Origin of the sequence: Paenibacillus sp. NEAU-GSW1 (genome assembly GCF_009737085.1) — a bacterium.
Lineage (GTDB): Bacteria > Bacillota > Bacilli > Paenibacillales > Paenibacillaceae > Pristimantibacillus.
This window is the reverse complement of record NZ_WOVL01000028.1, coordinates 1-57,240: the sequence shown is the minus strand read 5'-3', so window position 1 is coordinate 57,240 and position 57,240 is coordinate 1. Positions and strand designations below refer to the sequence as shown.

The 57,240-nt window shown below is 51.0% G+C and carries 59 protein-coding genes and 2 pseudogenes (1 of these 61 only partly in view); 13 read left to right on the top strand and 48 right to left on the bottom strand.

Going from position 1 to position 57,240, the window contains the following annotated elements; all coding sequences use genetic code 11:
* The 7 genes in view from GOM71_RS19370 to GOM71_RS19340 are tightly spaced (at most 45 nt apart) and all read right to left on the bottom strand, a layout consistent with a single transcriptional unit that may run on beyond the window.
* Window positions 1–1,345 carry the 5' portion of a TadE/TadG family type IV pilus assembly protein gene (locus tag GOM71_RS19370; RefSeq protein WP_156284020.1) on the bottom strand. It extends 920 nt beyond the left edge of the window, so the window shows 1,345 of its 2,265 coding nt (coding positions 1–1,345); it begins with the start codon at window positions 1,343–1,345; its stop codon lies off the left edge, out of view.
* Entirely contained in the window at window positions 1,342–2,067 is a 726-nt protein-coding gene (locus GOM71_RS19365) for a TadE/TadG family type IV pilus assembly protein (RefSeq protein WP_156284018.1), read from the bottom strand. Before GOM71_RS19365 ends, GOM71_RS19370 begins: the two co-directional genes overlap by 4 nt.
* Window positions 2,039–2,236 carry a Flp1 family type IVb pilin gene (locus tag GOM71_RS19360; protein ID WP_253944930.1) on the bottom strand — a complete coding sequence of 66 codons (198 nt, stop codon included), beginning with the start codon at window positions 2,234–2,236 and terminating at the stop codon, window positions 2,039–2,041. The genes GOM71_RS19365 and GOM71_RS19360 overlap by 29 nt, the downstream gene beginning before the upstream one ends.
* 45 nt (window positions 2,237–2,281) lie before the next feature.
* The gene (locus GOM71_RS19355) at window positions 2,282–3,157 is read right to left on the bottom strand and encodes a type II secretion system F family protein (protein WP_156284017.1); all 876 of its coding nucleotides are present in this window, start codon (window positions 3,155–3,157) and stop codon (window positions 2,282–2,284) included.
* Window positions 3,158–3,184: 27 nt separating this feature from the next.
* Complete coding sequence (locus GOM71_RS19350; RefSeq protein WP_156284015.1) at window positions 3,185–4,066, bottom strand: type II secretion system F family protein; 882 nt, start codon at window positions 4,064–4,066, stop codon at window positions 3,185–3,187.
* Window positions 4,063–5,319, bottom strand: coding sequence for a TadA family conjugal transfer-associated ATPase (locus GOM71_RS19345; protein WP_253944929.1), 1,257 nt, complete (start codon window positions 5,317–5,319; stop codon window positions 4,063–4,065). The genes GOM71_RS19350 and GOM71_RS19345 overlap by 4 nt, the downstream gene beginning before the upstream one ends.
* Window positions 5,306–6,493 (bottom strand): P-loop NTPase family protein, encoded by a 1,188-nt coding sequence (locus GOM71_RS19340; protein ID WP_156284013.1) that lies wholly within the window; start codon window positions 6,491–6,493, stop codon window positions 5,306–5,308. Before GOM71_RS19340 ends, GOM71_RS19345 begins: the two co-directional genes overlap by 14 nt.
* 271 nt (window positions 6,494–6,764) lie before the next feature.
* Here GOM71_RS19340 and GOM71_RS19335 point away from each other — a divergent pair, with 271 nt between their 5' ends.
* Window positions 6,765–6,905 carry a paeninodin family lasso peptide gene (locus tag GOM71_RS19335; RefSeq protein WP_156284011.1) on the top strand — a complete coding sequence of 47 codons (141 nt, stop codon included), beginning with the start codon at window positions 6,765–6,767 and terminating at the stop codon, window positions 6,903–6,905.
* Window positions 6,906–7,052: 147 nt separating this feature from the next.
* On the opposite strand, the gene GOM71_RS19330 is transcribed toward GOM71_RS19335, so the two are convergent.
* The 23 genes from GOM71_RS19330 to GOM71_RS19220 all read right to left on the bottom strand — a co-directional run bounded on the left by GOM71_RS19330 (window position 7,053) and on the right by GOM71_RS19220 (window position 32,821).
* Window positions 7,053–8,882 carry an ABC transporter ATP-binding protein gene (locus tag GOM71_RS19330; RefSeq protein WP_156284010.1) on the bottom strand — a complete coding sequence of 610 codons (1,830 nt, stop codon included), beginning with the start codon at window positions 8,880–8,882 and terminating at the stop codon, window positions 7,053–7,055.
* Window positions 8,883–8,897: 15 nt separating this feature from the next.
* Window positions 8,898–10,082, bottom strand: coding sequence for a nucleotidyltransferase domain-containing protein (locus GOM71_RS19325; RefSeq protein WP_156284009.1), 1,185 nt, complete (start codon window positions 10,080–10,082; stop codon window positions 8,898–8,900).
* Window positions 10,079–10,597: a lasso peptide biosynthesis B2 protein gene (locus GOM71_RS19320; protein ID WP_156284008.1), complete on the bottom strand. Its 519-nt coding sequence runs from the start codon at window positions 10,595–10,597 to the stop codon at window positions 10,079–10,081. The genes GOM71_RS19325 and GOM71_RS19320 overlap by 4 nt, the downstream gene beginning before the upstream one ends.
* Window positions 10,587–10,877: a lasso peptide biosynthesis PqqD family chaperone gene (locus tag GOM71_RS19315; RefSeq protein WP_156284007.1), complete on the bottom strand. Its 291-nt coding sequence runs from the start codon at window positions 10,875–10,877 to the stop codon at window positions 10,587–10,589. The genes GOM71_RS19320 and GOM71_RS19315 overlap by 11 nt, the downstream gene beginning before the upstream one ends.
* Window positions 10,874–11,821 (bottom strand): hypothetical protein, encoded by a 948-nt coding sequence (locus tag GOM71_RS19310; RefSeq protein WP_156284005.1) that lies wholly within the window; start codon window positions 11,819–11,821, stop codon window positions 10,874–10,876. The genes GOM71_RS19315 and GOM71_RS19310 overlap by 4 nt, the downstream gene beginning before the upstream one ends.
* A gap of 72 nt (window positions 11,822–11,893) precedes the next feature.
* Entirely contained in the window at window positions 11,894–13,012 is a 1,119-nt protein-coding gene (locus GOM71_RS19305; protein ID WP_156284003.1) for a glycosyltransferase, read from the bottom strand.
* Complete coding sequence (locus tag GOM71_RS19300) at window positions 13,009–14,208, bottom strand: glycosyltransferase family 4 protein (RefSeq protein WP_156284001.1); 1,200 nt, start codon at window positions 14,206–14,208, stop codon at window positions 13,009–13,011. The genes GOM71_RS19305 and GOM71_RS19300 overlap by 4 nt, the downstream gene beginning before the upstream one ends.
* Before the next feature lie 35 nt (window positions 14,209–14,243).
* Window positions 14,244–15,113 carry a glycosyltransferase family 2 protein gene (locus tag GOM71_RS19295; protein WP_156283999.1) on the bottom strand — a complete coding sequence of 290 codons (870 nt, stop codon included), beginning with the start codon at window positions 15,111–15,113 and terminating at the stop codon, window positions 14,244–14,246.
* A gap of 36 nt (window positions 15,114–15,149) precedes the next feature.
* Entirely contained in the window at window positions 15,150–16,343 is a 1,194-nt protein-coding gene (locus tag GOM71_RS19290) for a glycosyltransferase family 4 protein (protein ID WP_156283997.1), read from the bottom strand.
* Between the two features lie 27 nt (window positions 16,344–16,370).
* Complete coding sequence (locus tag GOM71_RS19285; protein WP_173275821.1) at window positions 16,371–17,720, bottom strand: oligosaccharide flippase family protein; 1,350 nt, start codon at window positions 17,718–17,720, stop codon at window positions 16,371–16,373.
* Window positions 17,689–19,149 (bottom strand): O-antigen ligase family protein, encoded by a 1,461-nt coding sequence (locus tag GOM71_RS19280; RefSeq protein WP_156283993.1) that lies wholly within the window; start codon window positions 19,147–19,149, stop codon window positions 17,689–17,691. The genes GOM71_RS19285 and GOM71_RS19280 overlap by 32 nt, the downstream gene beginning before the upstream one ends.
* 26 nt (window positions 19,150–19,175) lie before the next feature.
* Window positions 19,176–20,237: a glycosyltransferase family 4 protein gene (locus GOM71_RS19275; protein ID WP_156283991.1), complete on the bottom strand. Its 1,062-nt coding sequence runs from the start codon at window positions 20,235–20,237 to the stop codon at window positions 19,176–19,178.
* Window positions 20,207–21,133: a glycosyltransferase family 2 protein gene (locus GOM71_RS19270; protein ID WP_156283989.1), complete on the bottom strand. Its 927-nt coding sequence runs from the start codon at window positions 21,131–21,133 to the stop codon at window positions 20,207–20,209. The genes GOM71_RS19275 and GOM71_RS19270 overlap by 31 nt, the downstream gene beginning before the upstream one ends.
* A gap of 293 nt (window positions 21,134–21,426) precedes the next feature.
* Entirely contained in the window at window positions 21,427–23,649 is a 2,223-nt protein-coding gene (locus GOM71_RS19265) for a glycosyl hydrolase family 28-related protein (protein WP_216651784.1), read from the bottom strand.
* 252 nt (window positions 23,650–23,901) lie between these two features.
* Window positions 23,902–24,585, bottom strand: a complete 684-nt coding sequence (locus GOM71_RS19260; RefSeq protein ID WP_156283987.1) for a CpsD/CapB family tyrosine-protein kinase — start codon at window positions 24,583–24,585, stop codon at window positions 23,902–23,904.
* Entirely contained in the window at window positions 24,566–25,333 is a 768-nt protein-coding gene (locus GOM71_RS19255) for a YveK family protein (RefSeq protein WP_367649708.1), read from the bottom strand. The genes GOM71_RS19260 and GOM71_RS19255 overlap by 20 nt, the downstream gene beginning before the upstream one ends.
* A 21-nt stretch (window positions 25,334–25,354) precedes the next feature.
* Entirely contained in the window at window positions 25,355–26,728 is a 1,374-nt protein-coding gene (locus tag GOM71_RS19250; RefSeq protein WP_156283985.1) for a sugar phosphate nucleotidyltransferase, read from the bottom strand.
* A gap of 15 nt (window positions 26,729–26,743) precedes the next feature.
* The gene (locus GOM71_RS19245; RefSeq protein ID WP_156283983.1) at window positions 26,744–27,439 is read right to left on the bottom strand and encodes a sugar transferase; all 696 of its coding nucleotides are present in this window, start codon (window positions 27,437–27,439) and stop codon (window positions 26,744–26,746) included.
* 222 nt (window positions 27,440–27,661) lie between these two features.
* Complete coding sequence (gene ndk / locus GOM71_RS19240) at window positions 27,662–28,060, bottom strand: nucleoside-diphosphate kinase (RefSeq protein ID WP_156283982.1); 399 nt, start codon at window positions 28,058–28,060, stop codon at window positions 27,662–27,664.
* A 125-nt stretch (window positions 28,061–28,185) separates the two neighbouring features.
* Window positions 28,186–29,154 carry a class II fructose-bisphosphatase gene (glpX, locus tag GOM71_RS19235; RefSeq protein WP_156284049.1) on the bottom strand — a complete coding sequence of 323 codons (969 nt, stop codon included), beginning with the start codon at window positions 29,152–29,154 and terminating at the stop codon, window positions 28,186–28,188.
* A 57-nt stretch (window positions 29,155–29,211) separates the two neighbouring features.
* Window positions 29,212–30,039 (bottom strand): pyruvate, water dikinase regulatory protein, encoded by an 828-nt coding sequence (locus GOM71_RS19230; protein ID WP_156283980.1) that lies wholly within the window; start codon window positions 30,037–30,039, stop codon window positions 29,212–29,214.
* Window positions 30,036–30,671, bottom strand: coding sequence for a CBS domain-containing protein (locus tag GOM71_RS19225; protein ID WP_156283978.1), 636 nt, complete (start codon window positions 30,669–30,671; stop codon window positions 30,036–30,038). Before GOM71_RS19225 ends, GOM71_RS19230 begins: the two co-directional genes overlap by 4 nt.
* Window positions 30,672–31,030: 359 nt before the next feature.
* A complete protein-coding gene (locus GOM71_RS19220) occupies window positions 31,031–32,821 on the bottom strand; it encodes a M3 family oligoendopeptidase (RefSeq protein WP_156283975.1) in 1,791 nt (596 codons plus the stop codon).
* 177 nt (window positions 32,822–32,998) lie between these two features.
* Here GOM71_RS19220 and GOM71_RS19215 point away from each other — a divergent pair, with 177 nt between their 5' ends.
* Both GOM71_RS19215 and GOM71_RS19210 read left to right on the top strand, forming a co-directional pair.
* The gene (locus GOM71_RS19215) at window positions 32,999–33,187 is read left to right on the top strand and encodes a YycC family protein (protein WP_156283973.1); all 189 of its coding nucleotides are present in this window, start codon (window positions 32,999–33,001) and stop codon (window positions 33,185–33,187) included.
* On the top strand, window positions 33,184–33,429 hold the full coding sequence (locus GOM71_RS19210) for a hypothetical protein (protein WP_156283972.1): 246 nt from the start codon (window positions 33,184–33,186) through the stop codon (window positions 33,427–33,429). The genes GOM71_RS19215 and GOM71_RS19210 overlap by 4 nt, the downstream gene beginning before the upstream one ends.
* Before the next feature lie 17 nt (window positions 33,430–33,446).
* Here GOM71_RS19210 and GOM71_RS19205 read toward each other — a convergent pair whose 3' ends face one another.
* A complete protein-coding gene (locus GOM71_RS19205; protein WP_156283970.1) occupies window positions 33,447–34,169 on the bottom strand; it encodes a DUF2225 domain-containing protein in 723 nt (240 codons plus the stop codon).
* 520 nt (window positions 34,170–34,689) lie between these two features.
* On the opposite strand from GOM71_RS19205, the gene ylbJ reads away from it, so the two are divergent.
* Both ylbJ and GOM71_RS19195 read left to right on the top strand, forming a co-directional pair.
* Window positions 34,690–35,748: a sporulation integral membrane protein YlbJ gene (ylbJ, locus tag GOM71_RS19200; protein WP_156283969.1), complete on the top strand. Its 1,059-nt coding sequence runs from the start codon at window positions 34,690–34,692 to the stop codon at window positions 35,746–35,748.
* Between the two features lie 85 nt (window positions 35,749–35,833).
* Window positions 35,834–36,622 carry an NAD kinase gene (locus tag GOM71_RS19195; protein WP_156283968.1) on the top strand — a complete coding sequence of 263 codons (789 nt, stop codon included), beginning with the start codon at window positions 35,834–35,836 and terminating at the stop codon, window positions 36,620–36,622.
* A 61-nt stretch (window positions 36,623–36,683) separates the two neighbouring features.
* On the opposite strand, the gene GOM71_RS19190 is transcribed toward GOM71_RS19195, so the two are convergent.
* Together GOM71_RS19190 and lipA are read right to left on the bottom strand one after the other, a co-directional pair.
* A complete protein-coding gene (locus GOM71_RS19190) occupies window positions 36,684–37,406 on the bottom strand; it encodes a YutD family protein (RefSeq protein WP_156283967.1) in 723 nt (240 codons plus the stop codon).
* A 33-nt stretch (window positions 37,407–37,439) separates the two neighbouring features.
* Window positions 37,440–38,345 carry a lipoyl synthase gene (gene lipA, locus GOM71_RS19185; protein ID WP_156283966.1) on the bottom strand — a complete coding sequence of 302 codons (906 nt, stop codon included), beginning with the start codon at window positions 38,343–38,345 and terminating at the stop codon, window positions 37,440–37,442.
* A 192-nt stretch (window positions 38,346–38,537) separates the two neighbouring features.
* Between lipA and GOM71_RS19180 the strand changes: the two genes are divergently transcribed.
* Window positions 38,538–39,605 (top strand): M23 family metallopeptidase, encoded by a 1,068-nt coding sequence (locus tag GOM71_RS19180; RefSeq protein WP_253944928.1) that lies wholly within the window; start codon window positions 38,538–38,540, stop codon window positions 39,603–39,605.
* A gap of 132 nt (window positions 39,606–39,737) precedes the next feature.
* Here GOM71_RS19180 and yunB read toward each other — a convergent pair whose 3' ends face one another.
* The 3 genes from yunB to GOM71_RS19170 all read right to left on the bottom strand — a co-directional run bounded on the left by yunB (window position 39,738) and on the right by GOM71_RS19170 (window position 41,588).
* A complete protein-coding gene (yunB, locus tag GOM71_RS19175) occupies window positions 39,738–40,886 on the bottom strand; it encodes a sporulation protein YunB (RefSeq protein WP_253944927.1) in 1,149 nt (382 codons plus the stop codon).
* A 25-nt stretch (window positions 40,887–40,911) separates the two neighbouring features.
* Window positions 40,912–41,046, bottom strand: coding sequence for a hypothetical protein (locus GOM71_RS24750; RefSeq protein ID WP_301539648.1), 135 nt, complete (start codon window positions 41,044–41,046; stop codon window positions 40,912–40,914).
* A gap of 65 nt (window positions 41,047–41,111) precedes the next feature.
* A complete protein-coding gene (locus tag GOM71_RS19170; RefSeq protein ID WP_156283964.1) occupies window positions 41,112–41,588 on the bottom strand; it encodes a nucleoside deaminase in 477 nt (158 codons plus the stop codon).
* 225 nt (window positions 41,589–41,813) lie between these two features.
* Between GOM71_RS19170 and GOM71_RS19165 the strand changes: the two genes are divergently transcribed.
* Together GOM71_RS19165 and GOM71_RS19160 are read left to right on the top strand one after the other, a co-directional pair.
* Window positions 41,814–41,975 carry a hypothetical protein gene (locus tag GOM71_RS19165; RefSeq protein ID WP_156283962.1) on the top strand — a complete coding sequence of 54 codons (162 nt, stop codon included), beginning with the start codon at window positions 41,814–41,816 and terminating at the stop codon, window positions 41,973–41,975.
* A 21-nt stretch (window positions 41,976–41,996) separates the two neighbouring features.
* On the top strand, window positions 41,997–42,479 hold the full coding sequence (locus GOM71_RS19160) for a hypothetical protein (protein WP_156283960.1): 483 nt from the start codon (window positions 41,997–41,999) through the stop codon (window positions 42,477–42,479).
* An 84-nt stretch (window positions 42,480–42,563) separates the two neighbouring features.
* On the opposite strand, the gene GOM71_RS19155 is transcribed toward GOM71_RS19160, so the two are convergent.
* Entirely contained in the window at window positions 42,564–44,474 is a 1,911-nt protein-coding gene (locus tag GOM71_RS19155; protein ID WP_173275819.1) for an LTA synthase family protein, read from the bottom strand.
* Window positions 44,475–44,615: 141 nt separating this feature from the next.
* Between GOM71_RS19155 and GOM71_RS25040 the strand changes: the two genes are divergently transcribed.
* The 3 genes from GOM71_RS25040 to modB all read left to right on the top strand — a co-directional run bounded on the left by GOM71_RS25040 (window position 44,616) and on the right by modB (window position 46,409).
* Window positions 44,616–44,798 (top strand): helix-turn-helix domain-containing protein, encoded by a 183-nt coding sequence (locus GOM71_RS25040; protein ID WP_367649709.1) that lies wholly within the window; start codon window positions 44,616–44,618, stop codon window positions 44,796–44,798.
* A gap of 147 nt (window positions 44,799–44,945) precedes the next feature.
* Window positions 44,946–45,725 (top strand): molybdate ABC transporter substrate-binding protein, encoded by a 780-nt coding sequence (gene modA / locus GOM71_RS19145; RefSeq protein WP_483311055.1) that lies wholly within the window; start codon window positions 44,946–44,948, stop codon window positions 45,723–45,725.
* A gap of 15 nt (window positions 45,726–45,740) precedes the next feature.
* Entirely contained in the window at window positions 45,741–46,409 is a 669-nt protein-coding gene (gene modB, locus GOM71_RS19140) for a molybdate ABC transporter permease subunit (protein ID WP_156283956.1), read from the top strand.
* Window positions 46,410–46,523: 114 nt separating this feature from the next.
* Here the strand turns inward: modB and GOM71_RS25175 are convergent.
* Window positions 46,524–46,839 (bottom strand): annotated as a pseudogene (locus tag GOM71_RS25175) (transposase); the annotation flags it as partial.
* Window positions 46,840–47,157: 318 nt separating this feature from the next.
* Window positions 47,158–47,562 (bottom strand): annotated as a pseudogene (locus tag GOM71_RS25170) (IS110 family transposase); the annotation flags it as partial.
* 522 nt (window positions 47,563–48,084) lie between these two features.
* On the opposite strand from GOM71_RS25170, the gene GOM71_RS19125 reads away from it, so the two are divergent.
* Entirely contained in the window at window positions 48,085–48,822 is a 738-nt protein-coding gene (locus GOM71_RS19125; protein ID WP_156283955.1) for a YheC/YheD family protein, read from the top strand.
* A gap of 37 nt (window positions 48,823–48,859) precedes the next feature.
* Here the strand turns inward: GOM71_RS19125 and GOM71_RS19120 are convergent, their stop codons facing one another.
* From GOM71_RS19120 to GOM71_RS24155, 8 genes are all read right to left on the bottom strand, one after another.
* Window positions 48,860–49,666, bottom strand: coding sequence for a YheC/YheD family protein (locus GOM71_RS19120; RefSeq protein ID WP_156283953.1), 807 nt, complete (start codon window positions 49,664–49,666; stop codon window positions 48,860–48,862).
* Entirely contained in the window at window positions 49,656–50,783 is a 1,128-nt protein-coding gene (locus GOM71_RS19115) for a 2-aminoethylphosphonate aminotransferase (RefSeq protein WP_156283951.1), read from the bottom strand. The genes GOM71_RS19120 and GOM71_RS19115 overlap by 11 nt, the downstream gene beginning before the upstream one ends.
* Window positions 50,780–51,943, bottom strand: a complete 1,164-nt coding sequence (gene aepY, locus GOM71_RS19110; protein ID WP_156283949.1) for a phosphonopyruvate decarboxylase — start codon at window positions 51,941–51,943, stop codon at window positions 50,780–50,782. The genes GOM71_RS19115 and aepY overlap by 4 nt, the downstream gene beginning before the upstream one ends.
* An 11-nt stretch (window positions 51,944–51,954) precedes the next feature.
* On the bottom strand, window positions 51,955–52,839 hold the full coding sequence (gene aepX, locus GOM71_RS19105; protein WP_156283947.1) for a phosphoenolpyruvate mutase: 885 nt from the start codon (window positions 52,837–52,839) through the stop codon (window positions 51,955–51,957).
* A gap of 11 nt (window positions 52,840–52,850) precedes the next feature.
* A complete protein-coding gene (locus GOM71_RS19100) occupies window positions 52,851–54,323 on the bottom strand; it encodes a YheC/YheD family endospore coat-associated protein (RefSeq protein ID WP_156283945.1) in 1,473 nt (490 codons plus the stop codon).
* Window positions 54,324–54,344: 21 nt separating this feature from the next.
* Complete coding sequence (locus tag GOM71_RS19095; protein ID WP_156283943.1) at window positions 54,345–55,508, bottom strand: KamA family radical SAM protein; 1,164 nt, start codon at window positions 55,506–55,508, stop codon at window positions 54,345–54,347.
* Between the two features lie 177 nt (window positions 55,509–55,685).
* On the bottom strand, window positions 55,686–56,330 hold the full coding sequence (locus GOM71_RS19090) for a phosphatase PAP2 family protein (RefSeq protein WP_216651783.1): 645 nt from the start codon (window positions 56,328–56,330) through the stop codon (window positions 55,686–55,688).
* Window positions 56,331–56,442: 112 nt separating this feature from the next.
* The gene (locus GOM71_RS24155) at window positions 56,443–56,622 is read right to left on the bottom strand and encodes a hypothetical protein (RefSeq protein ID WP_216651782.1); all 180 of its coding nucleotides are present in this window, start codon (window positions 56,620–56,622) and stop codon (window positions 56,443–56,445) included.
* A 43-nt stretch (window positions 56,623–56,665) separates the two neighbouring features.
* Between GOM71_RS24155 and GOM71_RS19085 the strand changes: the two genes are divergently transcribed.
* Window positions 56,666–56,929, top strand: coding sequence for an SIR2 family protein (locus GOM71_RS19085; RefSeq protein WP_216651781.1), 264 nt, complete (start codon window positions 56,666–56,668; stop codon window positions 56,927–56,929).
* Window positions 56,930–57,021: 92 nt separating this feature from the next.
* Here GOM71_RS19085 and GOM71_RS19080 read toward each other — a convergent pair.
* The coding region (locus GOM71_RS19080) for a transposase (protein WP_173275817.1) at window positions 57,022–57,240 on the bottom strand (219 nt) is incomplete at its 5' end.

Below are 57,240 nucleotides of genomic sequence, written 5' to 3'. Positions count from 1 at the left end.
GGCGCTGTTTCCGCAACTCTCCGTTTACCTGCATCTGCTGCCTCGACTTAATAACCGATTGCGCTCCTAAATACGCCCGATCATAGATGCGATACATTGCGATCATCTCGGCAACGCCGCTCCCAAGCGCAACGCCTCCTGTGCCTGAACCCGCCAGCGCGGAGGACAATACGCTTCGAAACGAGTTGACCTTCAATTGCAGCTGCGAGAAATCAGACGATTGCCGTTCAAGCTCCCTGCGATAATCGGTAAAAAAAACGTCAGCCAGCACAAGCTCTCCGGCTGTTTTTTGCAGCTCCTCCAATTGGGCCGCTGCGTTCGAAGCTTCTTCCTTGGAACCGGAGCCGGGAACATTGTGCGAAGAGACACGATGATAGCCGTCGGTTTTCGCGCTTCTTTCCGCTTCATCCGCAATCTGTTTCATATCCTTATTTATGCGCTGAGCCTCCGTGAGCAGATTCATCGCTTCCTTAGTCAGCTTATCGTGCGCTGTTGACGGACTCCCGTTCAAGCTTCCCAAATCGTGCATGAGATCGCGGGCATTCGATCTATAATTCGCGATGGCCTCGCTGTTTAAGGCAGGAAGCTCCTGCTTCACAAGCTCCTCGTCTATACGCATCCATTCCGTGTATTGCGAATAACCTGCAGCGATTTGGGCTGCCGTAATACCTCCTCCGTTTGCGGCTGTCGGCAGCAAACCGTCGAGTCCGACATTGGACAGCTCCGTCGCTGCCGCTTGCTGCAGCTTTAACGCTTTGTCCAGCAACGCCTCGCGCTGCTCATAAAGCTTCCTCAACCTTTCCAGCAGGTCCATTGTAATGGACGCTTGCTCTGCCGCACCCGACATTGGCGCGAATTTGGAAGCCAGCTCAAGGGTGAAATCAACTGGAGCTTTATACTTCATTTCCTCCAGCACTTGCCTCTGGAACACCCGATGCATCCCAAGATATTCCGCATCATTTACATGCGCTGACAGAAGCTTGGCATCAACCGCTCTTTGCGCGTCTGAAGACTTCCTTTCGAGATTCGATTTAACGACCTCTTCATAAATCGATTGCCCGTCCGTGCCGCCGCGTCCAAACAGGCCATATCGCTCATACAAGCCGCTATCGAATGCGGAGAGCGTTGACCTTGCTCCGGAGCGCGCAGCCCCTTCCGCCGCATGATGCAGCGCAGCAATTCTCGCGTAATCGATAAGCATTCCTGAGAATAACAGCAAGGATGACATCACAATGACTGATAACACGGTCACAGCACCGTCTTTTTTCCATAGCAGCCGAACAGCCGGCTTAAAGGCCTGCGCTTTCCCTATGGCATCGTGTGCTGCGCGGATTCGTTTGCTCACTTCCTGCCCCCTCCCGTCTGACCGCCATATTGAGAAAGCGTCTGGCCCGCATTCGCTTTCTGCGACCCGCTCCATGCCTGGCTTGCCTTATAATTGTAGTAACGAACCAAATCAACGGTTCGTATAAATTCTACCGGGTCGACAATAACAGCGGACGCCGCAGATTTCGGCTCTTTTTTTCCGAGCATAGCTTCAAGCGGCGCCAGAGATACCGGCTGTTTTAGCTTGACTTCAACCTGCGGCTTTAACAAGCTGGGCAGATAGGCGATCTGCCCTTCCGCGTTTAAATTTCCGGCAGTTGACAGCCATTGCGAACCGCCGTCGAGCTTTCGCGAAGGAAGCGTGAGTCCGCTCCTGTCGCCTGCAGAAGGAAGCGTCAGCAATGCCGATGAATCGTCCGCGGAAAGGCCGAACAATGACACTAATGCATGGTTCTCGGAGAGGCGCCAATACAAACTGTCATATTGTCCATTGGCCAACATGCCGCTCCGGCTTTCCCGGTTGCTGTTGTCCCAGCTGAAAGCTGTCCGCTCTGCCGTAACCGACGCCGAGTAGTAGAGCATGACCTTCTGGTACATGTAAATGCCAAACAAAATAAACGTCAGAATAAGCGTCAGAACCGTCGGCAGCACAATCGCCGATTCAAGCGAAAATCCGCCCTTTTCTTCGGACAAGCGCTTGATCAGACTGCTCCTAGCTAAAGATTTGATCCGCTTGATCATCGGCTTTGCCCATCAGGCGTTCAATCAGTTCGATAATCCAATCCTTAAACAACAACGCAATAATAATAACGACAGCAATAATTAAAATAACTTCAAGCGTTCCCAGTCCGCTCTCCGAACGGAAAAACGAACGAATGGCATTTGCCGATTTGTTTAACATTTTGATCATTTCAATCTTCCTCTCCAGGTTTTGAGTTGTAAAACAGCAATCCCACTAACTCATGAGCAGCATTGCCGGCGAGGCGACAAACACCATGAGCACAAGCAAAATGCCGACCAGCGGAAACACCAGCTTGGACGAAGCTTCCTCGCCGCGAGTTCGGGCGACAGCCTTCCGCTTTTCCCATAGCGTATAAGAGAGCTCTCGCAGCGCGAGCACAAAGTGCTCGCCTCCCCTTCGATAGTTGAGCAGCAGCACCGTCGTAAAAACGGATACCTCCTGAACCGAACAGCTGCGATTGAAACGTTCCGCAGCCGCGCTGAACGGATCTCCCATTCGAAGGGCGTATACGACTTTGCTCCATTCATTGTATAAAGGATGGCTGTGCGGATCTTTGCCCTCCATGCATCGGGCGAAAGCTTGCTGTACCGTCTCTCCCGCGCCGACTAGCAGCATAAGCTTGCTCAGCAATTCCGGCAGCTCGAGTATAATCAGCTGCTTTCGCCTTTCCACCATTCTGCCGGCCTCTAACAGCGGACGAAAAAGCAAAATCCCTCCGATTACGCAGCCTATCGCCAGAAGCGCCGGTTCCCTCGACAAGCAAGCCATGAGCGCGCAGCCTGCAACCGCAGCATAGCCATATCCGGCAGCTGCCGCGATCAGCCGCTTCGATTGCTCCATCTGCCATTCCAGTCCTCGAAGCACGATTTGTTTGGCATGAAAGCTGCTGAACGGCAGCTGCAGCTGATCGTAGACGCCGCTTCTGTTCAGCAGTCGGACAAACGGATCGACCAGAAACAGTTCCAAGCAATACTGCCGAAATTGGGCTTTACCCTTTGACCTGCTTTTCACGCCCGCGAGCTGCCGCATTCCCTGTCTGCCGATAAGCCAAACCCAAACGATAATGAGCAATAACAGAGCCGCAATCAACGCATTTCCTCCTAAAAGCTTCAAGGCCTAAACTTGAATGCTCATTATTTTTTGAATAAACCAGAAGCACAGCAAGAGCACCGCCAGTCCCGCTGTCAGCAGCAAGTAACCCGCACCGCTGTATAGCGGCGCCATATAGTCCGGCGCCGCAAAGCTTAAAAATGCTAAAAAGACAAAAGGAACAGCCATCATAATCCGGGCTTCAAATCGTTTCTGCGCAACCATCACGGCGATTTCCTGCTCAACCTCCAGCTTCTCGCCGATGCTTTGCGACGACCGTTTCATCACTTCCACCAAATCGCCACCAGACCGTTTGCAAGCAGCAAACACGTCGGCGAATCCCGAAATATCGTCAATCCTCGCCCGCTCCGCAAACTGCCTTAGCGCATGCTCAAGCGGTTCTGCATGGTCAAGCCGGTGCCGCACGATTATAAATTCTTGCAGCAGCTCCGTCCGAGGATCGGGATACATCAGCTTTAAGTCCTCGATGGCAGCGATGAATGCATTCTCGACCGAACGACCGGCAGCGAGCGACGAGGCGAGCGAATACAACGCCTCTTTGAATTGCAGCTTTAATCTGTCCCTGCGGCGTTGAAGCTGCGCCGCGCGATACATCCTCGGCGCACACAATCCAGTAACCGCAAGCAGCATGGAAAGGACGAAGGAATGATAGACCAAGTAGGCGGCGAGAAAAGCTATCGCGCAGCCGATACATGCGGCAGCGATAAATTGTTGATAGCTCAGCCTAAAGTCGTCATAGCGGGGAAGCGATGGCGACTCATTGCCGGAACCGCGAACATCGGACGGCCAGCCGAGCCATTGGAGCAGCGCTTCGAATCGCCCCGATTGAGGTTGGCGAACGCCGTTGCTGCTGCTCTTGCGAGATCGTCGCGCTGCGTTTCCTTTCATCTGCCCGCACCGCCAATCTCTATCGGCTGCAGCATATCGAGACGTCCCGCCATACGCAGCTTGTCACAATGGCGCAAAGCATGAACCGTCCTTTTCAAGCTGCCGATTACATAACCGTCGATCTCTCCCTCTTCCTTGAAAACAAATAGCGGGGCCACCGTAATTTCACCGTTCTCGACGCCGACAACCTCGCAGATTTCAGTCACCCGGCGCGTACGGTCGCGAAATCGCGATAAATGTACGACAATATCAAGCGCGGATGCGATTTGCTGGCGAATCACCTGCACCGGCATGTCCGCCGCCCCCAGCGCCATCGTCTCCAGACGGGCCATCATGTCACGGGCCCCGTTAGAATGCCCGGTGCTCATCGACCCGCTATGTCCAGTGTTCATCGCCTGAAGCATGTCCAGCGCTTCGCCGCCTCTGACTTCGCCCACAATGATCCGGTTCGGACGCATGCGAAGCGATGCGCGAATAAGATCGCGAATCGTAATTTCTCCTTTGCCTTCGGTATTAGCGTTGCGCGTCTCAAGCGATACTAAATTCGGCACGCTTCTGATTTGCAGTTCAGCCGAATCCTCAATCGTCACTATTCGCTCGTCATTAGCGATGTACTGAGACAAAGCGTTCAAAAAAGTCGTTTTTCCCGTTCCCGTACCGCCGCTAATAAAAATGTTGTACTGCGCTTCGGTAAGCAATCGTAAAAATGTTGCCGCTTCCTCCGATATCGCTCCGCAAGCAACTAGCGTCTCCATCGTCATCGGCCTATCCGGAAATTTGCGAATCGTCATCGCCGGTCCGCGCAGCGCCACCGGAGGAAGCGCGACATGAACGCGGGAGCCGTCTTTCAATCTGGCGTCTACAATTGGCGACGATTCGTTAACGACACGATTAACGCCGGCAACGATAGCCTGGATCAAATCCTCCAGCCGCTCCTTGCTTTCAAACGCTGCCGGCAGCCGGCCGATACGTCCGTTTCGCTCGATAAATATTTCCGTATGGTGATTGACCATAATTTCCGTCACCTCCGGATCGTCCATAAGCGGCTGCAAAATATCGAGCCCTCGAAAGGAGTGGAACAGCCTTCTGACGAGGCTTACTTTCTCCGTTGCCGTCAACGGACGGCTTTGGCACCATTCGAAGACGTTGGATTCAACCAGGCGCATCAGCTGTTCGTCTGAAACGGAGCCGCTGAAATCGATTTGGGAACGAATTTGCTCTCGCAGCGACAGCACAGTATCATCGGTTAACAACCTGCTTGTCTCCCCCTTCCTTCATCAGCTGCCGGAACAACCGTTCAACTGCCGCTTTATATTGCGGATGCGCAATAATGGATGAAGGAAAAGCTCCGCCGCCCGCGCCGGCTACATCAGGGAGCGCAGCGGCAATCGGCCTGGCTCCTACGCGCTGCGCCTGCGGCTGCCGTTCTCCGTCAGAACCAGAACGTTTATTGACGACGAATTGAAATCTTCGTTCGGCAGCGCGAAATCGACTTTCCCATCGCTGGCCGCCATACAAATACGCAAGCTCGCTTTTGCGCTTAACGGAAGGATCGTCCGTCAACAGCCATACAACCTGATCGCTTCGTTCGTAGAGAGCAAGATGCAGCTCATCCATCGCTTCGTCCAAATCAACAATGATTAAATCGTACTGTCCCGACGAAGCGATCGCTTTGACGATCGACTCCGCATCGCCTGCTTGCAGCGACATCCGATCCTCTAGATTCGAGAAAGGGAGCAAATAATCGCCCTTAAAGGATCGATGACGTTTGCGATGAAGCTGCAGCCAGCTGCCGGCGCGGTCCGGCTGAGTCTTCAGCAAATACAGCAACTGGGAAAGCCCCTCGCCTTCCTGAGATCCGGGATGCTCCTCCAGCCAAACGTCCATCGCATTCCATCGCTCCAAATTTAAATAAAATCCGCGATAGCCGTTGCTCGCCGCCGCATTCAACAATTGGAGCGACAGCGACGTTTTCCCCACGCCGCCGGATGCCGAATAAACCGTAATAACCGAGGCGCCGTTCTCGCCTTGAATCGGGCTCGCAATTTTGCCGTACGCGGCATAGATCGACGACAAGCCGGCAAGCAGCTCCGGCAGCGGTTGGTATTGCTGCAATTCAGTATAAGTCGAGGTTTGCGCCGTCCCATTCCCTCCGATGAGCGCCGCGATCGGCAAGGGAGGCAGCGAGCTCCCGGCAGCCTCCAGCATCTCCGGCTGCGCCGCAATGAGATCCAGCGGATACCCCCCTTTTAAAAAATGTACAAACGCCTCCGGATTCGTGAACGCGGTCAGCTGCCACTTGTTTCCAAACGGACTTGCGCGCACGTAGTCCGCAAGCCTCCTTGCATATTCCTGCTCCTTCATCGCTACCGCCAGCTGCAGCTTCATTCCGCTCGCTCCCTTCTCTTCAACAAAACGGACGAACACGCAAAAAAGCACCGCAAAAGGCGCAGTTACCTGCGGCCTTCTACGGTGCTTCCGTATTCGTCCGATAAGATTGACTAAAATCTACCATATGCCTATCGTTTCGTCAACCGTCCTTCGAAAAACATTGTTGCCCCAAACTGATTTTTCCCTGAAAAAAAATTTCATTTTGCAGCAAATTTTTAGATACAAATTGTATCAATTATGCTATAATCAAACTTGTAAAGAATCTCTTACATAAGAGACGCTTGAACTATTAAGGGAGGTGACTTGAATGAAAAAAGTATGGCAAGCTCCAGCTCTGGAAACGTTGGATGTGAAGTTCACGTTCGACGGCGAAGAAGAAAGATACGGCGGCCCAAGACCTACGCAAAAACCGCCAAGCGGCCCAGTACCAACGAAAAGACCTTCCTAGTCCTTCATAATCGAGCAACTGCATAACCGATACAATGCCCCGCTTCCTACTTGGAAGCGGGGCGCTTTCATAGGCCGACAAAAGCTAAAAAGCCTGCTTCGGAAGCGCCCTTCGCCTCCTAGCAGACTCCATAAGCCTCAGTCAACTTCACGCTCCAGAATGTAACTGCAATTGCAGCAGCTTATGAAACCCGCCTCTCGCGTCGGCGGACAATTGCTGGTACCCTCCCTGCTGAATAAGCGTTCCATTTTCCATTACGAGCACGTGATCGGCATTCCGAATCGTTGACAGGCGATGCGCAATGACAATCATCGTTATTTTCCCTTTCAGTTCTTCTAACGCCTGTTGAATAATCAGCTCATTCTCTCCGTCAAGCGCGCTCGTCGCCTCGTCAAGAACAAGAATCGAAGGCTTGCGCAGCATGGCCCGAGCTAGGACGATTCGCTGGCGTTCCCCGCCGGAGAGCCTGATCCCGCGGTCGCCGATGATCGTATCAAGCCCGTCGGGCATCCGCCTGACAAACGCATCGGAAGCGGAAAAGGCGAGCGCTTCCCACATTTCCTCCTCTGTAGCATCCGGAACGACTAACTTTAAATTTTCTCTTACGCTGCCATGGAATAGAAATGGCTCCTGCGCGACATACCCGATCGCATTGCGTACAGCGTTCAAGCGCTCGCCCGTTAAAGGCTCTCCATCCGCAAGAACAGTGCCTTCATCCGGCTGGATCAAGCCCATCAACAGATCGACGAGCGTGCTTTTTCCAGCGCCCGATTTTCCGACAATCGCTGTCATTTCATTTGCCGGGATAAACGCATTGATTTGCTTTAACGCGCTTACTTTCCGCTCCTTGTCGTAGCAGTAAGTAACGTTCTGGCATGCAATTCCTTGGCGCAACGCGAACGGCGCGAACGCAGAAACAGAAGCAACCGGTGCATCCCATCGCTCTTGCTTGTCCTCTCTTGTTTCCCTAGCCGCTTCGCTCTCCTCTTGCAGCCCGGTCAATGCTTCGAACGCAGCCAGCTTCGATACGATGCTTTCCAGGCTGGACTGGATGCCGAGAAAACGCGGCCACAGACGGGTAAATATAAGTACGATCAGCAGCAGCTGTTCCGCCGGAACTTTCAACACAGTCAGCGCCAAATAGACGAACGCCGCAATCAACGCGACGGAGGAAAGCCGGTACAGCAAACTCGAATTGGCATAGAGCCGGTAGGCTTGAATATAGTTGCTTTCGATCTTGCCGCAAAGCGCCGCAAACCAATGCATGTGCGCCGCCTCCAGCGAATTGCTCTTTATGTCCTTCATCCCGTTGAAATGATCGTTCAAGCCGGCAAAGTAGCTTTTGTAGAGCTGCGACGATTCATAGCCAAGCTCCGCGGACTTGCGAATAAATTTTCGCGACAAAAGGGAGAGCAGCAGCCCGCTTGCAATAATGACAGCTGTCAGCTCAAAGCTGAGCCACATGGCAAAAACGATCTGAATGACAGTAAAGGCAACTGAGGCTGTAAGCGCCAGCAGCGTGTCCATGCCGTTGATAACCCGATTCATTTCCGTCGAAAGCAGCTGATTGAAATCGGAGTTTCTTCTTTTCAGAAAAAATTCCCACTTCGCGCGCATTAATGAACGATGCGTTTCGATCCGAAGCCGCTTCACATACTTTTGCAATATATTCTCGGACAATACGGTCGAATACCGCTGCAGCAGCGCCTGACCGCCAACCAGAAATATATAGAGCCCGAGGACAAGCGGCAAATTCAGCGCCAGACCGGCATTCTCCAGCGCCGACATGCCCGAGGAGACAAGCGGCACGGCCTCTAAATCCATGTCGAAAGCGCCGATGATGCTTAGCAGCGGAATAATTAGAAATATGCCTATCCCTTCCATACTGCTCATAAACAGCATAAGCAGCAAATGGACATATAGCGCTTTGCCGTTTGCGGCATACAGCTTTTTCAACAAAATGAGCGTTGCCTTCATCGGACGGCAGCCCCCTTATATGGATTGCCGCTTGACCTGACGCCAGAACCAAAGGAATGGCCGGAGCGGAAAATATAAAAAATGGAGCGATTTCGGCAGCGGCAGCACCTGCGCGTCCCATGAGCTCGGATACAGCTTGTTCAGCACATACAGCCGTTTTTGCCGAAACGGCATCGTTGCAAGCAAATAACGATTGAAAGAGATCGCAACATCCTGCCGTTCCGGCTTCGGAAACAATACAACCTCCTCGCGGATGAACGCGAGCGCCATCTGGGCCAATCGGCGCGGCCGGCTGCCGCTCGCCATCTCAGCTGCTGCGTCAGGCAGCTTCGTTCCAAGCAATTGGTTCGCCAGAAGAAAGGCCTGCCCTCCAAGATGGACGGCTTCATAGCGGGCGAACAGCCGGAGAATCGCATCCCAATCGAGCTGTTTGCCGAGCATCCGGTCGATGTCCAGCAGCCATCTCAAGCAGGACCAGCCGTGGCGGACGCCATGCAAAACGAGATAAACGAGCAAATCCTCATTGCCAAGCGTATAAGCGTCCGGCCCGAGCGCGCACCCTTGCCGCCGCTGCCACAGTTCCTCGAAAGCCGGTTCTTTAATCGTATCCGGATTAAGCCGCCAGTGAAGCTCAACCTCAATCCCTTTATGATCGTTCACAAACGACAGATGATGCGTCTTGCGTTCTTTGTTGCCGAGCACTTCGTCCTGTGCGGCATTGCGCCTGTATCCGATCGCAAGGAGCGCTGCCTCGGCAGCGGCAACGGAATCCTTCGGAACAAGCACATCCAGATCGCCCGAGGTCCTTCCCGACAGCTCGCCGTACAATAAAGAAGCGAGAACCGGCCCCTTTAGCGTTAGCGCCTTTATTTCCCGCTCCGCCAAAGCGCTGCTGACCCGATTCATTTCACCCGCCAAGTGCAGCATGACGAATGTATTGCTCGAGTAATCGGCTTTCAACTCAGCCAGTACGAATGCCGGTATCCAATGGCGATGGCTGTTCCACCGAAGCAGCCGCGGATACATAATTGGATACGTATGATGATATCGCTTGAAGGCGAGAAACTGCTCCCAATCCAAGCCATCCGCCTCGCGCATCGCTTTCTCTTCGGACAGTTCTCCCTCATTCCGCAGCAGTTCCAGCATAAAGGACAGCTCCTTGGACACTGCGCTCAAATCCAACAAAGGCATGACGCTCATCCTCTTTCTCCCCTTGCTCCTTTTTCCCGAAGCGTAATCGGCTTTCGCCGTCTGGCGAAATTGCCGATAACAGCAACAACCGCATAACGGTCCATAATTTCCTCGCCGGTCAGATAGGCGTCCCCGGACCGCAGCCAAGCATGAGCGGTCATTTTACCTTGCTCGTCTTTTGCCGTGCCAAGGTAGAGCGTGCTTTCGATGCCTCGCTTTTGCAGCATTTTCATGCACGCAATCGCTTTTACGAGACATTTGCTTTCCCACATCGTATACCGGCTCATAATTCGAACGGATTTCGCGATATCGCCAATCAGCGCCGCTGTATCTTTATCGCACTCTGCCGCTCGGGCCGTTTCGCGCGCAGTGTCGCCAAGCCTCGGCGCTACTTTCTTGAACGGCAAAGCTTTAAGCCATCTGGCCCAGGCGAGATAAAACCAGGATTCGATCAGCAGAAGCTTGAACCGGCGATCCGCACGCAGCCATTGACCCAGCCTCGCGGCCGCATGGCTACCCGGCATTTTTGATCAAGCCTTGCTCCGCCAATTGCGATAGAAATGCAGCTACCTGCCGCTCGCATTCGGACTCTGCAATGTCATATTCAGCCGTCAATTGCCAGACGATTTCGGAAACCGTTCTCGGCGACTCAAGCAATTCCCATATCCGGCCGCCCGAATGTCCCAAATTAAAGTACATTCCCTTTTCGATGCTCATCATCACTTTATCTCCGCCCATGTCGCTAACCAAATAGCCGTTCGCTTGCACGACAGGCAGCTGAATCGATACGTTGCTTTGACTCATATTTGAACACTCTCCCCTTTTTTGACGGTATCAAAAATACGTTCAACCAATTGCGGCGCCGAGAAGCCCTCCTTCGGACGGCGAAGCTGATAGAACGGAAGCGCATGCGCCATTTGCGCTGCAATCGAGAAATGCCATTGCTTCAATCCAAGACTGACGACAAAGGAGTTGCTGTATGTATGTTTCTGAAAAAGATGAATGCCTTCCAGATGAGAAAGCGGTTTTAGCGACACTTCGGCAATATCGTCGGCTGCCAGCTCGAATATGCCTCCCAGCGGCACTGCGCTTTTGTGAAAATGCTCGCTTGCGCCGATTTCATACTTGTCATAATTGGTCATGATTTGGCTGTAATCGCTCGTATTCATTCGGAAGAAATCCATGCTCTGCTTCCAGAGCTTCTGCCTTGGAAAGGAAGGATGGGCGATTGGACCATTCCCGCCTTGCGGAATCGTAATGGCCGTAATATCATCGCTGATAAGCGTGCAGCCCGCTCTTACGAGCGCGGTTGACAGCGTGGACTTTCCAGCGCCGCATTCGCCCATGAACGAATAGGCCAGTCCGTCGATAACGACGGTGCTGCAATGGAGCGGCACGATTTTACGCTGGAACATTAATACGGCGGCGCATGCGCCAAGCAAATAAATGCGGTAATCTCGCGGATCGGCAGCGGGATCGGGCATTATTTTGATCGTATGTCCCGCCTGCATCACGTAGCTGGCAATGCCTTCAATAACGAGCAGCACATAATCGTCTTTGTAGTAAAAATAATAGTTGTTCAGCTCGAATTGACTGATTGTATCCGTTAAATCAGCAAGCTCGAACACGACGTCAGCGTCGCCTTCCGGGAAATCATCAGCCACCAGTTCAGGCAGTTCGAGTTCGCTGGAGATCCGCAAGCCGTAAGCTTTATAGGCATAACGCGCTGTTTCCAAAGACATACTCATTTCGCTCACCCTCCTATTAATGATACTAATTGTAGCAATAATCATCCGAAAATTCAACATTTTGTATCACAATTATTTCTCCATTTCCAGCTCTTTCTCCTTAATCGTAAAATGAATACAGTCCAGCAGCCGTTCGGCAAAAATGCGCTCATTGAATTTCTCGGCATGCTTCCGAATAGCCTGCGGTTCCCAAGTCCAGCGCTCGCCTTCCTCGATCGCTTCAGCCAGCGACTCGACCGTTTGCTCGTTAAAAAACAAACCGTTCAAGCCGGAAACGATTGTATCGAGCGCACCGCCTCCGCGAAAGGCAATAACCGGACGCCCGCAGGCGTTAGCCTCCAGCGGCGTAATGCCGAAATCCTCAAGTCCCGGAAAGAGCAGCGCCTGGCAACGCCCCATGCAGCTTGCTACCTCTTCGTCGCTTCTCCGCCCCCGAAATTCGACTGTCGGCCCTGCCAAACGCTCAAGTCTGGCTCTGTCATCGCCGTCGCCAACGATAACCAATCGTTTGTTCAGCCGCGTGCACGCTTCAACAGCCAGATCAATCCGTTTATACGAGACAAGCCTCGATACGATGAGATAATAGGGCTCGGGATGCTCCTCGCATACCGCGAACCGTTTCAATTCAACCGGCGGATAAACGACAGGCGCGTCCAAGCCGTAATACTGCTTAATTCTTTGCTTCACGACAGTCGAATTGGCGATGACCCGATCCGCTTTTTTTGAATTCGCTTTATCCCAGGCGCGCAGCGGCATCGCAATTGCCTTGGCAAAAGTTTTGATCAGCTTTGGAAGCGATACTTGCTCCATATAACCTTCAAAATCCCAGGCAAACCGCATTGGCGCATGACAGTAACAAATATGAACGCCGTCCCGCGAAATCCGGACGCCTTTTGCATAGGCGCTGCTGGAGCTGATCACAATGTCATACTCCCGCAAATCGATAGATCGCACAGCGAACGGGTACAGCCAGAAAAACAGCTTGAAAAACCGCTTGATACGAGGAATTCGCTGCATCCAAGTCGTATGGATAGCCGCCTCTCGAAGCTCGGGCAGCAGCTTGTTCCGATCGGCGATCGTCGTATAAATCGGCGCTTCCGGAAACATGCGGTGCAGTACGCCGACAACCCGTTCGGCCCCGCCCATTTGATTCAAATAATCGTGAACGATCGCCACTCTTGCTTGACTCATTCCGCGATCCCCCTCACAGCCGTCTGCTGCGCCGCCGGCTTCCCGTCTTTATGCGCGGCTGCTTCGTAAACTTGCTCCATAAGTCTCACTGTCTGTCCGATCGAGAAGCAATCGGCAATCCGCTGCTGTCCTCTTTCTCCCAAAGCAATCCGATAACGCTCATTGTCCAGCAATTCTCTTGCATGCCGAACCAGTGAATCAATATCTCCCGTTTCATAGAGCAAACCGGTCAATCCGTGTTCAATAATATCGGGAATGCCGCCTCCGCCCGTCGCAATAACCGGCGTCCTCTCCGCCATCGCCTCGATCACGACACGGCCAAACGGCTCGTTAGCGGAGCACAGAAGCAGCACGTCAGCTGCGCAGCACAGCTCGGCAACATCGTCTCTGAAGCCGGTGAACCGTATTCGCTCTTCCGTGCCAAGCTCGGCGGCAAGCTGCTTCAGCTGTTGCAGGTACTGCTCGTTCTCCGTTCTGAATTTAGGTTCGCCAACGATCCACAAATAAACATTTTGCCCTTCCTTGGCAAGCGCGCTCGCAGCTTTGATCGCATCTTCCTGCCGCTTCCAAGGCGTAATCTGGCCGATGATGAGCAGCACCCGGCTGTCGAGCGGCGTTTGCAGCTCTGTACGCAGCGCCTTTCTCGCCCATTCTCTATCCTCCTCGCGAAAAACGGACGGTTCCGTGCCGTTATGCACGAGATGGATCCGGTCGGACAAACCTTTCGTGCGCATGCCGTCCGATACGGAACGGGATATCGCTATAAGGGAACGAGCGGACAAACCTGCAAACAGCTTGATTAGCGATCCAATAATCCCTTTGGGAGGCATATCGTGCAAATGCCAAACGGCAGGAATACGGTGCCTCCAGCGAAACATCGACGCCATCATGCCGGCCCGCATCGAGTTGGCGTGAATCACGTCGGCTCCGCTGCCCCGGACCGCCGATGCGAAACGCCAGCCCGCGCGAAGCATGCCTCCAATGCCTGCAGCCAGCTTTAACGGGTTGCGGCTCAATCTCGCGCTGAACCCGCTTAGAACGACAGTTTCCAAGCCTTGCGCTCTTGCCCGCTCCAGCAATTCGCCTTCCGGCGCATAAAGAACGAGATGGACGTGGGCCATTTGCGCCGCAGTCACCAGCAGATTGATCTCCGCCCCGCTGACGCTGCTCGTATGGTTGTAGAGCACGACCTTCATCTCTTAGCCTCCCCATTGAATATCCGAGTCCCCTTTTACAGCTCAGCCGCCCTTGAGTTTCGATAATTTCGAATATAGGTTTGCGACAGCTTTACCGTGCGAAGCGCATCTTTCAAGCCGTGTATGCCTTTGTTCTTCAAATCGCTCAGCATCATATGAACGCTCGCCAGCATGTAAAACGCATATCCTTTCAAAAGCTGCTTATCGGTGTAAGCATATCTCTTGAAGGTGACGTAAAATCTCGACGCTTCGATGACCGGCTTATAATAGTCCCGATTGGCAGGCGAGCTGTAATGATTCATATATACATGATCGTTCAGAACGATGTTATAGCCGTTTCTCGCTGCGCGGCTGGAAAAATCGACTTCCTCGTAGCCATAAACAAGCTGCTCGTCGAACCGGAGCTTGTCGAACACCTCCATCGGAAAAATCGTGCTGCCCAGCACAAACGTATTGAGTCGCTCCGACCGGTCATACGATATGGTCTGATAGCCCAGAAACGATTGATCCTTCGGATAGATCTGGTCGACGCCATGCTCGTAGACGATGCCGGAGACGATCGTTTTATCCCTCGCTGCAGGCTCCAGATTCCCGAGAAGCGTATTCGCCAACTCGATAAAATCGCTGCACAGCTCCGAATCGTCGTCAGGGAACAGCAAATGCGTGCCTGAAGCAAATTGCAATGCATGATTGCGGTTGGCGCCTACGCCTCTGCGCGGTCCTTCCGTATAGACCACATCGGGAAAATGCTGCTGCAGCATTTCCTTCGTACGGGTATCGGTGCTGTCATCAGATACGATTAGTTCCATCGCCGGAATCGTCTGCGCCTGAATGGATTCCAGCAGCCTGCGCAAGTAATCAGGCCGGTTTCTCGTGCACATGCATACGCTTAATTGGATCATCATCAAAAGTCCTCCTCGGCATTTTTGGAGATTTGCTCTTTACCCTCTGCTCTTCGCGCTCTGCAATCTTCTTTTTTCCCGCTCTTGCTCGAAAACTTCAACAATCGCCTTCGCAGCGCATTCCCATGTATAATGCTGCAGCACATGCTCCCGGCAAGCATCCCTCGTTGGAACGGCCAATTCGCCCCTGCATGCGGCAATAATCGAGTCGCTCATCGATTGCGCCCTGCCGTCCCGGAAGAGCAAATCGTTCGATAGTTTGCTTAAAATTTCTCGCGTTCCGCCAAACGGCGTCCCCAGCACCGGCGTACCGCAAGCCAGCGATTCAACCGTGACAAGGCCAAAGCCTTCGAGCGTAATCGTCGGCACTAGCGAAAGGTCGGCCGCCTGATACCATTCCACCAGCTCGTCATTGGACACTCTGCCGAGAAATTCAACTTTGCCTTTCAATCCATATTCCGAGATTAGAGCTTCGTACGATTGGCGCATCGGTCCATCTCCGGCAATGAGCAGCCGCGTATTCGGCTCTTGCCTGACAACCGTCTGCATCGCTTCGATCAAGATGTCTATCCCCATTCGCCTCACGATGCGCCGCGCGCAGAACAGCAGCTTCTCATTGCCCGGTATGCCAAGACGCAATCGCAATGCAGCGCGATCGGGATGCGGAACAAACCGCTGGTGCTCGACTGCGCCCGGAATAATGTTGACCTTGCGTTCGTCGATGCCGTATTGCTCCGCCAACAGATCGCGGGCATACTCGCTCAGCACGATAAAGCTGTCCGATTTCCGATAAGTCATCTTCTCAAGCTGCTTTTTCATCTGATACCGCGCCTCGCGAACAACGGCCGTCTTGCCGCCGTCCTCCATCTTGGATTCGCTCGCCCAAGGCCCGTGAAAATGTGTCACGATCGGCACATGTTCCGGCAACGCGCGTCTGGATACCAATGCGGCATACATGGCGAAATGGGGATTGAATACGTCCGGGCGAAAGGCTTCCACGGATTGCAGCGTCTGCTCCCGCACCCTTCTCATCCGCGCGTAAGAATGCAGCTCATTGCCCGCGACATTGACAATGTTTAAATCCGTATCGAGCGCTTCGTCGCGTTCGGCAATGACGATACCCTGTTCGGAGTGGCCCGTTTCTTTCAACGCTGAAATGTAATCTACAAAATAGCGATTCAATCCGCCTGGCTTAAATTCATTCCAGCCAAGCCCCGTCGACAGTATCCTCATCCGTTGCTCTCTCCTATCCGAAAATGGCTAATCCGCTTCTGCATAACGCTCATGCTCTTTGGTCGTTCTCGACCGGATTGCTTTCTTCCACAGCCCGCTCACCTCGCTTTTGGAAGGTATATATCGGTTAAACCCGATGGAATGCTCGCGTTTGTACATCCAGATTAACGCCGCAAGCTTAAGTACTGTGGAGAGCAGCAATGAGATCGCCGCGCCTTCTATCTCCATGAGCGGCACGAGCAGAAGCAGCAAGGCCGCATTCGCAGCCAGCGTTCCAAACTGCAGCAGCGTAATTCTTCCCGGTTTGCCAATCGCCATGTAGCCCTGCGAAAGCGTGTCCGCCCCGCTTGCAATGACGACCTGGAGCAGCAATATTTCCAGCACGGGGACCGCTTTGGCAAACGATGCTCCGTAAAGCAGCGGCAGCGCATAAGGCGAGAGCAGAAGCGCAAGCAGCGCCAAAGCCAGCGTAATGATCGACGTAAGCCGAAACACCTTTAGCGTATACTCGATTGCGCTTTGCTTCTCCAACCGCGAAGCCTCAGGGAAAAAGACGGAAACGACGGATACCTGTACCGTATTTAATATTTTGGACAAGCTTAGGGCGACGACATAGAGTCCGAGACTTTGAGGCATCAGCAGGCTGACGACAATAATTTGGTCGATGTAATAGGACATCGTGCCCGCCAGATCGGTGCCGTAGGAACGGACCCCGTAACCTGCCAGCGTCCGAATCGATTGCGCATTCACTTTCCAGTTGGCTCTGTAAATGACGCTCATGCGAACAATAAGCCACAAGGTAACGGGAATTTGCGGAGTCAAGTATGCGAGGGATGTCAGGAACGGATTCACATGATTCGTAAACACCAGAATCGACAGAAACAGGAGCGTCATAATATTGGGCACATAACGGACCGTGTTGAACAGCGTAAATTCATCTCTTGCTTGCAATGCCGCATTGTTCACTAAGCCCAGCAAGCTAAAGGGGGTGACGATGAGCGCCCATTTTGCAAACTCGATGACTGCCGGCGAATACTCTTCCATTCGAGAAGGTATGACGAACAATCCGGCGACTACAGCAAGGCTGCCAATTACAGCGCCGATCGCGATCGCTGAAAAATAGAGCGACGCTTGATCGCTTTCGTTTTTTTTGATGCAATAAATGACCGATGAAGGAAGCCCCAGCGTGACTAAACAAGAAAGCACTTGCGGCCACATAATCATGACCGCTTGCTCGCCGCGTCCGACAGGGCCCAGAAATCTGGCGATCATAATGCCCGTCAATGTGCTTAAGACCAAAATAAATACATTGGAAGCAAAAATACGCGCGATATGACCTAAACTGTCATTCCTTCGAATGATTTGCATTACGGCCATAAGCGTTCGCCTCCTTTCTTGCTTCGATTTCCGCAGCATTCGAGGAACGCTCTTGGAAAAATCCGATCGAAACGACAAACCACAGAATAGCGCCGCTAACTCCCGTCAGAACATTCACGCTCATCATCAAACATAATAGCGCCATAATGCCGGCAATCGCCAAATGAACATAATCATTGCTGTTCTTTTGCTTCCAAAGCTTGATCAACAGAGATGCAAGGACCGCAATAAAGCCCCCTCCGCCAATGACGCCAAACGAAAAAAACAAATTCAAATAGCCGTTATCAAACGATTCAAACTTGCTGTTTGCATACAATTTTGTGCCTAAACCCGACGCCCCGAGACCTCTGCCGATCGGATCGGCCAAAATAACCTCGCTTATAGAGGAGGCGAATGACAGCCTTGCATTGTAAGAGACATCTTCGTCAAGCGAGGTCAACGTCTCCATACGGTTCATAATAGTCGAGGCGCCCGTAATGTTAGGCAGCACAAACATGTAAATGAGCACGCCTGCCGCGAGAATCGACAGCAGCTTCAATTTATTGACCGCCTTGGCTTTTAGGAAATAAGCAAACAGCATGACAAGCAACCCGAGCCACGCGCTCCGGACCAGCGTAATCAGCAAAGCAAAAAATACGGCTGCCGTTCCGATCGCGCCAAACGCCCGCCATCTTCTCTGCACGATCATAAAGCCAAGGATCATGGTTAAGAAGACTGCCGCCGGGCCCGGCGAATTCAACGTGGAGAATACTCTCACCTGCAGCGGCGACGGATGGCCGATAGAGGTCATGCCGGAATGAATCATCCAGAACTGATCCCATGGCGGGATAAAGAAATATTGATAGATGCCGTACAATGCCGCCAGCAAGCCGATGCAGGCCGCCGATTTCAACCACTTATCCCGCACTGCGCCGTCAAATCCGCAAACATGCACATAGAGCACAATTAGCAGCGGCGCGACATAACTGACACCCTCATAGAACGCAGCCGATCCATAGTGGAGCGTTCCAATAATTAAACCGTACGCTATAATTAGCGCCAAAGCGACAGCTGTCTTCCTCATCGCTTTGCTGCTCCGGTGAAAGCCGCGCACAACGGGGATAAGCAAGGTCAAATTAACGAGCAGCGGCGCCATCGCCAGCAGCGGAAAATCGCTGAATTGCATAAAGCTCCAGTCGATTACGCGCCTCGCTTCAGGAAAAAACGCCCAGCCGAACAAACAATAAGGAAGCAGCGCCTCCGGCTTGCTTACATAGATGAACAGCGCAGTCATGCTCGCGAACAATACGAAGGCAAGCTGAATCAGCATTTGAAGCTGATCCTCTTTCGCCGATTGGAAGCCTAAAGCGATGGATAGGAGTATACAGGCAATTGCCGCAATGAACGGAATCAGCCTGTCTCGATACAATATGTATCTTAAAGCATGCAAAGTGTCGCCCTCCTCGCCTTTTCTCCCTATTGGCGCCTGCCATACGATAAATAATGCGGCACAACATTTTCCCAGCTGCAATCGGAAGCGCGCTGCAGACCGTCCGCAATCTTATCCTTGTAATCTCCATAATTCAGCAAAGCGTCAGCGATCGCATCGGCCAATTGGCTGTCTGGAACGACTACGCCGTATTTTCCGTTTTGCAGCACCTCATTGGCGCCCGGATTCGGCGTGCTGACTGCGAGCGTTCCGCTTGCCAACGCCTCAAGATACGGCAGTCCAAAGCCTTCGTACGTGGAGGGCATACAGTAAACATGAGCCTTTCGATAAAGATCGGCCAACGCTTCATTCGAAAGATGCTCAAAATATTCGACCCCGTCAAGCGGCTCTCCCGGGTGACATACCATCCATAACCGCGCATCCGGAATCCGTTTGCGGATAGAAGCAACGAAGAGATCCCGCAGCATTCTGCCGCGCTTTCGGCTATCGAGCGCGCCGACGAATAGAATAGTCGGAACGGACGCTTTTTCTCCCGGATAGAACAGCTTGGTGTCTACCGGCAAGAACAGCACCTTATCCTGCTTCCTGGCCGGATAAAGCGTTTCGGTATCGTTGGAGTTAAAAAGCGTAACCGAGGATTGCCTAAACGATAGCCGCTCGAGCAAATATTGAAACGACAGATTTATTTTCCTGAGCATTCGAGTATTGTGCTGTACCTCTCGCCATGCGCTTCCGTGCATAATCCGCACCCACGGCTTGCCCTGACGTCGCATCGCCCAGTCGTCGCCGCTCGAAATAACTAAGTCGTAAGCGCTAAAGTCCACTTTGCGAGCCGAGAACGGAGCCCAATAAAAACGGCTGATACGATTCGCTTGCCCTTTTTGCTCATATAGCGATTGGATGCGGTAGCTGGCATTTTCCAGCTCATTATTCATCGTATATGCCGTTATTTCGTGGCCCCATTCCGACAGCTTCGTGCAAAGCCGGTGATTGAAATGGCTGACGCCCCCCGTCCGGGCATGAGGCGTAATGAGCTCAAAAGCGATAACGGCGATTTTCAGCCTCTCGTGTGTTTCCATGTTCTCCATCCTTCCCTCCTGCCCCGCAGCGCGATTAGCAATTTCGCCAGATTGAGCCGCATATCTGTTCTAGGGAACGCCCGCAAATATTGCAAAGCTCCCGGTGACGGCTTGCTGCCGACTGCGACGCACCAGAGCAAAAACAGCTGTCCTCGCATACGGCCAATGTGGCTAAGAATCGCGTAGGTTTCGTTATGGGAATGATTGAAGGCTGCCGTTTCGTTAAAGCCGTTCCGTTGATCCTCGTCATGGCGAACCGCCGGAAAATGATCGACGCAAACCTTCGGGTCGTACTTCAGAGTCCAGCCTCTTTTCTTAATGGATAAACTGAATCCCACTTCCCAATGCACCTGCGCTCCGTTGCCTTTCAGGTTCTCATCCAGCCGCAGTCCTTGCGCAGCCTGCTTGCGGAAGCTCATATTGGCTCCCTTCATAATGTCTGCTTCGCGCGCGTTGCCGGTGCCGATATGATGATTGCCGATCATTCTGCCGAACCACATCAGTTTGCCTACCCGATCTGCCGAGCCCCGCTCGAGAATGCCGTCATGATACACATAGTCCTTTCCGCCCAGCCCTCCGAGCCTATCATCCTCTATGTAATGCCGCTCTATCCGTTCAATCCAGTCGGAATGACCGATCGTGTCATCATCTGTAATGACGATAATATCTCCGGATGCCCGTCCAATCCCGGCATTCAGCGCTGCGATCGCTCCCGGCTTTTCGATCAAAACCAACGTAATGTTCAACGCGGTAAAACGATTCAAAAAAGCGAGCGTTTCCTCGTCGGATTGCCTCGCAATGACAACAATTTCATCCGGGACACGCCTCTGCCATCGAATGCCGTCCAAACATTCAACCAGAGTCGACACTCGTTTGTAAGTTGGAATGACAACGCTTATTTTCATGCGGGAACCACCTTTATTGTTACGTATTGTAACTACAACACCTTTACTTTATGATACATTTAGTATCATGTCAATACTCAAGTCCCTGTTGGTTAGAGCAACTCGACTGCATAGACAGGTTAAAACCAATCCACTGCACAGCCGAATGTTCTTACGATCGCCATTGCTCGCGGACTCCCTGAACGAATTGTCTAAGGTGGGAGTCCGCTCACAAAAGCGAACGCTATCGCTTCTCCAGAATCATTCGCCTGTTCCGTTCCGGTGTAACCTTGCTTGTATAAAACTCAAAAGTATTATAGGGCAGTAATTTGAAGCGCTCCGTTCACCAGCTCGATTTTGCAGCGGGCTCCGGTTGATTTGTCGGTTAGAATAAATGAATCTGCGCTTTCGATCGGCTGCTTGGCATAGGGATGATAATGTGGGGAGTATGCGCCGTTAGCATCATAGCAGACCATGACAGCTGCGATATAAGTCGGCTGCGTCGCCGACAGCTCGAAGAAGCTCGCTCCGCCCGCGCTGGCTGCAGGCGCCTTGTATTCTCTGCATGCGATTCGCGTCCACTGGTTTGGCGTAACGGCGAATGTCTCGTCGTATAAATATTGTCCGCCCGCGAAGTCAATCCGGCTGCGGAAACGGGAAGCAGACGAACAAATATAGTATTCAAAGCCGATGCTTCTTGTCGTATCTATTGCGGAAGATTGCGACGAAAGAAACGGCAATTGCACATATGCGGTATTGACGCCGTCCGGCGTTACTTTCAAAATGCCGCCGATTGTGTTGCCAATAAATCGTTTCATCTCGTCGCTTGGCTGCACCGGCAGCGCAGACAGATCGGTCAATATCGTCCCTTTCCCGGAAATAAAACTCCAGTTGCTCAGCTGCTCCTGGTTTTTCAGCAGATTGCCGTGGCTCATCGCATGGTAAACCTTCGTGCGAAGGGACTCGCCGACGGCCAGCGGAGTTGTCAGAGCAAGGGATGTCTGAATGTTTTTCGACTTGATCTTCGTATCTCTCGGGTTTAATCCGGTAAGCACAACATCCGATTCAATATATTCGATATAGGTCGCGCCAAGCGCGCCGGGAGCTCCCGACCGGAAAGCCGCGCCTTCGATATCGTCAAAAGTGGAATTGTTTACCCTGCCAAGCACGATCGCATATTTCTGTTTTTCGTTCGGGGGCTTTATATCGTCTGGAAGCGCGTATTGCCACGCCTCTGTGGAGGAATAAGCGGCAGGAGACCACGACATTGCAAATCCGGAAAAAAATAAGCCTGTCGACCATGAGTTTGGCAGCAGCTTGATAACGGCTTCGCCGGTCGATTCGGCACGAACCGTCTCCATCATTCCGGTCATCCCGTTTACTTGATTATTGGCATCATAGTCGCTGGCGTCTTTGACCTGATAGAAGCTGTAAGGAGAGAAGCCCATATGCACGCGCTTCATCGAACCAGAGAAGCCGCCGTAATGATTGGCATAAAGCATGACGCCGAACATAAGGCCGCAGAAGGCGCCAGCGATCGTTCCTCCTTGGAAGTAGTAATCCTCGCTGTTCATCCGGCAATAGACGCCGATCAATCCTCTCCAATTGCAATCATAGGAGGTAATATGTCCGTCTGTGCTGTTCAGCAGCAAGCCAACCTTTACGCGGTCCGTACGAATATTGCGAAAGATAGGCCTAGCTCCGCTTTCAATTGCGATAGCGGCCGTTCCGGCGGCGAACATCGCATATAAATCTTGATCAAACAAACTTTTATCAATCCATTTGGACAAATATTGCGAGCTGTATTCTACTCTGCCTTGAATTGCAAAATTTTCGAAAACGGCATCAATTCCCGCGTTATCGATAAGAATGCAAGGCAACAGATCCGTTGCCGTATCAATCGGGTCCCAGACGAGCACGGCCCCATCCTGTTGATCGTCAACATAAGTTGCCGCCCCGTACATCCCCCGCGAGTTGTTGACAATCGACCGCCGAATTCGATAAGCGCCCGGCGGGATAAATATGCGGTACTTCTTATTGCAGACGTCCATTGCCGCTTGAAAAGCTGCCGTATCGTCCGTATTGCCGTCGCCTTTAGCTCCGAACCAATGCGGGTAGATATCGCCAACGAGCGGAAAGCCGCCAATCCATCCGCCTGCGGACACATCGAATATCCAATCGAAAATGCCGGCGTCGATCGTGCAATTAACCGTGATCGTGACGCCAGATGCCGGCTTGAGACGGGCATTGCGCGCAAATACGAGCCGCTTTGCGCTAGATATCGTAATATTTTTTTCGATTAAATATACGCCTTTCGGAATATAAATCGTGTCCGATTCATCGCTGACAGCGCTTAACAATGCGGCATAGCTGCCGGCCGTGCCGTTCGGATTCGCCCCCTTCCAGCGAATATTGATGCCCCGCCAGCCAAATTCCGTATCCAGCGTCTGAAAGTTTTCATTTTGCTCCTCTTTCTTCACCACATCGGACGATGACCAGCTGTGCATTTTCATATTTTTCGTTTTGTTCGTGGACATCACATTCCTCCTTACATCAGGATCTTTAAGCGGAGCTTAAAGTCACTCCTTTTCTCAAAGTCACTCCTTGTTACAAAGTCACACCTCTCTTACTTATATAAGTATAGTAATGATTAGAACAAAGAGTGCTGGTTGCTTGTACTGATAAACGGGCATCAGCGCAATATTAATCGCGACAAATAGGGGTGTTCCTCCTGTCATCAATTGATGACGCGGACACCCCTTGACTGTATCGCCGGCGCGATATTTCTGCTATTTGCTTGAGCCGTAATATTTAACGTAGTCGACATCTTTGCGGGGCATTTGATTGAATACGGCGCCAATAATGTTGGCCTGCACATAATCGAGTTTTTCTTTCGTTTTACGCACATAAGCCTTCTTTACCTTGCCTGCATGAATGACAAGAATGACCCCATCGCACAACGAACTGATAATAAGACTGTCCGTTACGGCAAGAACCGGCGGCGCATCGAACAGGATCATATCGTATTCGTCCTTTACCGACTCCAGATACGATTTCATCTTTTGCGAACCGAGCATTTCCGCTGGATGCGGCGGCGTAGGTCCGGCCGTTATGACATCCAGCTTGCCGATGTAGCTTTCTTTAACAGCCTCCGCAGCGCTGCATTGACCGGACAAAAGGTTCGACAGGCCCGTGCGGTTCGTCATCGAAAAGATTTTATGCAAGCTTGGCTTCCTCAAATCCGCATCAATGAGCAACACCCGCTTGCCTTCCTGCGCATAAGCCACTGCCAAATTGCTGATTACCGTCGATTTGCCTTCCCCTGATTGCGCGGATGCCGCCATCAATACTTTGATCGGCTTATCGACCGATGAGAAAATAACGTTCGTGCGAAGCGTTCGATACGCTTCCGAGACCGGAGAATCCGGATTGTTCGAGACGACTAGACGATTCTCATTGGTTGATCGACGCATATCTTGCTTCACCCGCCTCTTGTTTAAAGATAGCTTTCGCCTGATCCGCTCCGCGCATATCCGCTTTGCCCATTTTCCCCATTGCAGCCAGCAGCGGAATGCCCGGAAGATCTTTCAAATCTTCTTCCGTTTTAATCGTATCGTCCATTAATTGAAGCAGGATAACCAATCCGATTCCGAGCATTAACGAAATAATAAAGGCCACGACAATGCTCATAACGATGTTGGTGTTAATCGGGACTTGCGGAACCGAGCCGTCCGTCTTCGCTTCATTAAGTATAGTGACGTTATCGACCTTCATAATCGACGGAATTTGCTGTTTGAACACGTTGGCGATCGCATTGACGGTATGAGCGGCATCCTCATAGCTTGTGCTCTCGTATTTCAGATACATAACTTGCGAGTCATTAATCGAATATACGGAAAGCTTCTGGGACATGTCGTATGCTGAGTCCTTTAGCTGCGGATATTGATCATCCACCTTATCCAATACTGCGGAGGACTTAATGATATCCATATAGGAATCGATCAGCATCAAGCTCGTTTGCAGCTCACCGACATCCGGAGACACCGATTGGCCTTGAGCAGCCGCAGATGACGTATTTACGATAAGCTTAGCGGAAGCCTCATAGATCGGAGTCGTATAATACTTGCTTTTAACCCCTGCCGCGGCGCATGCCGCAATGACAATCAGCATAATAAGCCACCATTTGCGGCGAACCATTCTCAAGTAAGGCAACAGCTCCACTTTCGCACCTCCATATTTGATTTATAGCTTAATGCAACGCTCGGCAACTTCGGACCAGCTGTCATACAGTTCCACCGTTTGGCCGAACTCGTCGTCCGGTCCGGTTTGCACAATAATGATTTCCAGCTCTGATGCAGCCCGAATGCTGTGCAGCGTTTTCGTTGGAATATGCAGCACATTGCCTGCTTTTACCCGCATATAATTGCCGTTCTGCACAAAATCGCCTTCACCCTTCACGATCGTCCAAACTTCCTCTCGGTTGACATGCAGCCGATAGCTGAAGTTGCGCCCTTCTCTAATGAGCGCTCTTCTCGTAACGACAGCATGGCCGTCCGCATACGATTGGGCATCCAAAATTCGCTGCCAGCCCCATTGCCGTTCTTCAAACATCGGCCGTTGATTATAGGGGATAAAATGCTTGATTCGCGGGCTCGCGCTTTTATCCGTGACGAGGATGCCGTCGGGGCTCGCTGCGACAACAACATTCGATACGCCAATGATCGATACCGGAATGTCCAGCTCATTGACTAGATGCGTATTTACGCTGTCCTCGCTTATCACGCCCTTGCCCAGCTGCGTGCTCGTCATTTCCTCCGTTAACGTATTCCATGTTCCCAGGTCCTTCCAGCAGCCGTCATAAGGCAGCATAATGACGTTGCTTGCACGCTCGACAACCTCATAATCGAAGCTGATTTGCGGCAGCTGCTCATATTGCTCCGCTAACGATATGTAGTCAAACGGCAAATCGCGCGCTTCTATCAACCGTTTCATATACCGCAGCCTGAAACCAAATACTCCGCAATTCCAGAGCGCGCCTTGGCTAAGCAATTGCTGCGCGTCTGCTTCATCGGGCTTCTCTACAAACGAGCTCACTGCACGATAACGATTAAGATAGTCCCGTTCCAGCGTATCTGGCACGATATAACCGTACTTGGAGGACGGATACGTCGGCATTGCTCCGATCAGAGCAAGATCCGCTCCAGAATGACTTAAAGCGACCTCCAGCTCTTTCACCTTGTCAAAAAAATGGCTTTCGACAAAAGGATCAACCGGCAGAATCGCGACAACCTCGTCAAGGTCTGCTCCAGTCATGCTGTACAAGTAGGCTGATGCCAACGCTATGGCTGCAAAGGTGTCTCGGCGCTGCGGTTCAATAATTAACGGAATCTCGCTGCCCAGCTGGCTGCGCATAATCTCGGCCTGGCTTTCTCCAGTAGCAATATAACTCGACATCGCTAAACCGCTTCGCTTCAATTGATTCCACACCCGCTGCACCATCGATTCCAGCTGCAGGCCGTCATTTTCCAGCACCTTCAAAAATTGCTTCGACCTCGAGTCGTTTGACAGCGGCCATAGCCGCTTTCCCGAACCTCCGGACAGCAGAACCAGCTTCATCCCGCTTGCTCCCTTCTAATACGCGTCTTTCGTTCTGAACATAATCAGGACGGTTACCAGCACCAGCTTTAAATCGAAAAGCAAGCTGCGGCGTTCTATGTAGGCAAGATCCAAATCAACCATTTGCTTAAAACTTAAACTGCTTCTTCCGTTCACTTGCCACAATCCGGTGCAGCCGGGCATTACGCGCAATCTGAGTTTGTCGTAACTGCTGTATTCCGATACCTCGCTCGGCAAAGCCGGCCTTGGACCGACAAGGGACATATTTCCGACGACGACATTCCATAGCTGGGGCAATTCGTCGATGCTCGTCTTGCGGATGAATTTTCCTACTTTCGTTATTCGCGGATCATTTTTTATTTTGAACATCGCGCCTTCAACCTCGTTCTGCGCCTTTAGACCTTCCAGCAATTGCTCTGCGTCGGATACCATTGAACGGAATTTGTACATGTGAAACGGCGTCCCGTTTCGTCCGACGCGTACTTGCCGGAACAATATTTTGCCGCGAGGGTCCTCAACCTTAATAAGTATAACTACGACTAGCAGCAAAGGCGTAAGCAGCAACAACCCTAATGATGCGCCGACGAGATCAAAGGCTCTCTTCGCCTTAAGATAAAATTGCAAGGACACTGTTTTTTCATAGTCGGCGTATAGCGCCCCGTGACGATACACGGTTTCCAGATCGCTTCTATTACGCGAAGCTTGCGGCATCTTCTTCACCTCAAATTAAAATAATAGACATAAGTTCGCGCGTCTGATCCGGCCGATTGATACAAACTGTATCTGTCTTCCTCCTTACTTTAAGATACAAATTGTATCATGTCAATCGGTTTTTGCTACGGCACTTTACGAAACGCAAACAATCCTCGCGCTGCGGTTGCCCGCTTCACGAGGATTGTTTAGACATTGCCTTATATGAACGATGTCGAAGCTCTATGTGAAAAACAAATGAATCTCGCGATCCGCGCTTTCAAGCGAGTCGGAGCCATGCACAATGTTGCTTTCCACGCTTAGCGCAAAATCGCCGCGGATCGTTCCGGGCTCGGCATCTGCAGGATTCGTCTTGCCGATCAGCGAGCGCGCGTTTTTGACGGCGCCGTCGCCTTCCCATACCATAGCGAACGATGGACCGGAAGTAATAAAAGAAACAAGTTCTCCAAAGAATGGCCGTTCCGCATGTTCGGCATAATGCGTTTTCGCAAGTTCCTGATCGATCGTTATCAGCTTGGCCTGCTCCAGCTTAAAGCCTTTGCTCTCAAAGCGCGCAACAATGTTGCCGACCAAGCCGCGTTTCACGCCATCCGGTTTCACTAACACAAAAGTACGTTCCATTCTTTTTTTACCTCCTAAAAGTTTTGCGAAGCAAAACTTGCTTCGTAAGCATAAGCTTAGTTTTGCGAAGCAAAACTTGCTTCGTAAAGCAAAGGCGAAGCAAAACTTGCTTCGTATGATAGAACTTATTTGCTTCTCAACAGCGGTTTGTTCGGCAGGTAGTGAAGCGACTTAATATGTCGAATCGTCCGGGTTTTCGCACGCATGACCATGGAATGCGTCTCCGCCCGATGATCCGGCAAATAGCGGACGCCACCCAAAAACTCTCCAGGCGTAACGCCAGTTGCGGCAAAAATAACGTCATCCGTGCCGACCATATCGTCTACGTACAAAATTTTGCTCGGATCGGATATGCCCATCGACAAGCAGCGTTCAAACTGCTCATCGTTTTCCGGCAGCAGCCGGCCTTGAATTTCTCCGCCAAGGCATTTAAGAGCAGCCGCAGCAAGCACGCCTTCCGGAGCGCCGCCAGATCCGACATACAGATCGATGCCTGCTTCAGGAAAAGCAGGCGCCATCGCTCCCGCAACATCGCCGTCAGACAAAAATTTAATGCGCACTCCAGCTGTGCGAAGCTCGCTAATCGTCTCTGCATGCCGCTCGCGATCCAATATCATAACCGTTAGATCGAATACGGGCTTATCCAGCGCCAATGCCGCTTTTTCCAGCGTAGTTCGGATCGGATCTCTCAATGACAGCTTGCCCGCAAGCTCCGGGCCAACAGCCAGTTTTTCCATATACATATCCGGCGCATGCAGAAGCTGTCCCTTCGGCGCTACTGCAAGGACGGCCATCGCATTGTTTAATCCTTTGGCAACGATCTCCGTACCTTCCAATGGATCAACTGCAACGTCAACCTCCGGACCGGACATGCTGCCAACTTCTTCGCCAATATAAAGCATTGGCGCTTCATCCATCTCGCCTTCCCCAATGACAACGGTTCCACGAATCGATACGGTATCGAACATGCGGCGCATCGCTTCTGTTGCCGCTTCGTCCGCGTTGTTCTTATCGCCGCGACCCATCCAAGGAGATGCCGCTAAAGCCGCAAGTTCGGTAACTCGAGTAAGCTCCAAAGACAATTCGCGTTCCAACATCTGCTTCCCCTTCTCTCCATACCTATTTCCAATTATTAGCCTTCTTAACCGTCATTAACGCAAGCTGCTTCCTATTTCCGATTGCTTGTAGAGCATTTCGATAATGATACCCGCAGTTTCCTCAATTGCGCGGTTCGTCACGTCAATGACCGGGCAATGAAATGATTTCATCACATTTTCCGCATAAGCAAGCTCTTCAAGTATCCGTTCCTTGGACGCATATTGCGCCGAGGCCGGAAGCCCAAGCGCCAGCAGGCGCTCCGTACGGATATCGAGCAGATGCTCGGGCTGCATCGTAAGACCAATAATTAACCGGCCGGGCGCAGGCATTAGCTCTGCCGGCGGTTTCACTTCGGGCATAAGCGGCAGGTTCGCGGTCTTAATCCCTTTATGGGAAAGAAACACGCTTAGCGGCGTTTTTGACGTACGCGATACGCCAATTAACACAACTTGCGCCTGAATAAAACCTCGCGCGTCTTTGCCGTCGTCATACTTCACCGCGAACTCAATCGCATCCATCCGGCGGTAGTAATCGTCATCAATCGAATGCAGCAAACCCGGCTTCCGTTTCGGAAAGCTGCCGAACGTATCGACATAGGCTTGCATCATCGGGCCCATCACGTCCACCGCTCGTACGCCCCAGCGAAAAGCCTCTTCCTTCATAAGCTCGCGGAGCTCGGGCTGAACGAGCGTATAGCTGATGAATCCGCCCGTACGGGCTGCTTCCGCTACGACTTGAATGACTTCATCCTCTGTTTTCATATGGCCGTACCGTTTAATTTTCACATGATCCGAAGCAAATTGCCGCAGCGTTGCCTTGGCTACCGCTTCCGCCGTCTCCCCTACGGCGTCCGAGCACACATAGATGATCATTTCAGTCATAGCTCCTGTTCCCCCAGTTCCGCTGCTGTGGCGATGTCCGACAAAAGACGGATAATGTTCGATTTGGACACCCATCCGGTTACTTCAGCGCCAGAGCCTTGCTCGTCGTTTGGCACAATTACCGGCAAACAGTCGACCTGGTGAAGCGTCATCTTGCGAATGGCATCGGATACCGAGTCGTCAGGATGCAGCGACACGACGTTCGGGTATCGGGTCATCACAATGCTGACCGGCATTGCTGCCGCGCCGGCATTGCCAAGCGTCATCTTAAGCAAATCTTTAGGCGTTACAATTCCGACAAACCGCTTCTTCTCATTAATGACCAGAAGCGTATCTGCATTTTCCGTAAACAGCGTAATGACCGCATCGTTTACAGAAAGCGTTTCCGCAACGTTGACGGGTACGCCTTGAATTTCATGCACTTTCATATTATCGAAGCGCTTTCTAATTGCGGTGCTGTCCGTGCTGCGGTAGGCGTTGCCGATAAAATAGCCGACTTTAGGCTTCGCGTCCAGCAACCCGAGCATAACGAGCAGCGATAAATCCGAGCGCAGCGTAGGACGGCTCACGCCCAAATATTCAGCAAGCTGCTCACCAGTCACCGGAGCATGCTTCTTAACAAGCTCCAGCAGCTCCAGCTGTCGATTCGTAAGCTGAATCGCTATCCCCTCCCAACTTGTATATTACACACATTAATTCTATTAGTTCATCCTTTATCCGAATTTAATATAACATACATAAATATGATGTACAATATTTGTTGAATAAGATGTCATAAATATAATTTATCAATATTGATAGGCTATCTTATAGGAGCGTAAACGAGAAATAACGCTATGACGCAGCGTTATCTCCTTATAGAAGACAACTAGTAAATAGGGGCCATCCCAAAAGTCATCATAAATGACCGAGGGATGCCCCCTATTTATTAGTCAATTAGCGCTGCTTACACACAGCGCATCTGCACTTCCAGCCAACCGCCATGGTCCGCTTATTCCGTCAATTCGAGGAACAGCTGAATATCGGTATTCGTTAACGCAACAGCATCGCGCCAAAACTCCGGCTCATCCAGCCGAACGCCCAAATGCTTCTCGGCCAGTTCCTCAACCGTCATCGATCCGGTGTCGCGCAGCAGCTGCACATAACGCTCCGCGAACGCCGGCCCCTCTTGCTGCGCCCGCGCATAAATGCCTGCGCTGAACAAATAGCCGAACGTATAAGGGAAGTTATAGAAAGGCACATCGGTTAAATAGAAGTGCATTTTCGATGCCCAGAAATGCGGGTGAACCTCGCCGAGCGTTCCGCAATAGGCTTCACGCTGAGCAGCGACCATCAGCTCGTTCAGCTCCTCCACAGTTACCATGCCTTGTTTGCGTTTCTCGAAGAAGCGCGTTTCGAACAAAAACCTCGCATGGATATTCATATAGAACGCAACCGAGTTTTGAATTTTATTTTCGAGCAGACTCAGCTTTTCTTCCGGATCGGATGCCGCCTTCATCGCCGAGTCGGAAACGATCAACTCCGCGAAGGTGGAGGCCGTTTCTGCCACATTCATCGCATATTCTTGCGAGAAAGCCGGCAGATCTCCCATCACATGCTGATGATAAGCATGCCCGAGTTCATGCGCCAGCGTCGAGACATTATCGGCCGTCCCCGCGTACGTCATAAAAATCCGGGTTTGCCCGTCCTTCGGGAATGCCGTGCAGAAGCCTCCAGGTCGTTTGCCTGCCCGGTCTTCCGCTTCAATCCATCCGTCCTTAAACGCTATTTCCGTAAATTCGGCGAGAGCAGGGCTGAATTTATGGAATTGCTCTTTAATAAAAGCAGCGCCTTCATCGTAGCTGATCGTCTTCGTCGAAGAGCCGATCGGCGCGCTGACATCGTGCCAATCCAGCTTTTCTACGCCTAGCAGCTTCGCTTTCCGTTCCAGATAGCGCACCAACTCCGGCTTGCCTTCCTCGATCGCCGACCACATAGCGGCAAGCGTCGCCTCGCTCATTCGGTTGATTTGCAACGGCTCCTTTAATACAGAATGCCAGCCACGTTTTTCGTACAGCTTCAAACGAAAGCCGGCGATCCGGTTCAGCGTATCTGCGCATAAATCGGCCTGTTCGCCCCATACCCGTTCCCATTCGGCAAAAGCCGCTTGGCGAACGGAGCGCTTGCCGTCAGACAGACGATTGAACATCTGTCCTGCGGACAACGTTTTACCTTCGCCTTCGGCGCCAATATCGTTAAATTTCGCGTTCGAAACAATTAAATTATAAAGCTCCGCCCAGCCATGATAGCCGTCTACAGCCAAATCACCAGCCAGCGCCTCAAGCTCCGGAGACAACTTTTCTTTGGCAAGCTCCCGGCGCTCATTCAAGTTAAACGCCACTTTCGCCAGCTCTTCCGACTGAAGCCACTGCGCCCAATCGGCGTCCTCGACTTGTCGCAGCCCATTATCAAATCGGGTTAACGCTCCCGAATATTTGGCGAATGCCGTTTTCACCCGATCATTCAATCCGTTTGCCGCCGTATCCTTCATATTTTGTGCGGATAGACAGCCTACGAACGATTCCGATTGCCGCAGACGCAGCAGCAGCGATTGAATGAGTTCGACCGTTTTAACCAGTTGCTCCAAAGTCTTCTTGGATGCTTCTGGATCGGCAAGCCATTGATCCAATCGAGCGATATCATTTTCGATGCCTTTCAGCTCCGCCGCAAAGCTTGCCGAGCTCGAACCTCCCTCGTAAAAAACGTCCAAATCCCATACCAGCGGATAGTTGGTGTCAGTCATATCACTATTCTCCTTTCCCATGTGCAGCTTCGAGATCCGGCTGCGTCACTCTTAAGTATACTGTTCTGCAATCATCGAATACAAAAAAACACCGCCTCAAAAGATTTGCGTTCCATTTGCGCAATCTCTATCAGCGGTGTATAACTTAATTATATCCTTACTTGGAGGTATTCCACCATGTCCAGACCGTTGCAAATTTCACCGGACACCGCAATCAAGCTTTCGAAGCAGCTTGGCGTGCCGATTGAACATCTCATGCATATGCCGCGACACATCCTGCTGCAAAAACTTGCCGAGCTGGCCAAATCAGAGGCTGAAGCAGGCGGAACCGGGAATGACGATAAACCGGAGCAATCGCAATCATGATTCCTTTCGAAAACAGTTGGCCGTATGACATCGTCATGAACGATTTATACGTTCAAAGCTGTCCGTTTTGCGCCAGCGACAATGTGCTCATCCCGCTTCGAGTGAAAGAAATTCCCGATATTCAGCACGGCAAGAAAAAGCTGCTCGTTTTTCCATGCTGCCACAATAAAGTGACAATTGTCGATATGGACAACGACTATATGCTGGCCGACGAGCCTCTGCGCAATCGAAAACAAGGCTGATCGGACAAGCTCAAATGCTAGTTCGCCGCAGTACGACCGGCTTCGGCCGGTTCGTTGCTGTCGTCCAGCCCCATGCGTTCAGCAGCCATCTCTTCGCGAATTGCCTGCCATTGCTCACGGCTAGCACGAATCATCGCCGCATCCATAATGCGTTTATCGTTCACGATACGGGAGAACCATTTTACCGCTTCATTACGCTCGCCAATCCGATTGTTCAGTTCGCCGAGCATGTACATAAGACGAACATTGTTTAAATCCTCGCCTTCCGTTTCATAAACCTTTATATAAGAGTTAAGCGCAAACCGAAGAAAACGCTTCTCTTCCTCCTGATTGCCCTCATAACGATACAACCATGCAATATGATGCAAGATGCCGGCCACAACGCGATCCTTCTCGCCTGTAACCTGGGCAGTCAGCAGCGCAAGCTTATAACAAGCCAGAGCTTGAGGCAATTCGCGCTCTCCGCCGTAGTCGCGCGTCGTCCACTTTACTCCCACTTTATCGAAGTAAAGCTTCTTCTGATTTTCCGTCAAGCGCTGCATCCCGTTCTCCGTAGAAGCAAAGCCGCAAGCCGGGCATACGCGCACGACATAGTAGTCGGGATTCACGCCATTTTTGTAATGCCCGCAAAAATCGGTGTCAGTTGATATCGCTTTTTTGAAGCTTGGCCTCACTCGAGAAGTTGAAAACGGCATTTCACAACAGATGCAATTCACATTTGTCTGATAGAGCGGCTCCATACGGTTCACGTCTCCTATTCTGTGCGATGTTCTACCTAAATATATCGACATACACGGCTTCATTATGTAGGTACTTTGGATGACTTTCCAGCACAAAATGTAGAACCTTAGTCCAATCAACCTCTCCATACCGCTGTCTCATAGTAAAAAAAAGCCCGCATCGTTGCCAATGCGGGACGTATCAACTGTATATCCGGTTAGCTTTCGTAATCCTCTTCACCCGGCGCCGTTAGAGACTCACGAATTACATAAACAAATGCACAAACTAAAATGCCGGCTATTACACTCATCATCATACCGATCCCTCCGCGTCCTAGAGAGGATATGCAACGATTAAGCTGCTTCTGACTCCATTGTACCATAGAGATCACCCCAAAATGCAAGCGTTTTCTTCAAGAATATTCAAACAATTTTACTATGCCCGTCAAAAAGAAAGGGATGGATGTCCTAACGGTGACATATATGTAAAAGACAAGCTAAGCGTATGCTTTCGAAGCAAAACTTTTTAGGAGGACTCTTTATGCTGCGCGTCCTTGCGCATCCCGCTTCCGTCACCGGCCTTGGGGCATTGCTTATTGTGCTGCTTATGGCTTGCTTCCCGCATCAAACGCTGGAGTCGTCGCTGCGCGGACTTTCGATCTGGTGGCAGGTGCTTTTCCCAGCGCTTTTCCCCTTTTTCGTAATATCCGAGCTAATGCTTGGTTTTGGCATCGTTCACTTTTTCGGTAAACTGCTTGATCCCTTTATGCGCCCGATGTTTCGGCTTCCCGGCATTGGCAGCTTTGTTGTTGCGATGGGTTATGTGTCCGGGTATCCGGTCGGAGCCAAACTGACTGCTCAATTATGGGAGCAGCGGCTCGTTAATCGGGCCGAGGGCGAACGATTAGTTGCATTTACAACGACGTCGGACCCGATTTTTTTAATCGGCGCCGTCTCAGTAGGCTTTTTCCACAACGCAGCCATTGCCCCTCTCCTTGCAGCGGCTCATTATGGGGGCGCTTTTGTAATTGGTCTGCTTATGCGTTTCCATGATCGGCATGCGCCCCTAAGCGAACCCGTTCGACCGTTAAGCAATCCAACCCGAAATCGGTTATCCGTCGCGTTAAAAGCCATGCACGATGCAAGGCTTTTGGACGGCCGTGAGCTGGGTCGGCTGCTGCAAGACGCAATTCAATCAGCGCTCCGGCTAATGCTCGTTATTGGCGGCCTTGTCGTTTTTTTCTCTGTCGTGATCGAAATGCTGAACCGGATCGGCATTGTTGAAGGTTTGTCCGATGTGCTCCGCCTCTTGTTTCAATGGTTTGGATTGCCGGCGGGGCTTACAGATGCCATCATTTTCGGATTGTTTGAAGTAACGCTGGGGGCCAAAGCTGCCGGAAATGCAGACGCTCATCTTATGCATCAAGCCGCTATCGCCGCGTGGGTGCTTTCTTGGGGAGGTTTGTCTGTGCATGCGCAAGTGGTCAGCCTGATCAGCCGCACCGACATGCGCTATGCCCCGCTGCTGTTCGCCCGCTTCGCGCATGGGCTTATCGCAATCGCACTTGTCTATTTGCTGTGGGGCTGGTTGGCGCCGTAACAACATTTGCTCTTCCTCATTGTATTTGTCTCCACATTCCGATATCATCGTACATATACGTTTGTTTCGGAAGGGGTATTTTTTGTTGAAATACGCGGTTATCGACCGAGGAGATACATTATCACAATCATTAGCTGAGCAGTTTCATCAGCTGGCGGCCGAAAGAGGCTTTGAACGTGAGGATGCGGAGCCGGACATTGTTATTTCTATCGGCGGCGACGGCACGATGCTGCAGGCCTTTCACAATTATGTTCACCGCGTGTCGAAAGTCGCTTTTGTCGGTATTCATACCGGCCATTTAGGATTTTACGCCGATTGGAAGGTTAACGAGCTGGAAGAGCTCGTTTCAATGATGGCGGCTTCAGAGCCGATTATTGTCCGTTATCCGTTAGCCGAAATCGAGGTTGAAACGCCAACCGAGAAACTGCAATACTATGCCCTAAATGAATTTACGCTAAAAGGTGCGGACGCGACGCTGGTCGTTCAAATGAACGTTAACGACGAACCGTTCGAAATGTTCCGCGGCGACGGCATCGTAATTTCGACGCCGTCGGGAAGCACCGCCTACAACAAAAGCGTCGGCGGCTCCATCGTTCATCCAAGCATCGAATCGCTCCAGATCGCTGAGATCGCATCGATCAACAATCGCGTTTATCGAACGCTTGGATCGTCGTTTCTGCTGCCTCGCCATCACCACTGTGACATTATTTCCAAGAAAGAGCAGCGGCTTGTGCTCGCTATCGATCATGTCAGCATTCAGCGCAGCGACATTAAATCGATCCGGTGCAGCGTCAGCCCACACAAAGTTAATTTTGCCAGGTACCGGCCGTTTCCGTTCTGGAACCGCGTCCGAGACGCATTTATCGACATGTAAGCCGATTGAAGTGCAAAATCAAAGGCGGCCAGGAGCAACCTACTCCTGACCGCCTTTGATTTTAAGTCCGTTCACGCTCTTTCGGCGTATTGTTCGATTGTGTTTGTTGTTGCTGCTGTTGCCGGGGCTTCTCTGAAGCAGCTGCAACATCTTTGCCGGAGAACGGCTTTACCGGCCGTTTGTTCCGGTCGCCGCCGCCAGGACGGAAGCTGCGACGATTGTGCTCGCTGCGCGGGCCGCGAGCTTGCTGCGGCTGATTGCCGCCGGAAGCCGATGCCGGCTGCCCTTCGCGATCACGATCACGATCACGTTCGCGTTCACGGTCACGGTCACGAGCACCTTTGGAAACATGCGGTTTGGACGGGGCAGCGGCAGCTGTAGCGGTAGCCGCCTCTGCTACGCCAGCGGCGATTGCCGAAATGAGCGATTCCTCGCCCTCCGGCAGCTTATCGTCCAAATCCTGCAGCAATTCCTCATCTTCGCGTTCTTCCTCTTCAGGAGAACGTTTGACGCTGCCTGTCTTCTCCAGAACGAAATAAGCGCATCCGAAATTGCAATATTCGTTAATGTAATCCGTCAAGCTTGAGAAGGCGCTCTCCTTCGTCGCTTTCATATGGTTATCGCGGAAAAAGCCCTTCAACCGCAATTGGCTATAACCCCAATCGCCAATAATATAATCGTACCGTTCCAGCACTTCGCTGTAACGATCGCGAAACGCTTCCATATTCCAGCCGCCCCTGTTCTCATGCAGCAGCTCATAAATTTTACCGTCGATTTGAATCAACGACTCTCCCCCATCTCTCGGAGCATCTTTTAGTTATACGCCAGAAAGCTCGCGCGCCTGCGCCGCTTCCGCGGAATCCGTCTGTTCATGCGCATGATAGGAGCTTCTAACGAGAGGACCGGATTCAACGTGGCGGAAGCCGCGCTTCAATCCCTCTTCTTTAAGCTTCGCAAATTCATCCGGATGCACATAACGTTCAATCCGCATATGATTCGGCGTCGGCTGCAAGTACTGACCCAGCGTCAAAATATTGCAATCCACCGCGCGCAAATCATCCATCGCCTGCAATACTTCCTCAAAAGTCTCGCCAACGCCGAGCATAATGCTGGATTTGGTCGGAATTTTCGGATTCATTTCTTTTGCGCGTTTGAGCAACTCCAGAGACCGCTTATATTTGGCGCGAGCGCGGACCCGATCGGACAATCGCTCAACAGTCTCAATATTATGATTCAAAATATCCGGCTTTGCATCCATAACGACCTGCAAAGCGTCTCGATTGCCAAGGAAATCCGGAATCAACACCTCTACGCGGCAAAAAGGCATCCGTTCGCGAATCGCTTTGATCGAGCCGGCGAAGATCGAAGCGCCGCCGTCGCCCAGATCGTCACGAGCAACCGAAGTTATTACGCAGTGGCGCAGCCCCATTTGCTCCGCCGCCTCTGCAACGCGCTCGGGCTCTTGCAGATCAAGCTCTGTCGGCAAGCCGGTTTTAACGGCGCAGAACCGGCAAGCGCGCGTACATATATCGCCCAAAATCATAAATGTAGCCGTGCGGTTCGACCAGCACTCGTAAATATTCGGACAACGCGCTTCCTCGCATACGGTATGCAGCGTCTTCGTGCGCATCATATCTTTTATTTCGGAAAAGTTGCCGTCTGTCGATAGCTTTATTCGAAGCCAATCCGGCTTTGGAAGTTTTTCTTGCTGTTTTTTGCTCATATGCATATCCTTCTTTCTCCCTGCCGCACGCAACAGGATCTATGTCATCGATTCATAAGGGCAATAACACTATAAGCTCTGCATCAAACAGGCTCCAAAAGCTCTTCGTTTATTATAACATGTTTCGGATAAAAACCAATGATTTGCAAAACATAACGATTATGCGATAGAGCCAGCGAAAGGGTGGAACGATTGAAACAGACCATTTCTATTGCCGCAGCGGTCATCGCCGCTTCCATTACCTTGACAACGAGTCATCAGACTTATGCGCAGCAGCAGACAGAGCTGCCTAAAAGCACAAGCAAGCCGGCGGCGGCTGCAAATTCGGAAATGGATGCGGACAAAATTTTGGGACTGCGGCAGCAATTGTACGACAGGCTAAGCATCGTAACAGACATTCCATGGTACCGGATTGCCGCAATCGACCAATACGAGCGGACGCTAAGCAAGGCTCGCCCGAAAGCACGGCCGCAGCTCGGCGAATTAAGCGGCATTTTTATTGAGGAAGAACTGTGGGCAGGGCCGCTAAACCCGGATTCAAGCGATACGGCACCCGCTTCGATCCAATGGTTTAACGGTGTTGGAAGAGATGGGAACGGGGATGGCGTGGCGGAGCGGACGAACGATTTCGATTTGCTCTATTCGGTAGTCGGAAGAATGCTGCAAAACGGCGGATCAACGGAAGACGACTTTTCAATCGGTTTATGGGAATATTACCATAACAGCCGGTCGGTCCAGCGCATCCAGCAATTTGCCCGCATTTATGAAAATTTCGGAAGTCTGGACTTGTTCGAGCATGCTTTTCCCGTTCCAGTGGGCAGCAACTATTCGTACAGAAGCACATGGGGAAACGCTCGAGGCTGGGGCGGGCGCCGGAGCCATGAAGGCACCGATATTTTTGCGAATCATGGCGTTCCGGTCAGAAGCACCTCCTACGGCGTTATTGAAGTGAAGGGCTGGAATCCTTATGGTGGCTGGCGAATCGGCATCCGGGACTTGAACAATTATTACCACTATTACGCTCATCTGTCGGGCTTCGACAAAACGATGGAGGTAGGCACGCTGGTCAAGCCGGGGCAAGTGATTGGCTGGGTCGGCAGCTCCGGCTACGGCAAGCCGGGCACGCAAGGCAAATTTCCGCCGCATTTGCATTATGGCGTTTATCGTGATCGCGGGCTTATCGAGTGGTCCTTCGATCCATACCCGCTGTTGAAAAAATGGGAAAACGACGAACGCCGGCGGCTGCGCGCCAAACGGTAACAAGCTAAAAATAGGCTGTCCCAGTTGTCGGGATAGCCTATTTTTGTCCTGCCAAACAAGGCTGACAACAGCCTTGTTCAGGCAACTCCCCCGCGCGCCGGCTCGCCCAGCGCCGCATGCTGCTCCCGCGCGCTATTCTCCGCCCGTCGCATTGTCGCCCCCATTGCCGCCGTTGGAAGCGCCGGCGTTCGAGGCAGAGTCGTTGCCGGCAGCGTTCTGATCCGGCAACGGCGACACTTCCGAATCGAGATGCTCTTCGATCATTTTGCCGTCGGAAGGCTTCGTCACTCCTCCGCCCTCTGTCAGAGGAACGGATATATTCGGCGCGTCGGCAGCGGATTCTCCGACAGGATTGCCCTTGTTGTCGTAATAGTACATCGGAACGTCGCCCACAACGAGCAAATACGAAATCGGAATTTCCGTTTCGACGAGCTGCGGCTCCGTTTCGAACGGCACGATAATAGCCACCTCGGTAACTATGCGTATATACACTTCAATCAAGATCATATTGATACCCGCATTTTTTTGCCGCGTGTTCAGATCGACTTTAACAGCGCCAACCGGCTCAAACTTAACCGGCACCCGGGGGCCGTAGGAGGAAATAATCGCGCTGCCGAGCGCATTCCCGATCGGGATATGCTCGGGAATTTCCTTCAGCTCCGACAAGGTTTCCTGTACGGTATTAATCGTCTGCGATCGAATTTTTGTATGCTCCGCATAGTTCAGCATGAAGCCGGATACTTTGCCTGCGCTGTTCATTTTCCAATCAATCAGCTTCTCGAAATCGGAGTTGGTTACAACCTCCTCCGTCGTCGCCTTATTAATCGCTTGCGTCGCCACCTGCTTAATGCGCAGCTCCGCCACCTTCATAAGGGGCGGCCGCAAATGCTTCTCGATATAAATAAACGATTGAATGGATGCAAGCATCAGAACGAGCAGCGTTACGAGCACCCATGTGCGAAGCTTTCGGCGACGGCGCGGCGGCGGCTGCTTTACGCCCCAGCCTCCCGTCCCTCCCGCCTTCGCTGCCGAACTACGGGACGGACGCGGCTTGGACGGACGCAGCCCTCCCAAAAGCGGCCTCGCGCCGCCTCCGTTTGAAGCAGCGGATCGCACCTTCGGGCGGGGCTGCCATTTTCCGCCCCAAGACTTGCTGCTGCTGCCCCAGCCTTTGCCGGCGCCCCATCGTTTTGCTGCACCGTTTGTTTTGTTGCCGCCGATAACCGTCTTGCTTCCCCAGCTTACCGTCTTCACCCGCTTGAACGAATGATTCGTCCACAATGAAGATCTGCCCCCCCCGAGCCATCTATGCAGCCAGCTTCTTCTTCCCCATCTCGCCAATGCTTCCGCCTCCTTGCCAAGCGGCTTTGCGGTTGTCCCGCTTCTTCTCACTCATGCTTATGCGCCGTTTGGACAAAAAAGAAGGAGGCAGCAACGTCAATCGTTGCTGCCTCCTATCTCTGTCTGGCCATCACACCACATGTCACCTGCCAGCCGTAACGCGTGTCAGGTCCAATAATTATCGTGCACAGCCGCTGCCTCAGCCTCAAGCTCCGGGAAGGGTCCGATTACCTCGATCGGCTTCTGTCCTTTTGCAAAAATATCGCGGCACGGCAAATTAAAGGTCGGGTTTTGCTCGTGGCTGCCCGTGAGTTTCAACAGCGCTTCCTCCGTTGCCGCATAGACGACACGTCCGACATTGCCCCAATAAATAGCTCCCGAACACATTGCGCACGGCTCAAACGTCGTATAGAGCGTGCAGTTCCACAAATAATCGTGCTCGAACCGCTGCGACGCTCTTTCCATCAACGCCGTTTCAGCATGTCCCGTACAACGATGCTCCGTAATTTCGACGTTCTCTTGCTCCAGCAGTATTTCCCCGTCCGGTCCGACCAGAATCGCTCCAAAAGGCGTATTGCCGTTAGCGCGGGAGCTCTTCGACACTTCAATACTGCGCTTTAAATAGTGCTCGTGGCTGTTCATCCGTTCATCCCCCTTTTAGAAAGCAAGCGTCCAGCTGTTCCTACCATCATAAATTCGAGCGGAAAACGCCGTCAACAAAGCCGGCGGCAAGTTTGTTCGAACCGACAAATCGGCTCATGATCATTGTTAGCTGCGCACAGCAAAGTAGCCGCATTCCCACAAATCGGTTACTATTAGAGAATAACCGGCTTGCCATACGAGCCCGACGAACGGAGTTGACCGCGATTGTTTACGTATACAGAAAAGCTGTACATGCTCAAGCTTTTGAAACGGCAAAAGCTTCGCTCCTGGTTTGGCTTGAAAAAGGTTCCGCCGGAGCATCATAAGCTTGTCGAGAAGCTCGAGCAAATGGTGCGGAATGAGCAAGTGAATCGGGAGCATCTATAAGTCATTGGAGGATTTTCAGCCATGTTAAGTTTTGAACAAAAGCTGGCCGTTATCGAATCGTTTACGGAGCTGCAGCGAAACGACGTTTCTCTCGGCCGCGTCAATTTCCAGTTCGAGGACAGCTTGTACGATCGTAAAAATGTCGTCTACCATCTCCATCCGAACGGGAATGGATTTGTGTATGCAGGGCTGCTGAGCGGCTACCCAAAGGATGAAAAAGGGCTCGTCAATATCCGGGATTTCAGCGAAAGCGAGTTGCGCCGCCTCATTGGCGACTCGATCGGCTCTCTCTCCGCAAGAGAAGAGCAGCCTGAGCCTCCTTCTCGTAAAAAACGCAAGAAGGTGACGGAAGAGGAATGGTATGGCCCTTCTGACCAGAAGCTGCTGCTTAAATTCGAGGACGACATGTGGTATGTGTATGCAGGAATTAATCTGGAGATGGCTTTCGAGACGTATGAGGAAGCGGTTGACTATATGGACGAGGAAGGCTTTGCCCGCACATAGCTCCAATCGGATTTGATTGTTAAAAAAAGCTGGCGCCTGCCGCAGCTGCAATTATGCAGCGCGACGGGCTCCAGCCTTTTTTTGCTATGCCTTTTCCGGCCCGCGTTTCGGCAGCAGCCGAACGTACTTATCGGACAGGCTCATTAACTTCATCACATATTCATAGTCGCTGCGATATTGTTCAAAGTCGGCAACCGGCTCCATCGTTTCGAGCGAAACGGCGCTGCCGTCCTCGAATCCTTTTCCCGGCACAAACAATATATCGTTGTTGAAGAAAGAACCTGTCGGCAAGTAGTAACGCATGCCAAATACGTTGCGATCAATATTGAGCAGGTTTTGCCCGAAAACGATGGCATCCTCATTATCCGGAACGATGCCAAGAAGTCCCGCGACTGTCGGCATCATATCGAGCTGCCCGCCGGGCTGCTTCACCACTTGCCCTTGCTTAAGCGAAGAATCATGAACAATGAACGGTATATTAAAGCGGCTCAAACGAGCATCATATTTAATGCCCAGCTGCGAGCTGATTGTTGCTGCATTCGCTTTGTCCGGCTGCAGACCGAAATGGTCGCCGTACACGACGAGCACCGTGTCATCCCACATTCCTTTCGCTTTCAGCTGCCCGATAAATACGCCAAGGGCATAATCGGTATAGTGTACGGCCGACAAATAATCGCCAAGATGCGTATCCTTTAATCCATCTGGCAATTGAAGCGAGTCGCCTCTGCCTTCCGGCACTTTAAACGGAAAATGGCTGGACACCGTTACAAATTGAGCATAAAACGGCTGATTGCGCTTATGAAGCTCCGACAGCTTCTCGATGCCTGTTTTGTACAGCTGCTCGTCCGAAGGACCGAATTCATTGAAATGGTCATTCTCGTAATACGGTTTGTCGTAGTATTTGTCAAACCCTATTGCCGGATACATTTTATCGCGATCCCAGAACGATACGTCATTTACGTGAAATGTAGCTGCCGTATAGCCCTGCGCTTGCAGCAAGCGCGGCAAGCTCGGCAACACCCGATCGCTGTATCCGGTCGACATGGCGATGTCGCCGGTCGGATAAATCGACGTATTCGACATAAACTCGGCGTCAGACGTATTGCCTTGCCCGATTTGCTGATAGACATGCGGAAAATAATAGCTTTCCCCTGCCAATTCATTCAGCGTCGGCGTAACCTCTTGACCAGCGACAGAAAGATGGATCGGGAAGTTTTGAAAAGCTTCCAGCTGAATGACGATTACGTTCTTGCCTTTAGCTGTGCCGAAGGAATCCGATTGCGATTCGTTTGCGGGCGATCCGTCCGAACGGTATGGATACGAAGCTTTCAGCGCTGCGATTTCCGCCTTGAGCTCTTCCAGATTGCCTGTCGTCGCCGCCAAATTGTCGCTTGCCGATTGCCACGCCGCGGCTGCTTGATAGTTCAGAAAGCCGAGGCTTTCGGCTTGCTCAAGCTCATTCGGGATCGCTTTTGCCCTATAGACCGAACTTCCGGACAAAGCAATGCACAAAAGCGCGCAGCCGATCAAAATGCCGGCTTTGCCGATTCTTTTGCGTCCTTTGATACGAACGCCTGTTAATCTTGCAACTATGAACCAAACTGCGATAACAGCAAGATCGGCAAAATAAACGAAATACATCCCTTTAATCAAAGCGTTGACGCTGTCGCCGATCTGACCAACCTGGTCAAGCGCCTTTAAAGCCGTGTACGTCGGAACCGAGCCGTAATAAGCGTAATAGACGGTAGCGGCAAACAGCAGCAATGAAAATAACAGATTGACGGCCCAATAGACTAGCCCTCTTATTCTAGCGGGAACAATAGCTTCGCAAACCAATAGAACGAACAGAATAGCCGCAAGGTCGGAAAGAATGCCGTCAGCAGTCAATCCATCGAATAAAAAAAGGCGAAACAGCAATGACTTTGCGGCAAACAGCAACACCATCGCCACGAACGGCGAGCGCCGGTAGCCCTCGTCAATAAATCGCAAATTCATTTCTCGTTCACTCCAATCTATCAACAAAAAGAAGCCGTCAAAGACGACGGCTCCCTCTATGAACTCTATCTTATATTGTATATAGTAACGCATTGCATTCTATTAATAAAGCTCGTTTGCCCTTCTTTGCCATGTTAATAGATTCCGCTCAATACCGCTTCATATACGGGCACCCATTCAGCCTTTCGGGAGAGGCCGCTCTCCGTCCAGCAAGTATCCGCAGCAGCCGGATTTGCCGACCCGCTCTACTTCGCCAAACAATTCATGCGGCGCTTCGGCATCACGCCAACCGATTATCGGCATGGAAAGCGATCGAGCCGCTAGAGCGCCGCAATCTGGGTTAACAGCAACCTGGCACGACAAATTTTATAACATCTTTCTATTGACTCGGTTTCATCATACTTATATATTTAGTTATAATTAAATATATTTAGTTATATTTAGAATGAATACTAGAGACGATTGGAGGAGATTTACTTGAAAAAATGGTTTCTGATTTCTAATCTGCTATTAGCGCTCGCAATTCTGGCTGCTCCTATACAGCCTGCAGCTGCCGCAAAAGCAAAAACAGAGCTGCTCGTTTCCGCAGCGGCGAGCTTGCAGGACAGCCTGGATGAGATTGAGATCGCTTACGAGAAGGCAAATCCCGACATCAACCTGACGTTTAACTACGCCTCATCCGGCACGCTCCAAAAACAAATCGAGCAAGGCGCTCCGGCCGACCTTTTTTTCTCCGCAGGAAAAAAACAGATGGATGCGCTTGTGAAGCAAGGCCTTATTTCCGAAAGCAAAACCTTATTGAAAAATGAACTTGTTATGGTTATTCCTTCGAATTCCAAGAAAACATTTATGACCATCAAACAGCTGACCGATAAAGGAATCAAAAAAATCGCCATCGGCCAGCCTGAGTCGGTACCGGCGGGACAATACGCCAAAGAAGCCTTGACTGCGCGCAAAGTATGGGATAGTCTGGAACCGAAACTTGTCCTGGCAAAGGATGTCCGGCAAGTGCTGACCTACGTCGAAACGGGCAATGTCGATGCAGGCTTCGTGTACAAAACCGATGCCCTTACTTCTACTAAAGTTAAAATCGCACTAAAAATATCGCCAAGCGTGCATACGCCGATTGTATATCCTGCCGGCATCGTCAAAGAAACGAAGCATAGCACCGAGGCGAAAGCGTTCTACGCCTATTTGCAGACGAAAGCCGCAACATCTGTATTTGAGAAATACGGATTTAAACTTCCATAAGCTAAATAAGACTGGATGAATCGCATGGACTGGACTTCCTTTTTTGAACCTATTACTCTATCGATCCAAATCTCAATTGTTGCCAGCGTCTTTGTATTCGCATCGGCCGTGCTCGCCGCATGGCTGATGGCCAAGTCGCGATTTTTCGGAAAAAATATCGTCGAAACGTTTCTGCTGCTGCCGCTCGTGCTGCCGCCGACCGTAATCGGCTTTATTCTGCTCGTCGGCCTTGGGCGAAGAAGCTGGATCGGCAAGCTGTACGAATCGCTGCTCGGCGAACCGGTTGTGTTCTCCGTGACAGCAGCTGTGATTGCGGCAACAGTGGTCGCCTTTCCATTGGCTTATCGCACAATGAGAGCCGGATTCGAAAGCGTGGACAAGGATTTGGAAGATTCCGCAAGAGCCTTCGGAGCATCGGAATGGCAAGTGCTTCGTTATATTTCCATCCCCTTGGCTGGGCGCTCGCTGACCGCCGGCTATATTTTGGGCTTTTGCCGAGGCCTTGGGGAGTTCGGAGCGACATTAATGATCGCAGGCAGTATTCCAGGAAAAACACAGACGATCCCAACCGCCATCTATGTCGCTACCGACGGAGGAAGCATGGCACTCGCTTGGGCGTGGACGGCGGCGATGCTGCTGCTCTCTTTCCTAATGCTCATGCTTGCCAACCGTTTTTCGAAATAAAATGCTGATAGGGGCCGTCTCAAAAGAGATTCGCTCTCTAAAGAAATGGCTCGCATATGTAAACTAAAAAAGTGAATTTCATAAAAATAGCGTTGCGGACCTGCAACGCTATTTTTAGATTTCCTTTGCAGCTTTCTTCAGCAAATGATGGGCAAGTGAAAGCCACCCGACCTCTAGGCCGACTTTCGGCAAGCCTAGAAGCAGGAACCGGCGGAATCCTCGGTTATTCTTGATGTGGCCAAACACACGCTCTGGTTCTTGCATGCGTCGAACCGATATGCATATCCATCCTCGCTCTTTAATTGCTCCGCTCGCCTTGTGCCTTCGTACATCGTTCCTTCAGTGGACAGCCTTCACAGGAAAGGCTGCGATAATGGCGAGTGGTAATTTCATAACCACTTTCCGTGGTACTTCTGCTTTCATAACGGAATTGCTCCATGAACGATAGCAACAAGGATACCATGCCGCTTAAGACTGCGGTCTGAGATTGGCTTCTAGGCTGTGCTCTCCAAAGTAACAAGCTCTCCCGAAGTCGTCCTGCTTTCTCATCCACCCAACGTCTCCAATGGGATTTGCCTGCACATGCCTGAATCGTTTCAACAAAATCCTCGACATCGCCCTCTAAACAACGCTTCAGCACTTTTAGCGACGTTACAGAAAACGTGGCATAAAAGATCTCCTCAAAAGCCGGAAAGACCTGTTCGAGTAATGCTCTCGCGTTTAACTTCGCTTGGACGAACATTCCCGTCACAAACTCATGATGCCTGGTCACATGTTGCAGTTCCGTAAACGCTTCGTCCCATTTGCGATGTGGTATAACATCCCCACGGTAATACATATCCCCTAGATGCCAGGCATCCACAGCATCTGTTTTTACCTTCCGCAGATGAGTTCCTTTCGCACGCTTGGACTGTAAAGGGTTAACGATGAAATGCGTCCATCCACTACGTTCGAGATAAGCTACGAGCGCTCGATGATAATGCCCTGTCGCCTCTAGAATAACTACTGGGGGGATTGCCGTCTTCGCCTGCAATTCTTCTAGTAGTTCCCCTAACCGCTCGAATCCACTATCCTCATGCGAGATGCTCTCTGCCTTCCCGTACGGTTCATTCCTTCTTGTAAAAGCTTGTACTACGCTAGATCCTTTCGCCAGATCCTTTCGCTATATCCACACCTACGACTGGCTGCATAACAACCTCCCAAATAAAATTGCCGGTAATCCCACGATGGTTCCAAACCCATAGCTTCGCTTATGATGCGAGGTCGTTGCCTCTACCAGCTCAAACATGGTCAATGGTAGCAATGGGAGAACAGTTTAAATGACGGGGTATAATCCCAAATGCGCAGACGTTCTCACGGCTACCGCCATCGTATAACGGCCATAAAGAAAGGCCAACCAGAACATTCTGGTTGACCTAATAATACGAAATGTGCAGTTTGCTGGTTAACCTAAATAAAACAGGGGGTATCCCATCGTCATTTTAATGACTTATGGGACACCCCCTTGCTTATTGTGCGGGCTCGGAGAGCGAATAAGGCCGAAAACGGCCTTGTTTGGGCTGGGGCGGCATTTATGAGGTTTAATCCTGCTGCCTATTTTCTTTCCCCCGCTTCCGCCGCAGCAGCGGCAGGAATAATATGATCCAACGATTGCAGAAATGGCGGGAGGCGCACGATGGCTAACAAAAGGCATAAATGGATGCAATATAAATTTATTCGCCAGTTTGAAGATGTTCGCAGTTATTTGCCGGAAACGAAATGGTTCAATAAAGATAACTTTCTAGAACTGTTCGACAAATACAGTGATGTGATCGTAAAACCGAATGAGGGGCGGCGCGGACGCGGCGTTTACCGCATCTCAGCAACCGGCAGCGGAAAATACGAAATCCATAAAGAAAAAACGAAACGGATCGTTGCGGACAAAGAGGCAGCCTACGAATATTTACATGGAAAAGCCGGCTCCCGCAAATATATCGTTCAACAGCGAATTTCCCTCGCTACGGTGAACGGTTGCCCGATGGATGTACGGACGATTGTCCAGCGCAAGACAGGCTCCGATGTTTGGAAAGTAACAGCGATTGCAATTAAAGTAGCCGGCGAAGGCTACATCGTCACGAATATTCAACGAAGCGCCGGGTTGGTGCTCCCAATTCTTAAAGCGCTTCGAAAGTCCTCGCTGAAGCATTTGTCAGGCAAAGCGTTAAGGTCATCCGTAAAGAAAGTCGCATTAATGACTGCGGAAAAGATGGTTCAGCTTTATCCCGATCATCGGATCTACGCCTTTGATATGGGAATTGACGATAATGGCGACGTATGGATTATTGAGGTTAACCGCTTTCCAATGATGACGCACTTCCAAGCGTTAAAGGATAAAACGATGTACAACCGGATTATGCGGTACAAAAACAGTTAGCCCCGCTTCGGCGATAACCGAAGCAAGGCTGGCAGGCTCATCCCTTTTTGTAATCGATAATTTTCCGGTAAATAGACTTATCCGACAGTTTCTTGAAATGCGAAAGCATGGGGGTGAGATTGGCTTCAATGACCCATACATGCCCATTCTGATCCAGCCCCATATCAAAGCCAAATATAAGCTGCTCGGCGTAATCGGGATTGCTGCTTAACCGGTTGGCAGACATTAAAGCAACATAAGAAATTTCGTTTATTAGACTTGAGGATAAATCTTTTAATACCGATTTTCTGATCGCTTTTTGAATAGGCAGCACCTTGCCAGAGCTTCTTTTAATATTCGTAACGATATAGCCTTTGCCCGCCACCTTCGCGACAATGCCGGTAACTTCCCATTGGTCGGTCAACTGTCTGCGCTGCACAACAACTCTCATATCGAAGGGGCGAGTACCGACGGTTGCAAGCGGAATACGATACTGAACGATATAGTTGTCATAGCTAAATCTGCTCGCGCTAATCTTCGCTTTAATATACTCGATGGCTTGTTTCTTGCTATTCACGGTCACTTTCTTATTCTCATGGTGCAGTTCAAATAGACTGGATGCTAACGCCTTAATCCGAATGACCCCGTAACCCCTTCTTCCATTGCTCGGCTTGACCACGACATCGCCGTATTGGGCAACCAGCTTCCACAAATTAATCTCGCTTAGCTTTTTCGTTTTCGGGACATGGGTTTTTAATTCGTCATGGCCTCTCATCACTTTGTATTTATTCCATTTGCCCTTCTTTGTTAAGTTGCTGTTCTTAGCTGAATCGCTGCTTTTTTGGCCGCTTTCGCTAGTCGTCATTCGTCACTCCCCTTCCGTGCAGGCGATTAAAGTAATGCCCCAGCAGCGTCAACAGCTCCTCGATATCTTTGCAGGAAATGTCGCCAATATTAGCGATTCGGAACGTGCTCAGCTCTTTAATTTTGCCGGGATATATCGTAAAGCCATTGCTGAATAAGAAATCATGAAGCTCATAAAAGTCGTAGCCCGGCAGGTCCGGCTCGATAATGGACGTCACCATTTTGGAATGACCCTCTTCCGATCCGATAAAAGATAGCCCTAGCCGATTGAGACCGGCAATTAATATGTCCCAGCATTTAACGTATCTGGCGTATCGCTCTGTCATCCCCTCCCGCTTCAGCTCGTCAATCGCTTGCTTAAGTGCATACATCGTTTGTACAGGAGGAGTGAATCGCATCTGGCGATGCAGAAGGAAATAACTGTACTGGGCATGCAGATTCAAATAATAATTGCTTGCCCTGCGAGGCGGAGGCGAATCCAGCCTGCTTTTATCAGCAACTGCGAAAGAGATTCCGGCGGTGCTTTGGAGACACTTGTTGGAGCTTGCCGCTAAATAGCGGATATTCATTTCTTTCATACGGATCGGTACAGCAGCAAATGAGCTCATCGCATCGACGATCATGTCGATTTCATTGCCGCATAGTCGGCCAATAGCTTCAATATCATTCAACAATCCGGTGGTGGTCTCGTGATGCACGACAGCCAGTTTTGTAATCGGCCGTTCGCTGCTTCGAATACACTGTTCCAAGGAGGTCATATCGAGGGGGAGTTGCGGGGCGCTTCTAAACTCGACGGTTTGCAGGCCGTAAGCCGCGGCGATCTCGCACATTCGTTTGCCGTACGCACCGTTATTGACGATGAGAAGCGTATCGTCCGGTCCTGTGACCGAACTGATAATCGCCTCTACCGCTGCTGTGCCGGAACCGCAAAACAGGACGGTCGCATATTCCAACGGGTCCGCTACAAGCTTCGTCAATTCGAGAGAAACTTCATCCATCAGGTTTCCGAAATGTTCCTCTCTCGGACAAATATCCGGCACAACCTGTGCCCATTTGACCGTATCCGTCGTAGTCGCCGGACCAGGGGTTAATAGCACATTGCGTTGCAACGGGATCATTCCCCCTTCATCATTCTAGACCCGGATAAGCTGCCCTGCAAAAAGCTTTCCAGCCGTTCCTTTACCTGAAAAGGCTTCATCTGCGGTCGGCCGGGCTCATCGCCGGAGCCCTTCGCTATTTTCATACACAAAAAGGTCAGCCCTTTCGTCTGCTTCCACTGCGCGATCGCTTGCGAAAGCTCGGACAAACTGTGAATGTAGATGGCATTCTCATATCCGCAAGAAGCGGCAATCTCGACAAAATCGACGTTATGAGAGACCGTGCTTTGCCCCCCGGTCGAATCGTGAGCGTTGTTATCGAGTACAACATGAAGCAGATTCCGCGGATTATAACAGCTATTCGTCGCCAAGCTGCCCATCCGCATCAAGAGCGAGCCGTCGCCGTCCACTGCAACGATCTTGTAGTCGGGTTGACATAACGCAATACCTAAAGCAAGCGAGCTGACGCAGCCCATCGAACCGACCATATACAAGTTATTGACGGCGTCTTCGATCTCATAAAGCTGGCGTCCTGTTTTGCCCGTCGTGGCTAGCTGTACGACGCTGCTGTCTTTAAGCGAGTTGATTACCTTAAGCGCTTGCTGGCGGGAAGGAAGCTCATCGGCCGCTTGTTTGCTTTTTTTTACCCTATTTTTACTCGCAGATAAGCTTTGTTTTTGCAGCTTTTCCTTTTCAAAGGTTCCTTTACGGACGACGAAAAAAAACGGCTTGTCATGAGCGATATAATCGGCTGCAAGCAGCAGCTGGCGTCTTGCCTCTTCGCTATCGGGCGATAAATACGCCCACTCCACTTCCATCAGCGAAAGCAGTTCCACTGTCATTCTCCCCATCAGCTCGTGCTGCGGCTCGTCGGGAATGCCGGGCTCACCGCGCAGGCTGACAAATCCAAGCACCGGAATTTGAAACGGATAGTTTAACGACACAAGCGGCGAGACGGCGTTCGTCAATCCGGAGTTCTGCATCAGAACAACCGCTTTGCGGCCGGCTAGGGAAGCGCCCGAAGCGATGGCGACAGCGTCTCCTTCATTAGCCGCCGCTACATATTCGCATTCATTAATCGCATAATTAATCAAATCTTTCAAAAAGGAGCATGGAACTCCCGCATAAAACTGGAAGCCAAGATTTTTCAGCTCCGCGCCGATCATATTCGTATTTAACATGGGCCAATCCCCTACTCCGTTTTTGCATGAGGAAAATATTTTTGCTCCGCTTGCTGCAGCTCATCCGCATTTTGAAGCCTGAACACTTCATCTACGCTGGCGATTCCACGTTCAACATGAAGCAGCGTCTCATCCTCATAGATTCGCTTCGTTATTTTTTGCATGGCGTCAATTGAGGCTCTCATATTGTGATTCGCCCATATGACAGTGCTTATGCCCAGCTCCCTCAGCTTCTTGGTTGGCGTCGAATAATATTTGGTTGGAACGATGACGACCGGTAGTCTGTTGCCCCACTCTGTCATAAAAGATTCAATCTCCGCCACATTCGGCTTGCTGCTGTGGATAAGAACGGCATCCGCTCCGGCAAGCCGGTACGCATCCGCCCGATTAAGAGCCTCCTGCAATCCCCATCCGGCAATAAACGCTTCCACTCTGGCCACAATGACGAACTCCTCATCGGTCTGCGTATCTCGCATCGCTTTGATTTTCCCGCAAAACTCATCGATATCAGCCAGCGGCTGACTTTCTCCTTTAATAAAGGAGTTTGTTTTCGGATAAAGCTTATCCTCGATGCAAACGCCCGCTATATGCCTTTGCTCCAGCTTCTTGACCAGACGCCGTGCATTATTGAAGTTGCCATACCCTGTATCGCCGTCAAGCAGGATCGGGATCGAGGTCGCATCCGACATAAACTCCAGGACATCAAGCACTTGCGTCCAGGACGCCTCATTGCTGTCCCGGACTCCGAGGCTGGCGGATATCGATAAACCGCTTGCCCAAATTGCCTTAAATCCGGCTTCTTCAACAATTTTGGCCGACAGGCCATTGTGCGCTTCCATTAAAAATTCCATCTCAAGGGAATTCATCATCTGTTTCAGTTTTGTTGATTTTGACATAGCCGTCCCCTTTAACGTAATTTTCGTCCGGAAGCCATTGCTTTCTTTTGTTTTGGTTTAACAATGCCGCTGCTGCTAATAATGGCGGCGCCTCTGCCCCTTGGAGCCGAACCTTTGCTGCGATTCACCGCTCCGCCGCTGTGGTTGCCCGAGCCTTTGCCAGCATTGTTCGCCCCGCCGCTCCGATGCGCCGAGCCTTTGCTGCGATTCGCCGCACCGCCGCTGCGGTTGCCCGAGCCTTTGCCAGCATTGTTCGCCCCGCCGCTCTGATGCGCCGAGCCTTTGCTGCGATCCGCTGTACCGCTGCTTCGGTTCGCCGTTCCTTTGCCGGTATTGCTCGTGCCGCTGCTTCGGTTGGATGAGCCGCTGCTTTTGTATCCCGTAATATACTTGGCATATTCGAGCGGATTGACATACGCTCTTCGCGCATAATCGCCATAAGCCTTGCCAAGCGACACTTTTGCCGACTGTGCATTGCATTCGATCAACCATATCTCGCCGCTGCGGTCAACGGCAAAATCGATGCCGATCTCTCCGAACTTCCCGTATCTTTGCTCGACCCCATTGTAGACCTTCAATAAGAACGAATGGATTTTCGCTTTTAAACTGTTAATCTTCTGCTGGTTGTAAGAGGGAAATAACTCTTTTAAATACGTGTCGTATTTATAAGCATTGGCATGCGTCGTTATCGGGGAATTGCTTTGACCGACGCGAATGCATATGCCGACGATTTCGATTTCGCCGGATTTATTGCGCTGAACCTCTGCCCGGAAATCGCATAGACGGTCATTGTCAACCCTCGCCAAATCGATTGCCTTCTGAACGATGACTTTATTCTTGCCAAAAAAACGGCTGATAGCGAGTTCCAAGCCTGCCATGCTGTTGACTCTTTTCCGAACCAGCTTGCCAAGGATCGAATAGCTGTACAGATAACCGGTGGAAGACAGTTTTTCAACGCGCATCACTTGCATGCCTTTCCGTCCCCGGCGCGCTTTAATATAGACGGTCCCAAGCTTCTGGATCATCATTCGGATTTCGCTCATATTCTCGACGCTCTCGGTCGCAGGCAAGTACTGATTTACATTATCGTCCTCACTTAGCATCTGAAACAGTTTGCCTTTATTGAAAGCAACGATCGGATTAATTCTTTTTAAGCCCATGCTGTCCAATCGGGAAATAAGCTTTCGAACGCGTTTGGCGGAGCCGCCTCGCACATATAGGACATCCGGCAAAGGAAAAGATTTGAACGCCCACTTGCAAGTGCTGTAGTCATAATAAGCGCCAAGAACTTTTCGATTCGTAAAGTCGATGTCGCCCCTAGAGAAAAAAATAAGATTTGTTTTGGAAATTTTATTCGCTTCTACGAGCTCCTTGATTCGGTAAATTGAATCCTGAGACAGGAAGGTTTTTCGAATCAGGTTACGGGTCAGCAAAACCCCAACCGTTAGAGGCTTATTGTTAGCGGATGTTTTCGTTTGATCCAACCGTAGTTCACCTCGAACGTATTATTTTTTTCTCTTTTGCGGCATATCAGACATTTGATTTACAGAAACGACTTTATCGGTTTTCTTGCTTGGCTTGCTCCAATGCTGTTCATTGCCAGGAAGCTCGTCAAACCAAGTCGCTTCCTTCGGGCAATCCAGTATCATAATTCGACCGTAATTGCCTTCTCGGGACTGATGGTATTTCAAATAGGCTGTACCGTTGTCGATCGCTAATATTTCAATTTTTCCGGACGTATGGCTCATGCACAAACGCACCCTTTTGCCGAGACCGGAAGTTCTGGCTTTCGCTCCCTCGACGATTCGATAGACTTCCTCCAGTGGAAGAACAAAGCCGCTGTTTCCTGCTACCGGCCTGTTAATGAAGAAATAGTAAGGCGTCACGCCAGCCCAAGACAGCTTATCCAGCAGCTCCCCAAGCACCGCAGGATCATCATTTATGCCTCTAAGCACCGGCGTCTGATTAACGACAATCGCGCCTGCGTCATGCAGAGCTTTAAAACATTTTTTCGTTTCCTCTGTAATTTCCCGAGGGTGATTGACATGAGCCATAATATAAATGCGCTTCTCTTCGGTGGAATATTGGCGAATAATATTGAGAAACTCTTCATCCTCATAAATCCGCATTGGGCTAAATACGGGCATCTTAGAACCGATTCGAATGATTTTGACATGGTCGATTGCCCTTAATGCGGTAATAATACCGCGCAGCTTCTGATTCGCTAATATGATCGGATCGCCGCCGGTCAAGAGCACATTGTTTATTTCAGGCGTTTGCGCAATATAATCGATTCCATCTTGAACGTCGGGCATCGCTTCGTGAACGTCAGCCCGGAACAGCCTTTTGCGAAAGCAAAACCGGCAATACGCTCCGCAAACCTCGGAAACGATCAGCAATGCTGTCGAGCTGTACTTATGCTGGCAACCTTTGACGACATAGTTCGTATCCTCGTCGGAAGCGTCCCATCGTCCATATTCCTGAAGCTCGCTAGCGTTAGGAATGACCAGCTTGCGGATCGGATCTTGCGGATCGGACCAGTCAATCAGCTTCAAATAGTAATCGTTGAGCCGAAAAACGAATTTCTCGGTCACTTGCTTTAAGGCCGCCTTCTCCTCTTCCGTTATCCCCGGAATGTCCTCCAGGTTCATCGTGTACTTCGGTTGCATGCACACTCTCCTTTGCGTAATCGAAACGGAATTTCTCTCTATTAATCGTATATTAGATGCGGATGATAGAATGGATGTGATAGATCAAAGCGGATAATAGTAGAGTCCGGGTTGCAGGAAAAATAAAAAGCTGACGGAGGCTTCTGCCTCCGTCAGCTTAAAAGATATTTTAGCTAATCATGCTACTATGCCTTTGCCCGCATCATGAGCTTTGCGAGCCGAGCTGCGGTTATACGCATACATGCAAATGGCCAGCCAAAGCCCGCTTGCCAAGTATCCCGCGATAATATCGCTAGGGTAATGGACGCCCAAATAAACTCGGCTTGCGCCTACCGATGCAATAAGCAACACGCATAAAGCCAGCAGCAGCCCCCTGCCAATACGCGAAGGAATGGCTCTCCATAGAAGAAAGGTCATAACAGCAAAAAGCGCAAACGCGCTCATCGCCGTGCCGCTCGGAAAGCTATAGCCGGTTTCTTCAATAATCCGGTGAATGTCAGGACGTTCTCTTTGAAAACCTGCCTTCAGCGCCATGTTCATTGCTTGCGATCCGGCCAGCACTGTGAAAAACAACACAGCCTGCCGAAAACGCTTCGTGACAAGAAAAACGAGCAGCACTGCCGCTATAATGACCGCAACAGGAATGCCCGACGCCAGTGAACCGAGAGCCTTCATGGCCGCAGTCCATTGGGAGGACTCCATTCCTTGCAAACTATTGATAAGCCGGCGGTCGAAACCGCTTATCCGGTTAGCGCTCATCAGCGCCGCAACAGCGCCGAATGCTGCAGCGCATATAACGCTCAGCCCTAATTCCACGCTCATTTTTGATTGAGATTTCAAGTCCTTTGCTCCTTAACGAAATAGGTTATGTAAAATTCCATTTTTATTCTATCACGTTAGATGAAAGCGAATATACTAAATTCAGATCATTATTTTATAATTGACCGACGAAGACCATGCGTTCACGCTCAAAGAGCTTAACGAACAATTGCAATTGAAATATGGCTTTACCGCTCAAAAAAATAAAATCCGTTCTGCGATTGAAGAGCTCAATTCGAGCGGCTTCCTTGTTGAAGAGACTCTCGGAAAACGGTACAGCGTCAGCTATCGCCATCTGTATCGAAAATTCGAAATACACGAGCTTCGTATGTTAATAAATGCCGTCTCATCCGCTTCACAGCACAATCCGTCGATTGTATTGCAACGTTTGCGGAATCGTCTATTCTACAGACCGTTATTTCGGCCGCGACTGGTATTGCGATTGCGGCGGCTTTATACTATCCGCCAAAGAGCAAGGCGCTAGGCTCGTCATCATCAATCACGATCCAACTCCTTTAGACATATACATCGATCTTGTCATCCATAATCGAAAAATCGGCGATGTGCTGGAGGAAACCGCCGAAGAATTAATGCTCAAATAAAGAGGCCGTCCCAAAAGTGGTTCGCTCGCTGAAAAAACGGCTCGCATCAGTAATTGAAGAAGCGGTATTCATGAAAATAGTGTTGCAGAGAGCTATCCCTGCAACACTATTTTTCGATTTTGATGCTTTGTGGCTTTCTTCAGCAAATGATGGGCAAGCGAAAGCCACCCGACCTCGAGGCTAACTTTCGGTAAGCCTCGAAGCAGGAATCTACGGAATCCCCGGTTATTTTTGATTTGGCCAAACACACTTTCCGGTTCGTGCATGCGTCGAACCGACAAGGCATGTCCATCTTCGCTCTTTAATTGCTC

Excerpts from the sequence above, each read along its gene's own strand:
- GOM71_RS19335 (WP_156284011.1), top strand. The coding sequence starts at position 6,765 with ATGAAAAAAGTATGGCAAGCTCCAGCTCTGGAAACGTTGGATGTGAAG.
- modB (WP_156283956.1), top strand. The coding sequence starts at position 45,741 with ATGAATCGCATGGACTGGACTTCCTTTTTTGAACCTATTACTCTATCG.
- GOM71_RS19320 (WP_156284008.1), bottom strand. The coding sequence starts at position 10,597 with ATGCCGGGTAGCCATGCGGCCGCGAGGCTGGGTCAATGGCTGCGTGCG.
- GOM71_RS19285 (WP_173275821.1), bottom strand. The coding sequence starts at position 17,720 with ATGGCCGTAATGCAAATCATTCGAAGGAATGACAGTTTAGGTCATATC.
- GOM71_RS19230 (WP_156283980.1), bottom strand. The coding sequence starts at position 30,039 with ATGACTGAAATGATCATCTATGTGTGCTCGGACGCCGTAGGGGAGACG.
- GOM71_RS19085 (WP_216651781.1), top strand. The coding sequence starts at position 56,666 with ATGCCGTCTCATCCGCTTCACAGCACAATCCGTCGATTGTATTGCAAC.
- lipA (WP_156283966.1), bottom strand. The coding sequence starts at position 38,345 with ATGAGCAAAAAACAGCAAGAAAAACTTCCAAAGCCGGATTGGCTTCGA.
- GOM71_RS19290 (WP_156283997.1), bottom strand. The coding sequence starts at position 16,343 with ATGAGGATACTGTCGACGGGGCTTGGCTGGAATGAATTTAAGCCAGGC.
- GOM71_RS19205 (WP_156283970.1), bottom strand. The coding sequence starts at position 34,169 with ATGGAGCCGCTCTATCAGACAAATGTGAATTGCATCTGTTGTGAAATG.
- GOM71_RS19115 (WP_156283951.1), bottom strand. The coding sequence starts at position 50,783 with ATGATCCCGTTGCAACGCAATGTGCTATTAACCCCTGGTCCGGCGACT.
- ndk (WP_156283982.1), bottom strand. The coding sequence starts at position 28,060 with ATGGAACGTACTTTTGTGTTAGTGAAACCGGATGGCGTGAAACGCGGC.
- GOM71_RS19315 (WP_156284007.1), bottom strand. The coding sequence starts at position 10,877 with ATGAGTCAAAGCAACGTATCGATTCAGCTGCCTGTCGTGCAAGCGAAC.
- GOM71_RS24155 (WP_216651782.1), bottom strand. The coding sequence starts at position 56,622 with ATGGCGATAGCTGACGCTGTACCGTTTTCCGAGAGTCTCTTCAACAAG.
- GOM71_RS19220 (WP_156283975.1), bottom strand. The coding sequence starts at position 32,821 with ATGACTGACACCAACTATCCGCTGGTATGGGATTTGGACGTTTTTTAC.
- GOM71_RS19295 (WP_156283999.1), bottom strand. The coding sequence starts at position 15,113 with ATGATGATCCAATTAAGCGTATGCATGTGCACGAGAAACCGGCCTGAT.
- GOM71_RS19245 (WP_156283983.1), bottom strand. The coding sequence starts at position 27,439 with ATGCCGCAAGCTTCGCGTAATAGAAGCGATCTGGAAACCGTGTATCGT.
- GOM71_RS19160 (WP_156283960.1), top strand. The coding sequence starts at position 41,997 with ATGTTAAGTTTTGAACAAAAGCTGGCCGTTATCGAATCGTTTACGGAG.
- GOM71_RS19310 (WP_156284005.1), bottom strand. The coding sequence starts at position 11,821 with ATGAGTATGTCTTTGGAAACAGCGCGTTATGCCTATAAAGCTTACGGC.
- GOM71_RS19250 (WP_156283985.1), bottom strand. The coding sequence starts at position 26,728 with ATGAAGCTGGTTCTGCTGTCCGGAGGTTCGGGAAAGCGGCTATGGCCG.
- GOM71_RS19125 (WP_156283955.1), top strand. The coding sequence starts at position 48,085 with ATGGCTAACAAAAGGCATAAATGGATGCAATATAAATTTATTCGCCAG.
- ylbJ (WP_156283969.1), top strand. The coding sequence starts at position 34,690 with ATGCTGCGCGTCCTTGCGCATCCCGCTTCCGTCACCGGCCTTGGGGCA.
- GOM71_RS19215 (WP_156283973.1), top strand. The coding sequence starts at position 32,999 with ATGTCCAGACCGTTGCAAATTTCACCGGACACCGCAATCAAGCTTTCG.
- GOM71_RS19090 (WP_216651783.1), bottom strand. The coding sequence starts at position 56,330 with ATGAGCGTGGAATTAGGGCTGAGCGTTATATGCGCTGCAGCATTCGGC.
- GOM71_RS19365 (WP_156284018.1), bottom strand. The coding sequence starts at position 2,067 with ATGATCAAGCGGATCAAATCTTTAGCTAGGAGCAGTCTGATCAAGCGC.
- GOM71_RS19350 (WP_156284015.1), bottom strand. The coding sequence starts at position 4,066 with ATGAAAGGAAACGCAGCGCGACGATCTCGCAAGAGCAGCAGCAACGGC.
- aepY (WP_156283949.1), bottom strand. The coding sequence starts at position 51,943 with ATGTTAAATACGAATATGATCGGCGCGGAGCTGAAAAATCTTGGCTTC.
- aepX (WP_156283947.1), bottom strand. The coding sequence starts at position 52,839 with ATGTCAAAATCAACAAAACTGAAACAGATGATGAATTCCCTTGAGATG.
- GOM71_RS19260 (WP_156283987.1), bottom strand. The coding sequence starts at position 24,585 with ATGCGTCGATCAACCAATGAGAATCGTCTAGTCGTCTCGAACAATCCG.
- GOM71_RS19325 (WP_156284009.1), bottom strand. The coding sequence starts at position 10,082 with ATGAGCGTCATGCCTTTGTTGGATTTGAGCGCAGTGTCCAAGGAGCTG.
- GOM71_RS19120 (WP_156283953.1), bottom strand. The coding sequence starts at position 49,666 with ATGACGACTAGCGAAAGCGGCCAAAAAAGCAGCGATTCAGCTAAGAAC.
- GOM71_RS19155 (WP_173275819.1), bottom strand. The coding sequence starts at position 44,474 with ATGAATTTGCGATTTATTGACGAGGGCTACCGGCGCTCGCCGTTCGTG.
- GOM71_RS19300 (WP_156284001.1), bottom strand. The coding sequence starts at position 14,208 with ATGAAGGTCGTGCTCTACAACCATACGAGCAGCGTCAGCGGGGCGGAG.
- GOM71_RS19265 (WP_216651784.1), bottom strand. The coding sequence starts at position 23,649 with ATGTCCACGAACAAAACGAAAAATATGAAAATGCACAGCTGGTCATCG.
- GOM71_RS19275 (WP_156283991.1), bottom strand. The coding sequence starts at position 20,237 with ATGGAGAACATGGAAACACACGAGAGGCTGAAAATCGCCGTTATCGCT.
- GOM71_RS19270 (WP_156283989.1), bottom strand. The coding sequence starts at position 21,133 with ATGAAAATAAGCGTTGTCATTCCAACTTACAAACGAGTGTCGACTCTG.
- GOM71_RS19210 (WP_156283972.1), top strand. The coding sequence starts at position 33,184 with ATGATTCCTTTCGAAAACAGTTGGCCGTATGACATCGTCATGAACGAT.
- GOM71_RS19095 (WP_156283943.1), bottom strand. The coding sequence starts at position 55,508 with ATGCAACCGAAGTACACGATGAACCTGGAGGACATTCCGGGGATAACG.
- GOM71_RS19305 (WP_156284003.1), bottom strand. The coding sequence starts at position 13,012 with ATGAGTCAAGCAAGAGTGGCGATCGTTCACGATTATTTGAATCAAATG.
- GOM71_RS19330 (WP_156284010.1), bottom strand. The coding sequence starts at position 8,882 with ATGAAGGCAACGCTCATTTTGTTGAAAAAGCTGTATGCCGCAAACGGC.
- GOM71_RS19170 (WP_156283964.1), bottom strand. The coding sequence starts at position 41,588 with ATGAACAGCCACGAGCACTATTTAAAGCGCAGTATTGAAGTGTCGAAG.
- GOM71_RS19360 (WP_253944930.1), bottom strand. The coding sequence starts at position 2,236 with ATGATCAAAATGTTAAACAAATCGGCAAATGCCATTCGTTCGTTTTTC.